This is a genomic window from Dyadobacter chenhuakuii (assembly GCF_023821985.2).
GTDB classification, from domain to species: Bacteria; Bacteroidota; Bacteroidia; order Cytophagales; family Spirosomataceae; genus Dyadobacter; species Dyadobacter chenhuakuii.
The window spans coordinates 4,460,001-4,517,500 of record NZ_CP098805.1 but is presented as its reverse complement, the minus strand read 5'-3'; the positions used below and the strand labels follow the sequence as shown (position 1 = coordinate 4,517,500).

At 45.2% G+C, this 57,500-nt stretch carries 48 protein-coding genes (2 of these 48 cut by a window edge); 32 read left to right on the top strand and 16 right to left on the bottom strand.

The genetic code is table 11. From position 1 onward, the window contains the following. A protein-coding gene (locus tag NFI80_RS18780) for an ATP-dependent helicase (RefSeq protein ID WP_235166478.1) crosses the window boundary here: on the top strand, window positions 1-2,165 show its 3' portion. Its footprint begins 100 nt before the window's first position; only the last 2,165 of its 2,265 coding nucleotides appear in the window; its start codon lies off the left edge, out of view; it ends in the stop codon at window positions 2,163-2,165. A gap of 112 nt (window positions 2,166-2,277) precedes the next feature. After that, window positions 2,278-3,774 (top strand): DUF4301 family protein, encoded by a 1,497-nt coding sequence (locus tag NFI80_RS18775; protein ID WP_235166477.1) that lies wholly within the window; start codon window positions 2,278-2,280, stop codon window positions 3,772-3,774. 77 nt (window positions 3,775-3,851) lie between these two features. On the opposite strand, the gene NFI80_RS18770 is transcribed toward NFI80_RS18775, so the two are convergent. Together NFI80_RS18770 and NFI80_RS18765 are read right to left on the bottom strand one after the other, a co-directional pair. Then, window positions 3,852-4,325: an Lrp/AsnC family transcriptional regulator gene (locus NFI80_RS18770; protein ID WP_015813234.1), complete on the bottom strand. Its 474-nt coding sequence runs from the start codon at window positions 4,323-4,325 to the stop codon at window positions 3,852-3,854. A gap of 185 nt (window positions 4,326-4,510) precedes the next feature. Next, window positions 4,511-5,452 carry a GDP-L-fucose synthase family protein gene (locus NFI80_RS18765; RefSeq protein ID WP_256565286.1) on the bottom strand — a complete coding sequence of 314 codons (942 nt, stop codon included), beginning with the start codon at window positions 5,450-5,452 and terminating at the stop codon, window positions 4,511-4,513. 96 nt (window positions 5,453-5,548) lie between these two features. Between NFI80_RS18765 and NFI80_RS18760 the strand changes: the two genes are divergently transcribed. Together NFI80_RS18760 and NFI80_RS18755 are read left to right on the top strand one after the other, a co-directional pair. Then, the gene (locus tag NFI80_RS18760) at window positions 5,549-6,574 is read left to right on the top strand and encodes a toxin-antitoxin system YwqK family antitoxin (protein ID WP_235166476.1); all 1,026 of its coding nucleotides are present in this window, start codon (window positions 5,549-5,551) and stop codon (window positions 6,572-6,574) included. A gap of 76 nt (window positions 6,575-6,650) precedes the next feature. Continuing rightward, window positions 6,651-8,351 carry a hypothetical protein gene (locus NFI80_RS18755; protein WP_235166475.1) on the top strand — a complete coding sequence of 567 codons (1,701 nt, stop codon included), beginning with the start codon at window positions 6,651-6,653 and terminating at the stop codon, window positions 8,349-8,351. A 3-nt stretch (window positions 8,352-8,354) separates the two neighbouring features. Here the strand turns inward: NFI80_RS18755 and NFI80_RS18750 are convergent, their stop codons facing one another. After that, the gene (locus tag NFI80_RS18750; RefSeq protein ID WP_235166474.1) at window positions 8,355-9,695 is read right to left on the bottom strand and encodes a D-alanyl-D-alanine carboxypeptidase/D-alanyl-D-alanine-endopeptidase; all 1,341 of its coding nucleotides are present in this window, start codon (window positions 9,693-9,695) and stop codon (window positions 8,355-8,357) included. Between the two features lie 146 nt (window positions 9,696-9,841). On the opposite strand from NFI80_RS18750, the gene NFI80_RS18745 reads away from it, so the two are divergent. The 3 genes from NFI80_RS18745 to NFI80_RS18735 are packed head-to-tail and all read left to right on the top strand — an operon-like array spanning window position 9,842 to window position 15,550. Further along, entirely contained in the window at window positions 9,842-11,791 is a 1,950-nt protein-coding gene (locus tag NFI80_RS18745; RefSeq protein WP_235166473.1) for a RecQ family ATP-dependent DNA helicase, read from the top strand. Then, entirely contained in the window at window positions 11,788-13,215 is a 1,428-nt protein-coding gene (locus NFI80_RS18740) for a DUF5723 family protein (RefSeq protein WP_235166472.1), read from the top strand. The genes NFI80_RS18745 and NFI80_RS18740 overlap by 4 nt, the downstream gene beginning before the upstream one ends. A gap of 13 nt (window positions 13,216-13,228) precedes the next feature. Next, the gene (locus NFI80_RS18735; protein WP_235166471.1) at window positions 13,229-15,550 is read left to right on the top strand and encodes a CehA/McbA family metallohydrolase; all 2,322 of its coding nucleotides are present in this window, start codon (window positions 13,229-13,231) and stop codon (window positions 15,548-15,550) included. A 511-nt stretch (window positions 15,551-16,061) separates the two neighbouring features. On the opposite strand, the gene NFI80_RS18730 is transcribed toward NFI80_RS18735, so the two are convergent. The 10 genes from NFI80_RS18730 to atpD form a co-directional block, all read right to left on the bottom strand. After that, window positions 16,062-16,376, bottom strand: coding sequence for a DUF6787 family protein (locus NFI80_RS18730; protein WP_235166470.1), 315 nt, complete (start codon window positions 16,374-16,376; stop codon window positions 16,062-16,064). Between the two features lie 9 nt (window positions 16,377-16,385). After that, entirely contained in the window at window positions 16,386-17,117 is a 732-nt protein-coding gene (locus NFI80_RS18725; RefSeq protein ID WP_235166469.1) for an RluA family pseudouridine synthase, read from the bottom strand. A gap of 27 nt (window positions 17,118-17,144) precedes the next feature. Beyond that, complete coding sequence (panB, locus tag NFI80_RS18720) at window positions 17,145-17,963, bottom strand: 3-methyl-2-oxobutanoate hydroxymethyltransferase (RefSeq protein ID WP_233799240.1); 819 nt, start codon at window positions 17,961-17,963, stop codon at window positions 17,145-17,147. A 45-nt stretch (window positions 17,964-18,008) separates the two neighbouring features. After that, window positions 18,009-19,349, bottom strand: a complete 1,341-nt coding sequence (locus tag NFI80_RS18715) for a murein hydrolase activator EnvC family protein (RefSeq protein ID WP_026632594.1) — start codon at window positions 19,347-19,349, stop codon at window positions 18,009-18,011. A 98-nt stretch (window positions 19,350-19,447) separates the two neighbouring features. Next, entirely contained in the window at window positions 19,448-20,302 is an 855-nt protein-coding gene (gene lolB1 / locus NFI80_RS18710) for a lipoprotein insertase outer membrane protein LolB1 (protein WP_235166468.1), read from the bottom strand. Then, window positions 20,292-22,043, bottom strand: a complete 1,752-nt coding sequence (locus tag NFI80_RS18705; protein WP_235166467.1) for a tetratricopeptide repeat protein — start codon at window positions 22,041-22,043, stop codon at window positions 20,292-20,294. Before NFI80_RS18705 ends, lolB1 begins: the two co-directional genes overlap by 11 nt. A gap of 200 nt (window positions 22,044-22,243) precedes the next feature. Continuing rightward, a complete protein-coding gene (locus tag NFI80_RS18700) occupies window positions 22,244-24,676 on the bottom strand; it encodes a TonB-dependent receptor plug domain-containing protein (protein WP_235166466.1) in 2,433 nt (810 codons plus the stop codon). Window positions 24,677-24,705: 29 nt separating this feature from the next. Then, window positions 24,706-26,040 carry an APC family permease gene (locus tag NFI80_RS18695; protein WP_235166465.1) on the bottom strand — a complete coding sequence of 445 codons (1,335 nt, stop codon included), beginning with the start codon at window positions 26,038-26,040 and terminating at the stop codon, window positions 24,706-24,708. 144 nt (window positions 26,041-26,184) lie between these two features. Further along, the gene (atpC, locus tag NFI80_RS18690) at window positions 26,185-26,427 is read right to left on the bottom strand and encodes an ATP synthase F1 subunit epsilon (RefSeq protein WP_026632589.1); all 243 of its coding nucleotides are present in this window, start codon (window positions 26,425-26,427) and stop codon (window positions 26,185-26,187) included. Between the two features lie 28 nt (window positions 26,428-26,455). After that, window positions 26,456-27,970, bottom strand: coding sequence for a F0F1 ATP synthase subunit beta (gene atpD, locus NFI80_RS18685; RefSeq protein ID WP_026632588.1), 1,515 nt, complete (start codon window positions 27,968-27,970; stop codon window positions 26,456-26,458). 177 nt (window positions 27,971-28,147) lie between these two features. On the opposite strand from atpD, the gene NFI80_RS18680 reads away from it, so the two are divergent. The 8 genes from NFI80_RS18680 (at window position 28,148) to NFI80_RS18650 (ending at window position 35,013) form a co-directional block, all read left to right on the top strand. After that, window positions 28,148-28,381, top strand: coding sequence for a DUF433 domain-containing protein (locus NFI80_RS18680; protein ID WP_235166464.1), 234 nt, complete (start codon window positions 28,148-28,150; stop codon window positions 28,379-28,381). Between the two features lie 18 nt (window positions 28,382-28,399). Next, window positions 28,400-28,549, top strand: coding sequence for a DUF5615 family PIN-like protein (locus NFI80_RS25720; protein WP_374759700.1), 150 nt, complete (start codon window positions 28,400-28,402; stop codon window positions 28,547-28,549). Window positions 28,550-28,617: 68 nt separating this feature from the next. Beyond that, on the top strand, window positions 28,618-31,281 hold the full coding sequence (locus NFI80_RS18675; RefSeq protein WP_235166463.1) for a tetratricopeptide repeat protein: 2,664 nt from the start codon (window positions 28,618-28,620) through the stop codon (window positions 31,279-31,281). Between the two features lie 36 nt (window positions 31,282-31,317). Next, the gene (locus NFI80_RS18670; RefSeq protein ID WP_235166462.1) at window positions 31,318-31,770 is read left to right on the top strand and encodes a hypothetical protein; all 453 of its coding nucleotides are present in this window, start codon (window positions 31,318-31,320) and stop codon (window positions 31,768-31,770) included. A gap of 38 nt (window positions 31,771-31,808) precedes the next feature. After that, window positions 31,809-32,519 carry an ABC transporter ATP-binding protein gene (locus NFI80_RS18665; protein ID WP_235166461.1) on the top strand — a complete coding sequence of 237 codons (711 nt, stop codon included), beginning with the start codon at window positions 31,809-31,811 and terminating at the stop codon, window positions 32,517-32,519. A 127-nt stretch (window positions 32,520-32,646) separates the two neighbouring features. Next, on the top strand, window positions 32,647-33,369 hold the full coding sequence (locus NFI80_RS18660) for an RluA family pseudouridine synthase (protein WP_233799233.1): 723 nt from the start codon (window positions 32,647-32,649) through the stop codon (window positions 33,367-33,369). 73 nt (window positions 33,370-33,442) lie between these two features. Beyond that, entirely contained in the window at window positions 33,443-34,174 is a 732-nt protein-coding gene (locus tag NFI80_RS18655) for a hypothetical protein (protein ID WP_235166460.1), read from the top strand. Window positions 34,175-34,233: 59 nt separating this feature from the next. Continuing rightward, window positions 34,234-35,013, top strand: coding sequence for a hypothetical protein (locus tag NFI80_RS18650; protein WP_235161921.1), 780 nt, complete (start codon window positions 34,234-34,236; stop codon window positions 35,011-35,013). A 68-nt stretch (window positions 35,014-35,081) separates the two neighbouring features. On the opposite strand, the gene NFI80_RS18645 is transcribed toward NFI80_RS18650, so the two are convergent. Beyond that, window positions 35,082-35,609, bottom strand: a complete 528-nt coding sequence (locus tag NFI80_RS18645; RefSeq protein ID WP_235161920.1) for a putative outer membrane beta-barrel protein — start codon at window positions 35,607-35,609, stop codon at window positions 35,082-35,084. Window positions 35,610-35,750: 141 nt separating this feature from the next. Beyond that, window positions 35,751-36,347, bottom strand: coding sequence for a peptide-methionine (S)-S-oxide reductase MsrA (gene msrA, locus NFI80_RS18640; protein WP_235161919.1), 597 nt, complete (start codon window positions 36,345-36,347; stop codon window positions 35,751-35,753). Window positions 36,348-36,604: 257 nt separating this feature from the next. On the opposite strand from msrA, the gene NFI80_RS18635 reads away from it, so the two are divergent. From NFI80_RS18635 to NFI80_RS18555, 17 genes are all read left to right on the top strand, one after another. Beyond that, entirely contained in the window at window positions 36,605-37,138 is a 534-nt protein-coding gene (locus NFI80_RS18635; protein WP_235161943.1) for a CopD family protein, read from the top strand. 284 nt (window positions 37,139-37,422) lie between these two features. Further along, window positions 37,423-38,838: an anthranilate synthase component I family protein gene (locus NFI80_RS18630; protein WP_235161918.1), complete on the top strand. Its 1,416-nt coding sequence runs from the start codon at window positions 37,423-37,425 to the stop codon at window positions 38,836-38,838. A gap of 32 nt (window positions 38,839-38,870) precedes the next feature. Further along, complete coding sequence (locus NFI80_RS18625) at window positions 38,871-39,437, top strand: anthranilate synthase component II (RefSeq protein WP_235161917.1); 567 nt, start codon at window positions 38,871-38,873, stop codon at window positions 39,435-39,437. 57 nt (window positions 39,438-39,494) lie between these two features. Further along, on the top strand, window positions 39,495-40,484 hold the full coding sequence (gene trpD, locus NFI80_RS18620) for an anthranilate phosphoribosyltransferase (RefSeq protein ID WP_235166459.1): 990 nt from the start codon (window positions 39,495-39,497) through the stop codon (window positions 40,482-40,484). Window positions 40,485-40,490: 6 nt separating this feature from the next. Then, the gene (gene trpC, locus NFI80_RS18615; protein WP_235161915.1) at window positions 40,491-41,309 is read left to right on the top strand and encodes an indole-3-glycerol phosphate synthase TrpC; all 819 of its coding nucleotides are present in this window, start codon (window positions 40,491-40,493) and stop codon (window positions 41,307-41,309) included. Beyond that, window positions 41,306-41,956: a phosphoribosylanthranilate isomerase gene (locus NFI80_RS18610; protein WP_233799223.1), complete on the top strand. Its 651-nt coding sequence runs from the start codon at window positions 41,306-41,308 to the stop codon at window positions 41,954-41,956. Before trpC ends, NFI80_RS18610 begins: the two co-directional genes overlap by 4 nt. A 5-nt stretch (window positions 41,957-41,961) precedes the next feature. Further along, a complete protein-coding gene (gene trpB / locus NFI80_RS18605) occupies window positions 41,962-43,161 on the top strand; it encodes a tryptophan synthase subunit beta (protein WP_235161914.1) in 1,200 nt (399 codons plus the stop codon). Window positions 43,162-43,182: 21 nt separating this feature from the next. Beyond that, window positions 43,183-43,383 (top strand): hypothetical protein, encoded by a 201-nt coding sequence (locus NFI80_RS18600; protein ID WP_026632703.1) that lies wholly within the window; start codon window positions 43,183-43,185, stop codon window positions 43,381-43,383. A gap of 69 nt (window positions 43,384-43,452) precedes the next feature. Then, on the top strand, window positions 43,453-43,809 hold the full coding sequence (locus NFI80_RS18595; RefSeq protein WP_141110440.1) for a Dabb family protein: 357 nt from the start codon (window positions 43,453-43,455) through the stop codon (window positions 43,807-43,809). After that, window positions 43,806-44,606 carry a tryptophan synthase subunit alpha gene (gene trpA, locus NFI80_RS18590; protein ID WP_235161913.1) on the top strand — a complete coding sequence of 267 codons (801 nt, stop codon included), beginning with the start codon at window positions 43,806-43,808 and terminating at the stop codon, window positions 44,604-44,606. The genes NFI80_RS18595 and trpA overlap by 4 nt, the downstream gene beginning before the upstream one ends. Window positions 44,607-44,702: 96 nt before the next feature. Further along, window positions 44,703-45,440, top strand: a complete 738-nt coding sequence (locus NFI80_RS18585; protein WP_235161912.1) for a porin family protein — start codon at window positions 44,703-44,705, stop codon at window positions 45,438-45,440. A 189-nt stretch (window positions 45,441-45,629) separates the two neighbouring features. Then, window positions 45,630-48,950 (top strand): coiled-coil domain-containing protein, encoded by a 3,321-nt coding sequence (locus tag NFI80_RS18580; protein ID WP_235166479.1) that lies wholly within the window; start codon window positions 45,630-45,632, stop codon window positions 48,948-48,950. Window positions 48,951-49,087: 137 nt separating this feature from the next. Continuing rightward, on the top strand, window positions 49,088-49,501 hold the full coding sequence (ybeY, locus tag NFI80_RS18575) for an rRNA maturation RNase YbeY (RefSeq protein WP_235161911.1): 414 nt from the start codon (window positions 49,088-49,090) through the stop codon (window positions 49,499-49,501). A gap of 55 nt (window positions 49,502-49,556) precedes the next feature. Then, window positions 49,557-51,419, top strand: a complete 1,863-nt coding sequence (mnmG, locus tag NFI80_RS18570) for a tRNA uridine-5-carboxymethylaminomethyl(34) synthesis enzyme MnmG (RefSeq protein WP_235166458.1) — start codon at window positions 49,557-49,559, stop codon at window positions 51,417-51,419. Further along, on the top strand, window positions 51,419-52,324 hold the full coding sequence (locus NFI80_RS18565; RefSeq protein ID WP_235166457.1) for a class I SAM-dependent methyltransferase: 906 nt from the start codon (window positions 51,419-51,421) through the stop codon (window positions 52,322-52,324). The genes mnmG and NFI80_RS18565 overlap by 1 nt, the downstream gene beginning before the upstream one ends. A gap of 78 nt (window positions 52,325-52,402) precedes the next feature. After that, window positions 52,403-54,010: an Ig-like domain-containing domain gene (locus tag NFI80_RS18560; RefSeq protein ID WP_235166456.1), complete on the top strand. Its 1,608-nt coding sequence runs from the start codon at window positions 52,403-52,405 to the stop codon at window positions 54,008-54,010. Between the two features lie 439 nt (window positions 54,011-54,449). Then, window positions 54,450-56,258, top strand: a complete 1,809-nt coding sequence (locus NFI80_RS18555) for a tetratricopeptide repeat protein (RefSeq protein ID WP_235166455.1) — start codon at window positions 54,450-54,452, stop codon at window positions 56,256-56,258. A 130-nt stretch (window positions 56,259-56,388) separates the two neighbouring features. Here NFI80_RS18555 and thrC read toward each other — a convergent pair whose 3' ends face one another. After that, window positions 56,389-57,500, bottom strand: partial view of a threonine synthase gene (thrC, locus tag NFI80_RS18550; protein ID WP_235166454.1) — the 3' portion only. The gene runs 196 nt beyond the window's last position; 1,112 of the gene's 1,308 nt are visible here — the last part of the coding sequence; its start codon lies off the right edge, out of view; it ends in the stop codon at window positions 56,389-56,391.

Genomic DNA, 57,500 nt, shown 5'->3' with positions numbered 1-57,500 from the left:
GGAAAACGAGGGTCCTTACTTATCGTATTGCGCATCTGATCGAAAACGGCGTTGATCCATTCCGTATTCTTTCCCTGACCTTTACCAATAAGGCTTCGGGAGAAATGCGTCACCGGATCGAAGGTGCAGTAGGAACAGAGGCGAGAAACATCTGGATGGGCACATTTCACTCTGTTTTTGCAAAAATACTCCGGATAGAGGCGCGTTACCTGGGTTATACAAGCGACTTTTCGATCTACGACACAGATGATTCCAAGTCGCTTTTGCGGAGCATTATAAAGGAATACAACCTCGACGATAAAGTGTATAAGGCCAATGTTGTCTTTAACCGGATTTCCGGAGCTAAAAACAGACTGGTTTCTGCGGATGACTATCTGGCCAATCCGGCTATTCAGGCGGACGATGACGCTGCGAAGATGAAGGAGATCGGCAGGTTGTATAAAACATATGTCATGCGCTGTTTTCAGGCGAATGCGATGGACTTTGATGATCTGCTTTTTAATACCAATGTTCTTTTTCGCGATTTTCCGGATGTACTATATAAGTATCAGCACAAATTCCAGCACGTGATGGTGGATGAGTTTCAGGATACGAACGTTTCGCAGTATCTGATCACCCGGAAACTTTCGGCTGTTCACAGGAACATCGTGGTGGTAGGTGACGATGCGCAAAGCATTTACGCGTTCCGTGGCGCAAACATTGAGAACATCCTCAACTTTGAAAAGGACTTCCCGGATGTAAGGGTCATCAAGCTGGAACAGAATTACCGCTCAACGAGCACGATCGTGAATGCTGCCAACTCTGTTATTGCCCGCAACAAGGCGCAGCTGGAAAAAAGGACATTTACGGATAATGAGGAAGGTTCATTAATAGATGTCATCAAAGCTGGATCTGACAATGAGGAAGGACGCCTGGTGGCTACGGCGATCTTTGAAGAGAAAATGTCGAAAGCGCTGCGAAATGAGAATTTTGCTATCCTATATAGAACCAATGCGCAGTCCAGGTCCTTTGAAGAAGCGCTCCGTAAGCTTGGAATTAAATACCGGATTATTGGCGGACAATCTTTTTATCAAAGAAAAGAGATCAAGGACTTGCTTGCTTACCTGCGTTTCACTGTGAACCAGCGCGATGAAGAAGCATTTAAACGCATCATTAACCTTCCTAAAAGAGGCATAGGCGATGGCACAGTGGCAAAAATCGCGGTTGCAGCCTCCGAAAACGGTATTCCGATCTGGGAAGTAGTTGCTAACATCGGCAAATATGCCAGTGGAAGGACCATTACCCCGATCGAGCAGTTTGCGACTTTGATCAAAAGCTTTAAAATTATGGTCGAAGAAGGCAAAGATGCTTACGAGGTGTCGGCGCACATTGCCAAGGTTTCGGGGATCTTGCGGGAATTATATGAAGACAAAACGGTAGAAGGGCTTTCGCGCTATGAAAACGTTCAGGAGTTGTTGAACGGGATCAAGGAATTTGTAGATAATGAAGAAACAGAAGACAAAACATTAAGTGCATTCCTTCAATCCGTTTCCTTATTGACGAATGCCGACGAACCGGATGATAATAATGATAACGACCGGGTTACGATGATGACCATTCACTCTGCGAAAGGCCTGGAATTCCGGAATGTATTTATTGTGGGCTTGGAAGAAGACCTTTTCCCAAGCCAGATGATGCTGGAAAGCCGTCAGGACCTGGAAGAAGAACGAAGGTTGTTTTATGTGGCCATCACCCGCGCCGAAAAAAAGCTTTCCTTCTCTTACGCCGAAAGTCGTTACCAATGGGGAAGATTGAAAATGTGCGAACCAAGCCGTTTCTTACTGGAAGTCGATCCGCATTTCCTGAATGTTTCCAACATGCTTCACGGAGCGCCTACGCGGGATAGCGTGAGTCCTGTAACGTCATTTGCAAGGAATTTAACCCAAAGGAAGTCTGCTCCGACTCCATCCAGTACGACAGTTTCACATACGCCGTCCGAAGATTTCGTGCCCACCGACACATTTGATCTCAAAGAAGGAGACAAAGTGGAACATTTGAAGTTTGGTTTCGGAGAAGTAACGAGGATGGACGTGAATGGCACCGACCGCAAGGCAACCGTTAATTTTAAACTTGTCGGAGAGAAAACTTTGCTGCTGAGCTTCGCCAAGCTCCGTATTCTGAAATAATTCGCTTAGCATGATTATAGTACGTTTGTCGGCAGCTTTAATGTTTTAACGGTCCCTGCTACACTTCTTTAAACTTAAACACCCTAAAACTTCACCATTAAACAACATGAATATGTTTATTGAAAAAGACATTATACAAATACAAGAACGCGGAAGCGATATTGCCACAGTAGAAGAACAAGTCAATTATTTTGTAAACGGATTCCCCTTCCTCCAACTTTCAAAAGCTGCCACCGTCGGCGATGGCATCATTCGCCTCACCGACGACCAAATTGCAACCGTAATCAGTGAATTTGATAAAAGTGCTTCTGAGGGCGAAATTGCACTCTTGAAGTTTGTTCCGGCCTCCGGTGCTGCTACGAGAATGTTCAAATCCCTTTTCGGGTTTTTGCAGGATGATAAAAAAGACAAATCTGTTGAAGAGTTTTTTGGCAAACTAAAAGACTTTGCATTCTATGAGGATCTGAAAACCTCCCTGGCTGCCGACGGAAACGACATTGAGACGGCGGATGAAAAAACCATTGCATCTTACTTCCTGACTAACAAGGGATTAGGTTATGGTGAGCTGCCAAAAGGTTTGCTGAAATTCCATAATTATGCAGAACGTTCCAGAACGCCATTAGAGGAACATTTGGTAGAAGGCGCGAAATATGCCAATGCCGGCAGCAATGTCCAGATCCATTTTACTGTGTCGCCTGAGCACCGTGACAAATTTGAAAAACTGGTGGTAGAAGTGCTGCCAAGTTACCAGAGTGAGTTTGGCGTGCGTTACATTGTTTCGTTCTCCGAACAGAAAAGCTCAACCGACACCATTGCGGTTAACCTCGATAACACCCCTTTCCGCGAAAAAGACGAAAGCCTGTTGTTCAGACCGGCGGGTCACGGCGCGTTGCTGGATAATCTCGGACAGCTGGATGCGGATATTATTTTTATCAAAAACATTGATAATGTGGTTCCTGACAGAATTAAGCAGGACACCATTACTTATAAGAAAGCGCTGGCCGGCATTGTATTAAGCTACCAAAAAAGGATTTTCTCTTATCTGGGAAAACTGAAAGACCAGGCTAACCCAGCATTACTAAGCGAATTGGACGCTTTTTTTAAGACAGAACTTTGCGTTGTGCCTCCTGCTGACTTCGATTCATGGTCGGATGATCAGAAAGCCATCTATTTTCAGAAAAAATTGGATAGGCCTTTGCGCGCTTGCGGAATGGTGAAAAATCAGGGAGAACCGGGCGGCGGTCCGTTTTGGGCTGAGAATGCAGATGGTTCATCGTCTTTGCAGATTGTAGAATCAGCGCAGGTGGATGTGGATGATGAATCGCAGAATAGCATTTTCAAGAACTCAACGCACTTTAATCCAGTGGATCTGGTATGCGCGGTGAAGAATAGCAAAGGTGAATTGTATGATCTGAAAAAATTCCGTGATCCCTTAACGGGCTTTATTACCGGAAAATCGAAAGATGGTAAGGAGCTGAAAGCGCAGGAATTGCCAGGATTATGGAACGGCGCCATGGCAGATTGGAACACATTGTTCGTGGAAGTGCCCTTAATTACATTTAATCCGGTAAAAACGGTGAATGATCTGCTGCGTGAGCAACACCAGTAGAACTCATTTATATACCAAATAAAAAACGCCAGACTTTAAAATCTGGCGTTTTTTATTTGGTGACTTTATAGAACCCATCAAGGGATCGGCAATACTTTGCTTTCTTTAAATGTCGAAAGAATAACCATCGTTTGTGTGCTGGCAACTTCTTCAATCTCATTTATTTTTTCAAGCATCAACTTCTGATATGTGCTGATATCTTTTGAAATCACACGAAGAAGAAAATCTCCTGTTCCGGTAATATGGTGACATTCAATAACTTCTGGAATTGCATGTATCTTCTCGACAAAAGACTCTGTTACCGCCTTCCTGTGTCCAACCAGGGAAATTTGTACAAATGTGCTAACGCCCAAGCCTACTTTTTCCGGCTCCAGTTGCGCATGATAGCTTTTGATAATTCCTGATTGCTCTAATTTTTTGACACGCTCCAAAGTCGGTGCAGGCGACAAGCCTATTTCTTTGGACAGTTGTGCGTTAGTTATTTTTGCGTTCGTTTGTAAGATCTCCAGTACTTTACGGTCTATCTGGTCTAACTTAATAATGGCCGACATTTCTCTATGACTAAGGTTTTATATTGCCCCTTTTTTAGGACGCTGCAAAACTAATTAGTTTCCCGAAGAATCTTACAATTATATACTGAAAATTTGTCAAAAAATAGAATTATCGTAGGCAAAAACAGAATTTAGTTTTGAAATATTAGGCTTTTACCAATTGTAACTTTTCGTATGCAATTGGTTTACACTGCGTAAGTTTCGATCTTTTGCAGAAAATCCTGATAAGTAACCGCTATTCCATCCTCCAATTCCACGCGGTGTTTCCAGCCAAGCGCGTGCAGCTTGCTCACATCCATTAGTTTACGCGGCGTTCCGTCTGGTTTGTCGGTGTTCCAGTGAATTTCTCCGGTATAACCAGTTACACGCTGGATCATTTCGGCAAGCGTTTTGATGGACACATCTGCACCCACTCCAACATTCAGGAAACCGGGCTCATCGTAGTTTTGCATCAGGAAATAACACGCATCTGCAAGGTCATCAGCGTGCAAAAACTCCCTTAACGGAGATCCTGTGCCCCATAGCTCAACAAATGGCTTATTTTCTTCCTTCGCCTCATGGAATTTGCGGATCATGGCTGGAAGCACGTGCGAATTGTTCAGATCGTAGTTATCGTTGGGGCCGTAAAGGTTTGTCGGCATGACGGAGATGAAATTGCAGCCGTACTGTGCGCGGTATGCTTCACACATTTTTATTCCGGCAATCTTCGCAATTGCATAAGGCTCATTGGTCGGCTCCAAAAGTCCTGTCAGCAACGAGTCTTCATGAAGCGGTTGCGGAGCCAGTTTCGGATAAATGCAGCTGGAACCTAGGAACATCAGCTTTTTGGCATCTGTACGATAAGCGCTGTCGATGACATTGTTCTGTATCAATAAATTATCGTGCAAGAATTCGGCCCTGTAAATGTTATTGGCCATAATCCCGCCTACTTTCGCTGCTGCTAAAAAAATATACTCCGGCCGCTCGGTCTCAAAAAAGTTTCTGACTGCACTTTGATCACGCAGATCCAGCTCAGAAGAGGTCTTAAGCAGGAAATTATCAAACCCTTCTTTCACTAATTTCCGATGAATGGCAGAGCCAACCATTCCACGATGTCCGGCGATATAAATTTTAGCGCTTTTTTCCACTGCGTTTTTTTTAAATTTGTGCGTTGATAATCAATATAGAAATAATCAATTCGTTACAAAAGTAACAATCTTGCTCTGAAGAAAAATTCAATACACATGCAAAGAATCATTCTTTTATGGTGCTTTTTCGCTCTTATAATAGCAGAAACGGCATCGGGGCAATCGGAGCAGCAGACAGAAACGCCCGCCTGGCTTCCAAAAGAAACGGTCAAGAAAGATACGGTTAACCGCTCCAAAGGACTTAAATCCTTTGTTTCCGGCCTGGATCCTGTAATGGGCACGTCTGTGCCAGGCGCATCCACGCGGGGTGCTAATGGAAAACCTACAAGTCTGTCTACATTGTTTGGCGAGACGATTCCGGATCTCGGGTTGAAGGTTAAAGAATACAAAAGCCAGAAAAAAGACCGCAAAAGCAAAAAGGAAAAAGCAAAACTTGCCAAGGTGCAGTATGAAGGCATTCCTATGCAAAGCATGTCTGTCAAATACGGAAGTGGCGACCGCGCAACGGTTGAGTATTTTCATGTTTTGAAGGAATACAAACCCCTGAACCAGTATGTCATGGGCGCCAACACGCGCTGGTATGACAAGAAAGGCAAGAAATTAAGCTCTGCGCTCATTAAGGATAAGGAACAAGCATTGCCACTTCACGGCTCTTACAAGAAATACAGCGGCGAAAACCTGATCGAGGAAGGTTTTTACTACATGGGTGTGAAAGATGGCCGATGGGTGAAGTACGATACAAAGTTTAATCTGATCGACAAGTCTGTCTGGGAGCGCGGCTTCCCTGCCGAATCGCAGATCACTTACTATGACTCGGCCCACAGCCAGATTAAAGAAGTGTTGCCGGTCATGTTCGGACAGGTTGAGGGCGAGTATTTACAATTTTACAAGGAAGGTCAGCTGGCAGTGAGCGGCAAATACGATGGCGGCGCGAAAATTGGCCGCTGGGTAGAATACTATCAGTTCAAACGCCAGCGCAAGAAGGAAATTCAATATCCAAAGTCGGGCTGGGATGAAGAATTTGAGCCATTTGTGCTGCGGGAATGGGATGAAAAGGGCAAACTTCTTTACGATTATACCAAGGATCCGCGTGCCTCAACAGAAGAGGAAACGGAAAATTAAAGCCCCGAATGGTTGAAAATCCTCAATCACCTGCTTAATTAGCATGCCGGATTTTGCGGCATGAATGAATTGAAATATGTTTTTGACTCTCCTAGGCTTTGTCCGGAATAAGATCTGGCTGGCATTTTTGCTCTGTATTGCTCCCATTATCATTTATATCTGGGTTTTCCAATCTATTGCACTGAATGTCAATTACGTAGCCTTTGACGATATCCTTGTTTTCGGCATTATTCCTGAGTTCGAAAAAGCGACATGGCCTGAGCGCTGGCAGTTGCTGACCACATTATTTCCTGAGCACCGCCTCGTTTTTTCCCGGTCGGTTATTCTCCTTTTTTATGACATTTTTGGCCACGTTAACCTCGTCTGGCTGATGATCGTGGCCAACATTTGCTGGGGATTGTGCGCATTTATTTTTTATAAGGCATTTCAAAAGCTGCACCTGTCGATCTGGTATTTTGTGCCGGTCATGTGGCTTTGGTTTAACATTCAATCCTACGAAAACATTTTCTGGGGAGTCAGCTCGCTGTGCAACTTCGGGGTGATCCTATTTGTGCTGTCAGCACTTTATTTTGCTGCCTATCATCCCAAAAGGGTTTTTGTCAGCTTAATTTTCGCCGTCGCTGCCACTTTTACCTATGGTAATGGCTTGATGGTTTTTCCTGTTATCGCGCTCATGTTCCTGATTACAGGGCGCCGGAACCAGTTTTTCACAACCGTGCTTTTTACCGCGTTTGTAGCGCTCATTTACTTCCTCGACTTTACACCCATTACCCAAAACCTTAGCTTTTCCGATCCGCAACAAGTCAAAGAAGGCTTTTTCGGATTGTTCGGCTTTATTGGTTCCATTGCAACTGTAAGCGCTTACAGCATTCCGTTATCAGCCATGTATATCGCCTCCGCATTCGGAATGTTGCTGGTGATCGCATTTATTTTTTTATATCAAAAACAAATTCTACCCCTTTGGCATGCTGCCTGGCTGAAATCAAAATATACCAACCGCACAGCCATATTTGCGCTCGCTATCCTTATATTCATCGGCATTACCACACTTGCGTTAACCTATAAACGCATTCCTACGGATACGTTTGCGGGCATGTTCAAAGGTCGTTACCGGATGTATTCCACCATGTGCTGCATTGCGTTGTACTTTGCCTTTCTGAGCTTGAAAAGCCATCATACGAGGCTGCGCTTATCGCCTGTTTTCCTGATATCGGCCATTGTGTTAAACATGGTGATACTCCACGGCAACTTTGCAGAAGCTGTTAATTACCGCCGTTCGGCCGTCACCCAGGAATTCAATGCACGTTATAATGCCGATTGGCTGGGTATCCGCATGTTTTCAATGGATCAAAAGCATTTTGAGAAAATCAGAGCATACTACAATTCCACGGACCCGCTCGCAGAAGGCTGGAATCCAAAGTCAGATCTCGCCGGAATGGCTTGCGACAGCATATATACGCCCGATTTGATCACCCAATCCGGTGATTATCTGGCAATTAATTTTGAACAGGATTTTTTCAAACCGGTGAAAGATTATACAGATGGCGCTTATGTGATTTTGAAATCAAAAGACCACGTTTATACTACGCCGCCCAATCAATCCGCGGTGCCTTTGAGAACGACCATCCGCCGGGGAATGTATTTTAATAAAGGTGCTTTCGCCAATTTTCACAGGGCAACCATTGAACCAGGAAATTATTCGATCTTTTTAATGATCCGGAAAAACGGACAAAATAAGATATACTGCACTGGTAGGACCTGGAATGAGGTTGATTAGCCCTTAAAATTTCTCATATAAGCCAGTCAGTATGCGCTCTACTTCCTTCCTGACTTCGCTGCCGGAGCGTGTGAAATTGTTATTCATGAAGCTGAAAACCAGTGTTTTGCCCTTCTTGGTGATCAGATAACCGCTAATGTTGTAATTGTTACTAAAACTTCCGGTTTTGGCAAAAACAAATGGTTTCTCCCCTTTGAACTGGTTGCTCAATGTTCCCGATCTGCCACCGGACGGCAGGATCTGAAACAGCTTTTCCTGCGGCACTTTCTGATGGATTTTTTGAAGCAAGGCAGAAATTGTTCTCGGTGTAAAAAGGTTATAACGGCTTAATCCTGAGCCATCCTTCCAGACCAACTTATCCGGTAAATCACTCATATGGTGCTCAATGGCGTGTGCTATGGCCTTTTCTGTATTGAGCGGAAGGCGGTTTGCTGATGCGTAAAGGAGCATCAGTTGCTCTGCCAGCATGTTATCGCTCACCTGCATCATTCTTTTATAAAGTGAATCGGAAGGAATGCTGTTCACCTTTTGCAGCTCGATTTCCAGTGGAATGTTGATCAGTTTGATCTCCTTTTTCAATGTATCGCTCAGCAACTGGACCGTGATCGCGTCGGTCATCCGCACCGGAACATCCTGGATAAGGCCCTGCGGCACACCCAGTTTGGAATGACGGAACAAATTCTGCATTTCGTCGCGCTCAATGCCGGAAGCCGCTGTATCCAGAACCATTGCTTTATCCCAGAATGCGGGAGAAACCCGAAAGCTCCTGGAAGCCTTTTCCGGAGCGCCGGGAACCGCATCGTCCGATTCGTCTTCCTTGGCAGCATTGCTGGCTGCCATATTCGCAGAAAAGCGCGCAATGTTTCCATAAACCGGCAAAGGCGAAATTTCCGGCTGATAGTAATCATTATAATCGCTCCACGCCCAGCCCGAGCCGTAGCGCTTGTTTTCAAAATTATACGGCGTGAAAAAGATCGCTTCTTTTCGGTTTTTTAAAAATTCAAAAACCTTGCTCTTTGGTAAATCCGGATGTAAAAGTGAGGGATCGCCTGTGCCGCGGATAAGGAGTAACTCGCCCCATTCCAGATATTCCAGGCCTGGAATCGAATCGCCAAGGGCACACAAGCCCGCATAGTAGCTGAATAATTTGGTGTTGGATGCGGGATTGTAATATTTGTTGCTCTGGTAAGCCGCGAGTTCTTTTTTCTCTCCGAGCTTTTGGATTGAGACGCCCGTATGCTGTTGACCGAGGACCGGGGAATTTTTTAATTCCCGTTTTAAATAATGAGATACCGAGCAACCTGAAAGCATTAAAACACTAACAAAGAAGATAAGCGTGCGCATGGAAATGTTACCTGGAATTATGGATGATGTGCGAATTTGAATGGAATTTACAATTTTATCGTATGCAATTGCGCAATTCTTTACTAAAACGAACATTATGACCTTACTTTGTATTTTATTCATTACGCACTAGGACAAGACCCCTGATGACCGATCTTCACGCTATCCTGAAGCAATACTGGGGTTACGACACCTTCCGCCCTTTTCAGGAGGATGCGATCAAAACAGTTCTTAATGGCATCGATACGCTGGTTCTGCTCCCGACAGGCGGCGGCAAGTCTGTGTGTTTTCAGGTGCCCGTGCTTGCAATGGAAGGCGTTTGCATTGTGGTTACGCCGCTGATCGCATTGATGAAAGATCAGGTGGAGCAGTTGAAACGCCGGTCCATTTTTGCGGCTGCAATACATTCCGGCATGAGCAAGAATGAGATCGATATAACGCTCGACAATTGCATACACGGTAATACAAAATTTTTATACGTCTCTCCCGAAAGGTTACGGACCGACATTATGGTTGCCCGGGTGAAACAAATGAATGTTTGCCTGCTTGCCATTGATGAGGCGCATTGCATTTCTGCCTGGGGCTATGACTTCCGGCCGGCCTACCTTTTAATTTCAGATTTCCGGAAAATAATCGCCGGAGTTCCATCGCCCGCTGGAAAACGTCAGGATGTTCCTCTAATGGCGCTTACTGCAACTGCGACCGAAGAAGTAAGGGCCGACATTCTTGAAAAACTTGAAATGCGCAATGCGCGGGTTTTCAAACAATCTTTCGCCCGGGCAAACCTCTCTTACTCAGCATTTTCCGAGGAAAATAAAGAGCGCAAGCTGCTGCAAATCCTGAAAAACGTAGCCGGAACAGCCATCGTATACGTGCGGACACGAAAGCGCACGAAGGAACTGGCCGATTGGCTTAACAGACAAGGCATCAGCGCACAGAATTACCACGCAGGACTGCCCTTCCGCGAGCGAAGCGACCGTCAGACGGCTTGGATCAAAAACCAGGTAAGGGTTGTGGTTGCTACCAATGCATTCGGGATGGGCATTGACAAGCCGGATGTGCGCGCAGTGGTTCATTTTGATCTGCCGGATAACCTCGAAGCCTATTATCAGGAAGCTGGGCGTGCTGGCCGCGACGAACAAAAAGCTTACGCTGTTGCATTGTTTACGAAGATCGACCTGGAAGAGCTTTCTGAAAGTGTAGAAAGGAAATACCCGCCGATAGAAGTCCTGAAAAGGGTTTACCAGGCACTTGCCAATTATTACAAACTTGCAGTTGGTGGAGGTGAATTTGCCAGTTTTGATTTTGATATACAGGAGTTTACCGGAGTTTTTGGCCTTGCCGTAAATGAAACGCATTATGCTTTAAAACTGCTCGAAGAAGAAGGTTTCCTGCAACTGAGCGAAAGTTTTAATGACGCGTCAAAAATTCATTTTCTCGTTGATAATCGCCAATTATACGATTTTCAGATACGTTACCAGGAAATGGATTCGTTTATCAAGGTAATTCTGAGGATGTATGGCGGGGAACTGTTTACGGAATATGTGCGGATCTCTGAAAACGAGCTGGGCCAGGTTTATTTTGCGCCGGAAAATGAGGTTGTGAAGAAATTGAAATTCATGCACGAACGCGAAATTATCGACTATGAACCGCGGAAAAGCAAACCGCAACTCACTTTCCTCACGCCCCGGTATGATGCAACATTATTACCGCTTAACGTTTTTGAAATAAATAAGAAAAAAGAGCGGGACATTAAAAAAGCGCGCGCTGTGGCACATTATGCATCCCACACGCGCATTTGCCGGACTTTGCTTTTATTAGAATATTTCAATGAATTTGATGCGGAAGCATGTGGAGTTTGTGACATTTGCATTCAAAACAAGAAAAACGAACTGGCTCAAAACCCCGGACTGGAAACTACGTTAACCAATTTTTTGGCACAAAATGGCCCGGTAACACCCAATGAGCTAGGCATAGCATTTGAAGACATTCCTGAAAAGGATTTTTTACAGACATTACAACAATTGATCAAAGAGGAAACGATCCGGTATGATGATGCCGGGAAGCTATCCCTGACTAACAAAACTCAACATTGAAAAAAACAGTCCTTACTTTCGCACTATTCCTTTGCATTTTATCACAAGCGGTTCACGCTCAGCAAATTCCAGGTCTTGAACTAAGCAATTACGGAGGCTTGTACAGGGCTACGCGCAATCCCGCAGTCCTGGGCGGGCCCAAACACAAATGGCAGATCAACATTGGAACATTAGGAGGAAGCATCAATTACCGGTATTTCAATTTTGTTGGTGAAAATTCCCTGTTATATCCGTTGCTGATTCCACATTCGACGAAAGAATTATACGGCCGCTCCCGGACAACCGGTTCCCTGCTCAACGATGACCCGATTTATACATTCAGTGAAATCCGCTGGCCTTCCGCAATGATCGCCATTGGCAAATATCAGGGGCTCGCATTACAATTCAGGACGAGAGGATTTGTACAAGGCAAAAACCTGCCCGACCCGATCCAGACGTTATATTTTCATCGGCTAGACACGGGCAGCACACCGCCAACCGACCAGCCGTGGGGTGATTTTAATCTGGTTCAGCAAAGCTTTTCGGATGTAAGTGTTTCCTATGGCGTGCAATTACTGGATCTTGACGCGCACAAGCTGCGTATTGGCGTAACCGGAAAACGTGTTTTTGGAGCCAGGATCGGCTATTTGAATGGCTCGGCCGATCGTTACAGCATTCGCCCGCTGGCCGGCGCAGATGAGACGAGCGAGCTGGTTGTCCAAAATTTCGCCTATGAAAGCGGTTACAGCAATCCTAACAAGAAAATGCGCATTTCAAATCTTTTCAATTCGGACCAATATGGCTCTGGATGGGGTTATGATCTGGGCTTTTCTTATGAGCTTGGGGCGTATTGGAATAAATCAAAAGAAGTGTTTGACGAAAGCCCGGAATATCTGGTAAGACTTTCGGGATCATTGACGGATGTGGGCTCCATCCGTTATAAAACTAACCGCAGCAAAGTGAGTTCGGGACGTGAAACTGAGGCTGTTGTAGGCCAAAAAGAATTAGAGAATGTAAGCGACGAAGGTCCGGAGGGTTTCATGACGCTTTTCCCATCCGACCGTGACACGACATTCCAACGAAACATTCAGCTTCCGCAAGCGCTTCATTTAGAAGCAGATATTCAGTTGGTAAAAGGTTTTTTCCTGAATTTATCCAAAACAAAACCATATAAGCGCAGAAGCGGCGAATATCTGGATACTTACCAGCTCGAATCATTTACAATCACACCCAGATTCGAGGATGAAGATTCTGATTTTTCTTTCCCCATTTCCTTTATTAAGGGAAATAATAGGCCGTCTATTGGCGCTGTGGGGCATTTCGGGCCTGTTTTCTTGGGGTTCAGTAATGTTAACGGGTTACTGAAAAAAGGCGGGGCCAGAGGCAGCATGGTTTATTTAGGTTTTACTGCCTGGAAATTGAACAGGAAAAAAGACGCGGAATGATCTTTCATATAATATGAAAACATCTGCGCTCTTCTTCATCCAACTATTGCTCCCGTTCTTGCTGGTCGCACAACATCACGACCATACAGCACAACCGCAGACACCAGGTGTGGAGCCGCAGCCTTTGCTGGCCCAGGCCATGCGCTTGCAGGAAGCGCTTACATTTTCGGGAAACGCATTAGCGGCGGAGGATGCCAAGAAGCTGAACGCATTGGGCAACAAGCCATTAACCCAGGAAACAGTTGCAGAAATACAGAAAATATTTGACCCCTATTGCCTTAATGTAGTCGATATTAACCCCGAAGGACGTGTAAAAGTGCTGCGGGGAGCTGCTAAGGCAACATTGATTCAGGGTGGCTGGACGAGTTTTTTGGTTAAAATAAGAAATGACGCCGGCATTACTGCCAAGTTGCAAGCCGAAAGCCCGAACGCTCAAAAACCCTATCATTCCCCTTCTTTCGAGCCAAAAGTAAAGAAAGAGCACGAACTGACGCCCGGACAAGTTGCCAACCGGTTTGCTGACATTCAAATGTATACCAAACCGCCGTTGCAGGAAAATCTGACCGGTTTGAAGCTGGAATATGCCATCGTGCAGATTTATTCAAAGGACGCGGGCCAGCGCGATATTGAAGTGGCTTATAACGTAGGTCAGGGTTCCCAGGATCTTGGTTTCCGTAATTCGACGCACATTCTTTTCAATGCTAAACCTGCTGTAAAAGTGAAGCTCAATGTGAGAGATGTGGACGGAAAACCCGTAATGGCATCTTTCCTTATCACCGACGGACAGGCACACGCTTCGGGAAAATTTTCCGGCATTTACCCGCTTCCCTCCCGGCGCGTTGCCGCATACGACACCTATCCTGATTTTTTCTTTCAGCCCCAGATTTACCGCGCCGACGGCGAGCATGTGATGTTGCCAGCCGGCAAATATCAGGTGAGTTACACGCGCGGACCTGAGTACATTAAGCAAACAAAAGAAATCATTGTCCCTGAAAACAAGGATTCCATAACCGTTTCTTTTCAGCTGAAACGCTGGATACAAATGACAAAACTCGGCTGGCACAGCGCCGATCATCACATTCACGCAGCCGGTTGCAGCCATTACGACAGTCCTACCGAGGGTGTAGATCCCAAAGACATGTGGCGGCAAGCATTAGGCGAGGACCTGAATATGGCGGCCAACCTGGCCTGGGGCCCGAGCTGGTATCATCAGAAGACATTCTTTACCGGAAAAGATCATCCACTTTCCGACAAAAAGAACATTATGCGCAATGATGTGGAGGTTTCAGGGTTCCCGTCGTCGCATTCCGGGCACATTGTGCTGCTGCGCATCAAAGAAGATGATTATCCCGGCACCACGCTCATCGAGCAGTGGCCAAGCTGGACCGCTCCCGTACTTTCGTGGGCCAAATCGCAGGGCGGCGTGGTGGGTTATGCGCATTCCGGTTGGGGTTTGCAGCCTTTGGAGCCAACGGATAAGCTGCCCAACTATGTTGTGCCGAAAATGGACGGCATCGGTGCTAACGAGTACATTGTGACGGTTACCAATGATCTGGTTGACTTTTTTAGCGCCGGTGACACGCCTGCGCCATGGGAATTGAACATGTATTACCACACATTAAACTGCGGTTTCAGGCCCAGGCTGAGTGGCGAGACCGATTTTCCATGCATTACGGACGCGCGGGTTGGTCAGGCAAGAAGTTATTTTAAACCTGTTGGTCCCTATAATTATGATAATTATGTGGCCGCTATCAAATCCGGCAGAAGTTACGTGTCGGATGGAAAATCGCATATTATGGACTTTTCGGTTAACGGAAAAGAGTCAGGTGTTGGTGATAGTGAGGTTGCTGTCAAAACCAACGAAACGATAAATATTACAGCCAATGTGGCTGCATATCTTCCTGAAAAACAAGATGCAGCGGGTGAAGCGATCGCGAAAACGTCCATTATTCTGATGCCTTACTGGGATATTGAACGCGCCAGGATCGAGAAATCCAGGAAAGTCCGGGTGGAGCTGGTCGTTAACGGAGAAGCTGTTGACACCACAGAAATCAATGCGGATGGAGCGGTAAATAATGTTAAGTTCTCTTATAAGCCAGCAAAATCAGGCTGGGCTGCTGTGCGGGTTTTCCCGAGCTCTCATTCCAATCCGATCTTTATAAAGGTTAATAACAAGCCGGTTATTGAGAAAAAAAGCGCTGAATGGTGCCTGGCAACATTGAATCAATGCTGGAAAATGAAGGAACCTAACATTCGAGCAGAGGAAAAAAAGGCTGCCGAAGCCGCATATGAGGAAGCCAGGAAAAAATATCAAGCAATTATCGCGGCTCCTTGATGTTCTGGAAATCGTTCAGGATGTTGTTACATGCCTCCGGCATTGCACATTACATTTGAATGTGTTTCTACCAATATTACATGCCTCCGGCATTCTCTCCCTTTAAATAGTAACATTGAAACAAGAAAAGTCGCGGAGCGACGTAATATCGGTAGCAATTGGGATTTCCTAGGTTAATTTAATCCCGGCAGGGATGTAACATAATGGGTGATGTTTCTACCAATATTACATGCCCCGGCCTTTCCTCCCTGTAAACAGTAACATTGAAGCAAGAAAAGTCGCGGAGCGACGTAATATCGGTAGCAATTGGGATTTCCTAGGTTAATTTAATCCCGGCAGGGATGCAATATGATCGGTGATGTTTCTACCAATATTACATGCCTCCGGCATTCCCTTCCTGTAAATAGTAACATTGAAGCAAAAAGTCGCGGAACGACGTAATATTGGTAGCAATTGAGATTTCCTAGGTTAATTTAATCCCGGCAGGGATGTAACATAATGGGTGATGTCACTATTCCTGCGTATTTTTTCTTTTGAAAATGCTTCCGATCCGGCTGAACATTCTTTTTTCAAATTCCCAAAAGAAGTTGAACTTCCCCCAAATCCAGCCCCAGGCAAGTAAAATTACCTGGTATAGCGGTAAGATAATGATGATATTAATGCCCCAGCGAAGCCAGGCCGGCGAATCTTCCGTGACGCCAATTATATAAAACAGCCCACGCTTCACATATAAAACCGAAAAGCCCGTACATGCGAAAACGATTAGAATGACTATCACATCCCAACGGTTTTTAACATTCCAACGCGCTTTCAGTTTTTCGATCATCAGCTGATTTTATTCATAAAGAAAATCCAGATGCTCCGGCTTGATCTCCTCATCGTCCAATGTCAGGAATTCTTCCCAAAACGGATCATTAGGGACCCCAGCCTTGCAAATGATCGGCTCCTTTTTTACAGGATGCTCGAAATAAAGTCTTCGGGCATGCAGATTAATGTTGTTATCCTTGTTACCAACCGGGTAACCGTATTTCACGTCGCCCCGTATCGGGCAGTTCATGGATGCAAGCTGTACGCGTATCTGGTGCGGCCGGCCTGTAACCGGCGTTACTTCCAGCAAATGAAACTTATTCACCTCTCCCAACCAGCGATAAGATAGCTCTGCACGCTGCGTTCCGGGTTTTTCGTAATCATAAGCCGTCGTCACATTTCGGGACTCATCTTTGGAAAGATAATGCACTAGTTTGCCTTTCTTCTCCGCCGGACGGTTTTTCACCACTGCCCAATAGGTCTTCTGAACATCACGCTTGCGGAAAATCTCATTCATCCGCTCCAACGCTTTTGAAGTTTTAGCAAACACAACAAGCCCGCTAACCGGTCTGTCCAGCCTGTGCACCGTGCCCAGGAACACCGCACCTGGTTTTTGATATTCTTCTTTGATATATTCTTTTACCATATCGAGCAGACATTTGTCCCTCGTCACATCACCTTGCACCAAAATGCCTGGCTCTTTGTTGACGATAATGAGGTGATTGTCTTCGTATATGATCTGAAATGGTCGTTTTGCCATATAATTAGTTCTTTACTTTTAAAAAGGTTAATAAGATTCCTGTTCATTAGGAAATGACTTACCTTTTACATCTTTTATATAATTTGATATTGCATCCGTCATCACACCATTGAGATCGGCATAGCGGCGTAAAAACCTGGGTTTAAAGGCTTTATTAATGCCTAAAAGGTCATGCAAAACCAAGATCTGACCATCTGCATGCGGCCCTGCTCCTATTCCGATCGTTGGAATGGTTACGGTTTCTGAAACTTGTTTCGTTAACGAAGAAGGGATTTTTTCCAAAACAACCGAAAAACAACCTACTTCTTCCAGCATACGCGCATCATCAATTAACTTCTGCGCCTCCGCCTCCTGCTTGGCTCGTACAGTGTAAGTGCCAAACTTGTAAATAGATTGCGGTGTAAGGCCCAAATGCCCCATAACAGGCACACCCGCGCTCAATATGCGCGTGATAGAATCTTTGATCTCCAATCCTCCTTCCAACTTCACCGCATGTGCGCCCGACTCTTTCATAATGCGGATCGCCGAATTCAATGCTTCCCGAGAATTTCCTTGATAAGATCCAAAAGGCAGATCCACAACAACCAATGCTCTTTTCACAGCCCTTACCACTGATGTGGCGTGGTATATCATCTGATCAATCGTAATCGGCAATGTGGTTTCATGGCCGGCCATGACATTGGAAGCCGAATCCCCTACCAGGATCAACTCCACGCCAGCCGCATCTACAATGCCTGCCATGGAAAAGTCGTAAGCGGTAAGACAGGATATTTTCTCCCCACGGGTTTTCATTTCCTGAATGATGTGGGTGGTAACGCGCTTTATATCAGGAGTATGGATAGACATAATCTTGGATGAAAATGAGTAAATAATAAATTCCGGATTCCTGGCCTACCTGCGGATCAGCCAGCTTTCGGGATTGAGACGCGAAGTATTTTTCCAGATCTGGAATTGCAATTCGGATGTGCCATCGCTGTCGGTGGCTACCCTGCCGATGTTTTCACGGGCTTTTACTTTTTGTCCGGCCCGCACCGTAACCCCGTTCATTTTCGCATAGATGGTCATGTAGTTACCATGTTGAATGGCCACCACATTGCCCATTCCAGGCATTTCTGTAACGTCAAGCACTACACCGTCATAAACCGAGCGTACCGGCTCGCCAGCGGTTGTCTGAATGTCAACACCCAGGTTATCAACCATTACACCTTTCAAAACAGCATGTGGGCGCTGGCCAAAGTGCCCGGATACAAATCCTTTTACGGGCCAGGGCAACCTGTTTTGTGATGCGGTGAACGATGATGCCAGCGTGGTTTCCTCTTCGCTCATCCCGCCGGAACTGATCGGAGCTTCTTCTTCCTCTGGCTTTGCCGCAACAGCCGCTTCACCTTTCTTCTCTCTTTCGGCATTTTCACGTGCTAATCTTTCGCGCTCTGCTTTTCTTCGCGCCTCTCTTTCTTCCCGTTCCCGGCGCTCGCGCTCAATACGCTCACGTCGCTCGCGTTCTGCAATGCGGCGGATATTCGCCTCCAAAAGGTCGGTAGCACGCTTATTTTCAGCGATTTGCTTTCTTAGCTCTACTTCTTTCTGGGAAAGCTCCTGGATTACTTCGTTTTGCTTCGTTTTCAGTCCTTCAAGCTTGGTATTCTCGGTGACCCGTGTATTCAAAACCGTTTTCTGCTGGTTTTGCTTGGCTGTAATGCGACGGCGTTCGTCCATCAGTTTACCTTGCAAAACCTCCATTTCCTTCACCTGGCCCTGGCGCGCTTCCGTATATTGTTTCAAATACTTGTAGCGCAGCACAAACTGATTGAAAGTGCCCGAAGAAAACAGAAAAACCAATTGATTAAAATACACATTTCGTTTGGAAGCTTCGTAGATCATGTGACCATACTCGGTCTTCAATTTAGCCAGACTGCTGTCCAGCGCCTGCCGCTTTCTCTCCAAGACGCCCAATTCCTTATTTAAGAGGTCCAAGTCATCCGACAACAGGTCTATTTGCTTTTTGTATGTATTAATTTGCTGATTAAGCGCTTTCAATTGACCAAGATTGACATTCTTTTGGGATGATGTCTGGCGCAGGATGCCCTGGATTTCTCTGATCTTGCTCTGGTTCTCGCTCTTCTCGCGTTCGAGCTGTTCACGCGATTTCTGCGCGTAAGCACCCAGGGACGCACAAAAGATGAACGTTAGCAGTAATAGTAAACGACGAAAATACAATCTTTGAAAGGGCATACAGTTAATTCTTGCGGCCAAAACTCCTGGAAAAGGCAGGCAAAGTTAAGCAGACTTGGGGTTTTTGACCCTATGATCGCCGCATGACCTGCTGATTTTTACCTTTTTCGCTTATAAGAAGCCGGAACGCTAAATGGAAATCCTGGATTTTCGGTAACCAGATCAACCTTACTATGCTTAATGTGCATGGTGGTCTGCCGGACTTGCTGGTCTTTTTGCGACTTCACATTCAGGTCAATGTGGCTTGTGAAAGGAAAAAGGAAGCTTTTTACCTCTTTGAAATCTGAATAATCAAGTGTAAATGTATTTTGTGTCGGCACTTCGGTTGCTTTCAATCGGGAGAGTTTCAAATTGTTTTCTCCAATGTAATTATCAACTTCCAGCCGCTCAACAATTTGTTTGAGTACATAAAACTCATTTTCCTTCACAAAACGCGCATCCGGCTGCTGCGGAAAGGGTAGGTTACCAATGATTACAGACTGCAAAAGCGCAAAATTGAGGTCAAAATTATATTGCTTGCTAAGCTGCTCGTAATTGAAGACGAAGTAATCCTTATGAATTTTATCCATAAAAACGATAGAATCGCGGGTTATAAGTCCCCGGGCTACTTCGAACCCAACACCTGTTACGGAAAGCCAGATAATGCTGTCTTTCTTCATCCGGATGTTGATGTTTGTATTATTAAAATCAGATGATTTACTTTTGAAATCTACTTTTGACTTGGCGACCAGATAGTCAAATGAAATGGAATTGACCTTTACCGATCCCGATTCGCTAGCAGAAGCAGAATCTGCTGCTGGCACAGCTGCCAATGAATCTGCTAAGTTTGGGGCCGCTATAACCAGGGAATCGCTTGGTGCAGGCTTATTGTTTTTGGAGAGACGCTGCTTGTGGCAAGCCGACAAACAGATCATCCCGATTGTCACTGCCCAAACCGTAATTTTATTGCTCATGTAATGCACCTGTTGCTATTTTTTTGTCAAGAAGTTCGGTCGTCTCTCCCATACTTCTGGCTTTCTTCCATTGCGCAACAGCATTGTCGCGTTCGCCGAGTTTGAAAAGTACGTCTCCATAATGTTCAACAATCGTGCCACTTACGCCGCTTGTATCTACCATTGCTCTTTCCAGAAACTCCTTCGCTTTTTTATAATCCTTACGGACATATAGCACCCATGCATGCGTGTCCAGGTAAGTTGGATTATTCTTATGCTCCTGCACCAGCTTTTCAGACATTTTAAGTGCCAGATCAAGCTTTTCACCGCGCAGCGACAAGTAATAGCTGTAATTATTTAAAACGTAATCATTGTTCGGATTATCCTTTAAGGAAAGCTCATAAGCAGCATCCGACTTCTCGTGATCGCCCAAACCATTGTAAGCATCACCCATCTGAGCATGGATAACCGGGATCATTTCGGGCTTATCACCGATCAGTTTCAGGCTTTCTTCAAATGCAGAAAGCGCTTCTTTGTAATTTTTCTTTGCCAATTGCGCAGTGCCGTTCGAATACCAGAAGATCCCCTGGTTTGGAAAAAGTTCAAGAGCCTTTTCCGAATGTACCAGCATGCTATCAACCTGATTCAGATCACCATCCAGCTGTAAAACTGCGCCCCAAACCTGAAAAACGGAGCCGTCGATTCGGGCAGCTTTGGCATACAGATCACGTGCTTCCGCCTTTTTATTCTGGCGCATCAGCAGATCTGCATAGATTACATTGGTGCGGGATTCGTTAGGGTGTGTTTCAGAAAGCTGTTTAGCAAGTGAAATGGCTTCCACAATTTCGGCATCGGTTTTGAGCATGGTCAAATAACCTGTCAGAACGCGAATTTTGGGGTCTGCGTCAAGGTTAGGGTTTGCAAAAACGAGTTTTAACTCTTCGTTACACTTTTGAACATCGCCATTCCTACGGTAGATGTCTGCCAGCAGCACATGCGCCTGCGCCTCATCCGGGTTCACTTTCAATGCTTCTTCAAGAGGAGCCACCGCTTCCACGATCCGCTCGTTAGCGATCAACATTTCAGCTAATTCCACCAGATAACTTACTTCACCCGGCTCGGCGGCTATTAGTTTTTTGGCTTCTGCAAGCGCTTTTTCAAGATTATTCTGTCTCAAATAAAGCTGTTCTTTCTGGTGCGTAATCTCTTCGGTCACACCCAGCGATTTTTCCAGCACATTATAAGTTTCAATCGCCTTATCGAACTGATCATTAAATACATAAACCGCCGCAAGCTCTACACCATATTGCACATTGCCGGGACTCTTTTCCAGTAATTTCTCGTAAATCACCGCAGCTTCCGAATATTTCCGGCGCTTTGCGTACAGCTCTGCAAGCTGCTGAGAATAGTAAATATTCTCCTTATCGAGGTCATAAGCTTTTTTAGCAGAAACAATGGCATCTTCAAACTTTTCCAGCTTTACGAGCGCCGTGGCCAGCAAATAATGACTTGCGGGATCGTTTTTACTGCTTTCTACGAGTTTTTGAAAAATAGGAAGTGCGCGATCCGGCTCATCCTTCATGATAAACTTCATTCCTTCCGCAGCAAGCGATTCCTGCTCCAATCGGGCACTCGTTACTTCGGGTTTTTCGACTTCTTTCTCACGTGCCTTACCACGCCGCTGCGCTTGCGCATCTGGTGCGACAAAGACGCTCGCAATGAGGCAAATAAGCAGGGTCCATTTTATATATGCAGTCCTCATATTATTATCTAAACAAAGTCAGATCCGAAGAGGTGACAAGCCATTTACACGTAAAAATCAAAGTTACCAATTTTTGTCTGTATGATTCGTTGGCTCAACAGCCCAAATAAGATTAGTAACGTTCAAAACAAGGTAATCTTATCTGAAAATCAGCAGACTTGAAAAGTTTCGAAAACTTTCCAGGGAATGTAAAGTCATTGCTAATCAACCGCATAGGTTGCTTTTCCCGATCCAGGCGTGCCAGACAAGCTTAGTGCATCCGCACGGATATCAATATTTGTCACCGCATCTGTATTAAAATATTCAAATTTAACTTTGCCGTCCTTGTTCGTTCTCAACATGGGAGCCCAGAATAGGGTAGAGCGGTAATCCGGCGTTGTTGACTGCTGCTTGCTAACCTCATATTTCGGGGCATAAAATTCTTTGGGAACATTAAAACCGGCTATCTTCGAAACCAGCACACCGGGGACAATGTCCTGTGAGTAATCGTAATTCTCGTTACCTCTTTTGGTCAAAATTGAAATCACCCCGTTGCCACCGCGGCTTCCGAAAATAGCGGCACCGGGTCCTTTTAAAACGTCGATCGATTCCACGTCGAATGTGTTCAGGCTCGATATCATATCCTTGTCCACCGGCATTCCGTCCAACACAAACAATGGCTCTCCACGATTGCCCCTAATGTACACCGAAGCATTTATCCCTGAGCCAACCACCTGAACCCCAGCCACGCGGCCCGCAAGAATGTCCAGAATACTTCGCCCTGCGGATGCCATTTGGTTGGTAACTTTTATAGAAGCGTCTGCGGAGCCGTAAATTTTCCTGGAATCCCGCTGCACTTCTTTTTTGCCCTTAATGGTTACTTCCTGCAATAAGCGTTCCCGGCTTTCCCTGATTTTTCGGGCTATTTCCTGGTCTTGCTCGGCCCTTTTCAGGTATTCCAAAAGCTGTTTTGCATCCACGGTAACGGGATAAAAAGGTGCTTTTACTAATGTTGCCTTAGGCGCAGCATAAGGGTCGAGGCGAAAGGAGAGGCTGGCATTCCCTTTCTTGTTCATTCCCTGCAAACGGATTTTCAATGAATCTGTAAAAACGAGGTTATAAACCCCAAAGCGACCGTTTGGATCTGTTTCGGCGGTCAGGAACGTGTTCAGGCTATCATTACTGAGATACATTGACAACTTTACTTTTTCGCTCAGCTTTTTATTATTTCGCTTCACTTCTCCTTCCAGTGTAATGCCTTGTTCAACAAAACGTTGCGGCGCAGCAAGCGAATCAGTTAAAACATCTTCCCACAAAAAACGGCTCCAACCTTGCGTCATCATCAGCATATCCATATGGATCTTTTTTTCCGTTTTGTTCGGATCAAAATAGTAAGACGGTTGTTCAATAAAACCTTTCAGATCGGACGAAAGCAGAAGATAAGAAGCAATGGTTTCATCATAAGGCTGTTGCAAAATCTGTCCTGCATCAGTAACGGCCACGGAAAGGTTTGTTTCAACAGGCTTACCAGCCGAATCTGTCACGGAAATCTCAATTTCCGCTTTTTCCCGAGGCTTATAGGCCGTTTTGCCAGGCGAAATACTGACTTTCAGATTCCTGTCGTGATTAATGAAAACAAGCCTTTCACTTACCGGCTTATTTTGTTCATCAAACAATGTCAAATGTGTGATGCCATCCGGTAGGCCCGTTGTAGGAAGGTTCAACATCAGGCCTTTGGATGTAACTTTTCCTTTGGCCACAAAGGCAACAATGCCGCGCGCGTGTCCTACAATGTGGATCAGGGATTCTGATTTCCCTGGCAACACACCGTACACAATTACACGCATTTTTAAAGGGCTGGAAAGATTGTCGACCACCATTGTGTAACCGCTTTCCATCACTTTCGGAAAATCAAAACGCGAAACCTGGCCATCCTTCGCTTTTACAAATGCACTATAAACTTCCCCCGACTTCGGCTCAAATGCAAAACGCCCCATTCCAAGATGACTGCTTGTATAGAAAGCGACCGTATCATTGCTTTTATTTAAAATAAAACCATTTACATCCTGACCTAAACCATTTCCAGCCAATGCTTTGAAAGCAACCCGCGTATTGACTCCTGCCACCAGCTGGCCACCCTCCGGGAAAAATTTCAAGTCCAAACCGCCAGCCGCGGCAGGCTGCGAAACGGTCTCGGGATCGAACAGATAAATGTCTTTTTGAAAAAAATAATCCTCTGAAAAATTTCGCATCCAGTTCGTATAAGCGCGGATCGTATATGCGCCCTGTCCGATGGAATCAGCTAACACAATTTCACCATGCCCAATCCCACCTGAGAGCTGAACCCGCCTCAGTGCTACATTTTTGCCGGTGCTGTGTTCAATCAGATCCACATATAGCAGGTTACTCGCGCTATCGGCAAGGTGGAGCGAGCCTTCCACCAAATAACTCTTAAACCACAACGTGTCGCCCGTCACATAATAGGGTTTGTCCAGGTGCAGATATGCCTTTTCTTGCGGAAACACTGTCCTGTAATTCGATAACCTGGCTGCTACCCGTTGTGTAAAATCATCATCAAGCCATTGAAAACCAGTCAATAGCAACAAAAAAGCAGGAATGAGGCATTTCTTTACGGTGTTGTTTGTCCATGGCATAATTTCAAAACTAAAATGAACTAATGTATTTAACGGTTCAGGCGGCTGACCAGCAAGTAAGCCGGATAGCTGATCACAAGAAATAATAATGCATACTGCGTGCTGGCAAGATCCTGAATGACCGCTCCGACCAGGAATGCAATGGATAAGATCAGCATAATAATGGGCAGGATAGGGTAGGCGGGCACTTTCCATGGCCTTGGCAACTCCGGTTCCTTTTTACGCAGCGCAAGCAATGAGGCAAATCCGGAGGTGTAGCCGAGCACAAAAAAGAACGTCGCAATGTCGGAAAGCTTTTCGGTGGCGTCTTTGCCGATGAGGATCAGCGTGATAGCAACTGCGGAAGTGATCAGCATCGCGACGGCCGGCGTCCCGCCTTTGTTTACCGCCGTTCCTCCCCAGAAAAAGAGCCCGTCACGACTCATGGAATACAACACACGCGGATTGAACAGCAACTGTGCATTCACTATCCCCAAAATGGATATCATCAAAAATAACGTGACAATCTTTCCTGAACCCTCTCCAAAAATTAACCGGATAGAATCCGCCGCTGCGAGCTTGGACTGCGACAATTCATTCATGGGCAGGACATGCAAAATGGCCAGGTTACAAAGCAGATAAATGATAATGATCAGCAAGACGCCGCCGATCATGGAACGCGGCAAATTTTTCGTCGGGTCGCGGTCTTCTTCTGAAAAGTATGCAGCCGTATGCCAGCCGTCATAGGTGTAAAAGATCGCCTGCAACGAGAATATAACGGGTGCAATCCAGCTGCCCGTTTCGACGATTTTGCTCGTCGTCAACTGCGCCTGCTCGGCGGTAACTTCGTCGCCATAGATGAAGCATACTGCCACAAAAATGAACAATCCAAGCCCTTTGAGCACACTCATAATGTTTTGGAAACTGCTCGCCAATGCCAGCCCGATCCAATGTATGCCGGTCAGGATCAGGAGCATACTAGCCGCTACATAAGGTTCATAGCCAACAAATGCGGGAATAAGCAATGCAAGATATTCGCTCATGGTATAAACGCCGAAGCCCAATGCCGAACACGTTCCCAGCCAGCTATTTATCCCGACAACGAAGCCTGCGTAGTTGCCAAAAGCCCGTTGCGCATAAATGTACCAAGCGCCGGCTTTGGGCATAGAAGTGCCCAGCTCGATCGTGCACAATGTTCCCAGAAAAGCATATAAACTCACTGCGGCCCACAATCCCATAATGAGCCAGTAATCGCCCAGTTGCTCCGCAATAGGACCCGGTTTTCTGAGAATTCCCGTCCCTATGGTGCCGCCAACGGTGACTGCAACGCCAAAACCGACGCCAAGGATTTTGAAAAGTTCATTTTTGGCTGCCGGTTGCTGCATAGGAGAGTGAAGTTGCGTTTTCGAAAATAGGAAAACTTTTTCTTTTTGTAACTCCCTATATTTACCGGGCTGGCTTAAAAGGTGAAAACAAAAAAAAGCAGATGCCGCTTGCGCAACATCTGCTTTTAACTCTGTTATATCCTCTTACAAAACAGCCTCAGCGAGTACTAGTACCTGATTATTAAGCACTTCTACGACGCCGCCGTCGATCAGATAGGATTGCTTTACGCCACCGGCTTCCACAACCACATCACCTTTGCCCAGCGTGCTAACCAATGGTGCGTGACGGTTTAAAACCTGAAACTGTCCTTCAGTACCCGGTAATGTAACGGCATTTGCCTCTCCGGCAAACACTTTTTTATCTGGGGTGATGATTTCTAAATGCATGAATTCAATGTTTATGATGCACTACAACTTATCTCGTTGCTTCTGCAAGCATTTTTTCTCCTTTTGCCTGCGCATCTTCAATAGTTCCAACCAGGTTGAAAGCCATTTCAGGAAGGTGGTCATAGCTGCCATCCATGATCAGGTTGAAACCTTTGATCGTGTCGTTAATGTCAACCAATGTTCCTTTCAAACCTGTGAACTGCTCTGCAACAAAGAATGGCTGAGACAAGAAACGCTCAACACGACGGGCGCGTGAAACGACAAGCTTATCTTCGTCAGAAAGTTCTTCCATACCAAGGATCGCAATGATATCCTGCAATTCTTTGTAACGCTGAAGAATGTTCTTAACACGCTGTGCGCAATCGTAATGGGCTGCACCTAATGTTTCTGCGTTCAAGATCCTTGAAGCTGAATCGAGTGGATCCACCGCTGGGTAAATTCCTTTTTCAGAAACTTTACGGCTTAGTACAGTCGTTGCGTCCAAGTGAGCAAATGTTGTTGCAGGAGCAGGGTCAGTCAAGTCATCCGCAGGCACGTAAACTGCTTGTACAGATGTGATTGAACCGCGCTTTGTAGATGTAATGCGTTCCTGCATCTGACCCATTTCCGTCGCCAACGTTGGCTGGTAACCTACCGCAGAAGGCATACGTCCCAAAAGCGCAGACACCTCAGAACCAGCTTGTGTAAAGCGGAAAATGTTGTCAATAAAGAAAAGAATATCACGACCCTGACCTTCGCCATCTCCATCACGGAAATACTCAGCCATTGTCAATCCTGAAAGCGCCACACGAGCACGTGCGCCAGGAGGTTCGTTCATTTGTCCGAAAACGAAAGTTGCTTGTGAGTCTTTCAATGTGTTATAATCCACTTTTGAAATGTCCCAGCCGCCTTCTTCCATGCTGTGTTTAAATTCGTCGCCGTATTTAATGATACCGGCTTCGATCATTTCACGCATCAGGTCATTTCCCTCACGGGTACGCTCTCCAACACCTGCAAATACGGAAAGACCCGCGTATGCTTTTGCAATGTTGTTGATCAATTCCTGGATCAAAACGGTTTTACCAACACCGGCACCACCGAAAAGACCAATTTTACCTCCTTTTACATAAGGCGCAAGCAAGTCAATCACTTTAATCCCCGTGAAAAGGATTTCGGTAGACGTTGCAAGATCTTCAAATTTAGGAGCTGAGCGGTGAATGGAGATACCATTCGAATTGTCAAGCGGTGTAAGTCCGTCGATCGCTTCACCGATTACGTTGAACAGACGACCTTTGATTCCTTCGCCGATCGGCATTCTAATCGGAGATCCCAGTGGTGTCACCGTCATGCCGCGTTGCATCCCTTCGGTACTATCCATCGCGATGGTGCGGATCCGGTCTTCACCCAAGTGCTGTTGACACTCAAGAACTACTCGCTGACCATTTGATTTGATGACTTCTAACGCATCAAGGATCGACGGAATACTTCCGCTTTCCTCAAATGATACGTCTACAACCGGGCCAATTACCTGCGTAATTTTTCCTATGTTTGTCGCGTTTGCCATTATATAATTTTGATTATCTCCAATGAGGTTTTTTTCAGACCGCAAAAGTAGGAGATAATTTGGTCAGTACCAAGAGTGGAATTATTGATTTATTGGATATTTTTTAGATAGCTGGTTTGTTTTGTTGATAGTATTGGTGAAAACGGTTAAATTTGACATAGGACATATCTGTTACAAATGAATAAGCAACTTCTCGAAAGAATCACATTTAATCCCGACCAATGCGGTGGCAAACCATGCATTCGCAATATGCGTATCCGGGTTACAGATGTTATTGAGTTGCTGGCCAACGGACTTTCGGCCGAGCAGATTGTTACAGATGAGTTGCCGGACCTTGAACCGGAAGACATTACTGCTTGCCTGCTTTACGCTGCATTAAAATTGAACCATCCCGTTTTGCAAGCCGCTTAATGATCATATTGATGCCATCTGAACTGTAAAAGCAGTCCCCCTAAAGTGATCTGGCTTACTTGCGGCAGCACTTCAAAAGCCAGACTCAAAGAGATTTTATCAGAAAAACTTGCGCAAGCGCTTACATTACTTCAACAAACTGATCTTGTCGAAATTACGGGACACTGATGTTTTTCATGAGTTTGTATAGAAAAACCATGTATTCTTACGTTTCGGAATTGCTTTAAATAAATTATATGAAGGAGTTTTTTTTCTGGAAGGTTTGGTCGCCGTCAGAGCGGAGGATGACGGTGGGGGCTTTCCTGGTTTTGGTTTTGGCGCTGGTGTTTTTTGCGATCAAAAGCATTGATCCGCTGGGGAATGTGATCCGGTGGAATGTGGTGAGCGAGCTTTCCGAGACGACTGCGGTGGTGGATGTGCTGCAGATCGGGGAGTGGCAATATGGGATCTCGACGCCTTCGCATTTGGTGACGGAGAGCTTCATGGCTTCGGTAATGGAAACGGATTTTTTGTCTGTTGCGCTGTTTTGGATTTTTTCTTTGATTGGATTAATAATTCTCCTGGCTGCCCTGACGACCATGTCGCGATTTTGGTATCTGGCAGGCACCATTGTATTTATCCTGTTTCTGGCATTTTCAAGACTGGAAACATTAGGCGCATTCGCGGATGCCAACCGGGCGCTTTTTATGATCGCTGTAATTTTATATGGCGGCGTAACTTACTATTTTCATGCATTCAGGCCGGATTTTGGCATTGGAAGACGGATTTTAGGTGTGGGAGCGGTGACTGTTCTTCTTACAGTTCTTATTGGTTTTTTAGCTAAAACTCCATTTCCTGCTTTAACCGCAGCTTCTTACTCATTTCCTTTCTGGCTGCTCATTACCATTCTCTTTTTGCTTGTTTCTGCCACGGAAATCATTGCAGGATTAGTGTGGCTGAGCACGAGCGGTTCTGTTTCCAAAGGAAAATCCGGATTGGTTAATTTCTTAGTGATCAGCATTCTGTATCTGACATTGCTGCTTTTGCTATATCTGAGAAATACGAAGCAGATTGATTTTGATGCGACATTGATCAGTCCGGCCTTTCTGGCATTGGCATCCGGGATTCTGGGAATTTGGGGTTTCCGGCGTCGTGCCGATTCTACGGATGGCATTATTCCGTTCCGCAGCACGGGTTTCTGGCTTTATATAGGCATGTTTATCATTGCAGTTTCGTTTGCAGGTTATATGTCGGCGACAGCCAATGATCCGGTTTTAGAGACATTGGAAGATGTCGTTGTGCAGGGTCAGCTTGCAATGAGCGTGCTCTTTTTGTTTTATGTGCTGATCAATTTTTATCCCCTTTTTCAGCAAAAACTGGCCGTCTACAAAGTGCTTTACAAGCCAATGCGATTCGGGCTTACGCAAACGCGTTTGTTTGGTTTCACCATCCTGATCGTGCTGTTTTCTATTCAAAGATTGCTGCCGGTTAACCAGGCAATTGCGGGTTATTTCAATGGATTAGGCGATTTGCATGCCAAAACGGAGGAGTTTACGCTTTCGGAGCAATATTATAAGCTCGCGGTTCAGCAGGAATTTCAAAACCATAAATCCAATTACGCCCTGGCGTCCCTTGCATTGCGGCAGGGCGACCGGAATGCGGCGGCTTTTTATTTCAGACAGTCATTGCTCAAAAATCCTTCGCCCCAGGCTTATTCGGGCTTAACGGGCATTCTGGTGCAGGAGAATCTGTTTTTTGATGCGGTTTATAGTTTACAGGAAGGCATCAGGACGTTTCCACAAAGCGGTGAGCTGCTGAATAACCTGGGCATGCTGTATTATAAAACCAATGTTGCCGATTCGGCTTACTATTATCTTGCAAAAGCAGAGGAAACAACCAAACGAGCTGAAATCCCGGCAACGAATCTGCTCGCTATTCTTGCCAAAAACACCGATTCCGGCTTGCTGGATTCGCTTGCCTCGGCGAGTGAAAAGCGCGATTATCTATCCTGGCAAGCCAATTGGCTCGCTGTGCAGAATCTGAGGCAAAATTTTTCAAAAGAAACATTCAACAAAAATGCAGTTCCGGCGGATTCGTTGCTGAGCGTTTCATCTTTTGCTTATTTATTGAGTTACGCGGTGAACCAGGCAAAACAAGACAGCACGCCAGCCAGATTATTGCCTGAACTGGCAGCGAAAAATCCAGTTCTTTCCCAGGATTTGAGCCTCGCTTCCTTGTATTCCCAATTTTACAGCGGCGACAAACTCAAAGCATTGGAGACATTAACAGGCTGGGCAGACGAAGACGGCGAACAAAGCGATTTATATCATAAAATATTAGGACACTGGCTTTTACAGCTCGGCCTTTACGACAAGGCAATTGAAACATTATCCGTAGTTGAAGGCGTTGAAGGGACCATTGGCATGGCTGTTGCGAACGCCTTAGCAGACAAAAAAGAGGTTGCCGTAATTCTTTTGGATAAAATTCAGGACAAAGAACAAAGTGCTGCGATTGAAAAACTGAAACAGACATTGTTCTCGGGTGTTAAGCCCAAATCGCTTTCGGATTCCTTGTATTTAGTTGCGCAAAAATCGCCTTCGGACAGGAATTTTAATAATGCAGTGCAGGTCAATCCTTTTGATGAAAGGGTTGTTTCCTCGGCTTCGGCGCATTTCCGGCAGAAAAAGCAGACTGCAAAGGCTTACAAACTGGTGCTGAATGCATTGCGATATAATGAATATGCGCCACAATTATGGGCACAATATGCGTATCTGAGTCTGGAACAAGGTTTGATCGGTCAGGGGAACGAAGGAGAGGAAAAGGTGAGGCAGTACGCATTGCCCGCCGATTATCAGCAATTTATGAGTCGCTATCAGCCTATGCGGGCACTTATCGAAAAACAACGGGCGGAATTTCAGTGATTTAATATTTTAGGGAAATCATTACACTTCATCAACATGTCTTTATTCTGGAAATCCAACATTAGCGGAACCGAATGCCGGATCTTTCGAGGCAAGCTGATTGTGGGGTTATTAAAGACAAATTTCTGGAAAAGCACTGGCTACGGTGAATTAAACGGCTATTTGCTCAGATTCAAAAACGAAGGCTTACTCAACACTGTCACCAAAATTCTGGATATAGACGGTGCGAAGGTGCTTGGCGAGATCAAATACAATCTTTGGAACGGGTCTGCCACGATTACCTACGAGGATGAGCTGTATAACTGGAAATATGAGTCCTGGACAAGAAGAAAGTGGGTAGTAAAAACCGCCGAGGAAGCCACGGAATTTACATTAACGAGCTTCTGGAAAGATGAAGGCACTGTTGATAATGAGTCGGTTTCGCCAGCCGTAATTCTTGCCGCTTTGTATGTGAGCAGCCATTTGCGCACCATCATGTCCGCCGCTTAAAATTCAAATATTTTATCCCAATTCTGAAAAACCATCACATGAGAATCATTGAGACCACTGAAATTTCGAAACGTTATGTGATGGGGAGTGAGGTGATCCAGGCTTTAAAATCGGTCACGATTTCTGTCAATAAGGGGGAATACGTGGCTTTTATGGGGCCTTCCGGTTCGGGAAAATCTACATTAATGAACATTATCGGCTGCCTGGACACGCCTACGACAGGTCGTTACATCCTCAATAACAAAGATGTAAGTGACATGACGGAAAGTGAACTGGCTGAAATCCGAAACAAGGAAATCGGTTTTGTGTTTCAGACATTTAATCTTTTACCTAGGATGTCCTCGCTCGATAATGTTGCACTGCCACTCATTTATGCGGGATTAAGTAAATCAGATCGCACAGAAAAAGCAATGTTATCGCTTAAAAACGTGGGGCTGGAAAATCGCGCGGGACATAAGCCTAACGAACTCTCCGGCGGTCAGCGCCAGCGTGTTGCGATTGCACGGGCGCTTGTGAATGATCCCAGCATCCTGCTAGCCGATGAGCCTACGGGAAATCTGGATTCCAAAACATCCTACGAAATCATGGATCTTTTCGACCAGTTATATAGCAAAGGCAACACCATTGTAATGGTTACCCACGAAGAGGACATCGCCCATTACGCCCACAGAATCGTCCGCCTACGCGACGGCCTCGTCGAATCCGACACCATCAACCCCAACCCAACGAAGGTTAGCGCTTTGGCTTAGATCGATTTTCGGCTTATATTAAATTCAATATTAATTACCTTTGTATTAGAAACGCTCGCAAATTGAGCCAATCCGGAAGAATTACCGTTCGTGGTCGTTTTTCCGGATTATTTTTATTTGAAGATTTATGAAGATCAATTTTAAGGACCTGATATTGTTTGAAGACGAGGACTTTTTACTCGTTAATAAGCCACCGCATCTGGCGACATTGGATGAAAGGACGGCAGATAGGGGAGGAAGCGTGCTGCGGTTGGCCAAAGAATATAATTCAGAACTACAGGCGGCGCACAGGTTGGATAAAGAAACTTCCGGCGTGCTCGCTTTTGCCAAAAATCCCGCTGCTTACCGGCATTTAGCCATGCAATTTGAGCATAGGGAAGTAACGAAACGCTATCATGCCGTTGCAACCGGCATTCACAACCTCGACAGCATTTCCGTGTTCTTACCCATTTTACCACTAAAAAATGGAACCGCCGTTAAGATAGACCGGGCCGAGGGCAAAGTTGCAGAGACTATTTTTAATACATTAAAAGTTTATCGCGGGTACACATTGGTGGAATGCATCCCCATCACCGGGCGCATGCACCAGATCCGGATTCACCTTTCGTGCCTGAAAGCGCCCATCGTCTGTGACCCGCAATATGGCGGTGAACCTATTTTCCTTTCGAGTTTGAAAAGAAAATTCAATTTGAAAAAGGAAACTGAGGAACAGCCTCTTATTCAGCGTGTTGCGCTACATGCCTTTGCATTGTCCTTTGCATTAATGAATGGAGATCCTATCCGGGTGGAAGCACCGTATCCCAAAGATTTTGAAGTACTTGTCAAGCAGCTCAACAAATTTGGCGTATAGTTAGCATAGTTTTTTAAGGGTTGTCTGTAAAGATTGTGTAGCTTACAATCCATTTCAACCTAACATTAAAATCATGCATTTACACACATTTATCAAACCAAGCCTGGTCTTAGGCGTTGTTTTAAGTCTTATTGTTACAAGCTCATCCTGGGCGCAAAGTCCAAAAAACGACGTTATCGTCAAGCGCGACAGTTCGAAGATCCAGGCGCTGATTACCCAAATGAGTTATGAAAAGATCAACTATCGCGATCTCGGAACAGCTGATAGCGCAAAAAGCTACATTTACCTTGATAATGTCGCGCGGGTAATCCTCAAAACCGGTAAAATCATTCATGTAAGAGATTCTGTCCTGATCGGTCACGTTCCGCCGGATAGCGTCGGGCAATACGCCGACATGGCTAATCTGCCCACAGACAAGTTTGAAAGAAGTGTGGTAATGGCGAATTCGGATCAGCTCCGGGACAAATATCGCTATCACCATGACAGATCGATGGACGGAAAAACAGGTGCTATTGTATTTACTTCTTTTGCTGCCGCTTCGCTCGTTTCAGGCGTTATTATAGCGGGTTCAGGCACCAGCCCGGACAATAAAACCATAGGAAACTCCCTGGCCATTGCGGGTCCGGTATTGGGTGTAGGGCTTGGGCTTATCGGCTTTCGCAATTACAAATTCCATCGCAAGAAAGCGGAGAAAGTAAAGACGGAATTGTTGCGCAGAAATCAGTCATTGAGCATTTTAACAGTCAGTCCTAATTTGGACCCGTTCAATAAGTCAGGCCAATTATCATTGAGGTTATCGTTTTAATACCTTTTATTTAGTAACATTAATGGTTACTAAATGTCGTATTATAACATCCTTCCTGAATGAAAATCACAATGCTCCGGAAGAAGATCAGATCGGTCTTCTTTCTGTTTTTGGTATTAGCCGCCTATTTCGCTCATGCCCAAACGCCCCGCAAAGCCGACGTTATCACCCTCCGCAATGCCACGAAGCTCGAAGTCCTCATACAGGAAGTCGATGATAATGTTGTGAAGTATAAGAAATTAACGGATCCCGAGGGCCCTCTTTTTTCAGCTAGAAAGAGTGAAATCGCATCCATCCATTATGGTAATGGTGAGGTTGAGACATTTGAAGCGGTGATGGAAGTGCCGGGTTATTATGCTCCGGCAGCTCCGAAAGCAACTGTGCCGGTAGCATCATCGTCCACAGCAGTTTCTCCAAAAGCGCGTTTTCAAGAAGAGTTGCGAACTGCGACCCCGGACAGGCTTCGGGCTATCTACAAATATTATAAAACTAAGTCAAAGGGCGGAATGATCATGGGTATCGCCGGGGTTTCAGCGGGCGTGATTGTCGCGGCAATAGGAACCGGGATTGTAGTAAGTGCCACAGACGCCAATGGGAACTATGCGACTTATCAGGACGAAAAAAGAGCAATGAGAGGCGCTTGGATGATGATCGGCGGGTTTGCCGGTGCGGTCACAGTAGGCACGGTTGGGTTTGTAAAGGGCGGCAAAAACGGCTCCAAAGCAACCAGGGTAAGAAGGGAGCTCACCAGAAGAAACGAACCGATAACATTTCGCATAAGTCCAGGATTTAATCCTGCAAACAGATCAGGCCATTTAGCATTGAGCATGCAATTTTAATGCAAGTAATGCACAAAAAAAAAGGCTTCGGAGGTTTTCCGAAGCCTTTTTCATATATTTTGTTCTAATTAGAACTTGAATGTTAATCCTGCTTTCAATGGCGATGCATTGTAACCAACTTCTGCAAAAACACCGACAGTAGGTTTGAAATAGTAACGTGCACCTGCAAACGCTCCGAAGAATACGCCGCTTCCGTAAGCATCATAACCAACACCGTCATAAGAAGAAGTAGCAATACGATAACCTAATGCCGGACCAGCGTAAAGATCAAGATTATCGATAGTCAGGAAGTGCTTTCCAAAATGGTATGAACCCCTTGCACCAATGCTAATGAAATTGTAATTCCAGCCGTAACCATAAATTCCGCCGCCGTAACCCCAGTGTACAAAGTCAAACTGACCACCGACGCTAATAAAGTCGTGTACACCACCTTCGTAGGAAGCACCAGCACCGATTCCGCCGCCGCCGTAAGTTCCGCCAAGGTTAATACCAACATTCAATAATTTATCTCCTTTTTCAAATTGTTGGGCAAAAGCCTTTTCCGAAGTTACGCCTAGGACGGCCGCAACGAAAAACATAAATAGAATCTTTTTCATCGTAATAGATTAGTTATTGTTAAAAATAATAATGGCACAAATTAAAGCCATAATTTCAATGCTTCAAAACTTGTGCCATTGTAGTTATTATTCGGGGCGATGCCTAAACAAAAGGGGCGAAGCCGAAACTTCACCCCTGATCTATAATGTATTCTTTCTCAATTTTTCTTTGAAAACCTTCTTAAACTTGTCCAGTTTAGGCGCGATCACAAATGAGCAGTAGCCTTGATCCGGGTTGTTTGCAAAGTAGTTTTGATGGTAATCCTCAGCAATATAAAACTTGGGAGCTTTCGAAATTTCCGTCACGATTGGCTTCGCATAGGCGCCTGATTTGTCCAGTTCGGCCTTGGCCTGTTCCGCTAATTTGCGCTGGTCCTCGTTGTGATAAAAAATCACCGACCTATACTGTGTTCCAATGTCATTTCCCTGCTTATTCAGCGATGTCGGGTCGTGGCTGCGGAAAAATGCCTCTAAAAGTTCCGCATAGGTGATGACTTTCGGGTCATAAACAACCTCCACACACTCTGCATGCCCGGTTGTTCCCGTGCAAACCTCCTTATAACTCGGGTTGGCAACACTGCCGCCGGCATAGCCCGAAACCACTTTTTTTACACCGTCCAAAGATTCCAGCACAGCTTCCGTACACCAAAAACATCCTGTTCCGAATGTTGCAATTTCAGTGTTGGCCATATCCACATTATCTTCGTCCAATGCCGTAGAAGACGCTTCGTTATTCATCTGCTTTTTTTGTTTTTTATCCGACTGTGCGCATGATATCACCACCATGCAACACAAAAACAGGAACGTGAAAATTGGGATCGTAGTCCTCATGTTGTTGAATTGTATTATTGCTAATTGGTAAACCAATCGCGTTCCAAGAAAGTTTATCCGGCGGATTCGCACAATATTTACGAAATTTGAATTCAAAAAGATCGGCTGTTTGCCCGGGGCAGAATGCTTCTGCGGCCTGCCCGCGCCGTGATTACTACATAACCATGACTTATCTTCATTTTAAGGCGCTGCATATCATTTTCGTGGTCTCCTGGTTTGCCGGATTGTTTTATATGCCGAGGCTGTTTGTTTACCACACCGAGGCCCGGGACAAAACAGAAGCGGAGCGGCAGGTTCTTTTTGCGCAGTTTAGCAAGATGGAAAAGTTGCTTTGGAATGCCATTATGACGCCTGCTTGCTGGCTGACGATCATTTTCGGGTCCATAATGCTATACATTACGCCTTCCTGGCTCGATCAGGACTGGATGCAGCTGAAATTGCTTTTTGTGGCCGGTTTGCTGGCTTATCATTTTTACACGCGGAAGATTCTGCTGGAACTGCGTCGCGGAATATTCCGGTTTTCGTCTTTTCAGCTGCGGCTTTTCAATGAGATTGCCACGATCTTTCTTTTCTCCATCGTTTTCCTGGTGGTTTTGAAAAATACTGTCGATTGGCTCTGGGGCGTGCTGGGGCTGGTTATTTTTGCGGTTCTGATGATGACAGCCGTCCGGATCGTGAAGCGGATACGCGAGAAGTAACTGAACGAAACATTGCAATAATTTTTTTTAAAATAAATTAAATCATATTTATTTTATTCTATATTTGCCAGTGACAATGTCGCATGAAATATCGCATGACTTGTCAAACCGAGATATGAAAAACTATTTGAATACTATTTGGTGGTGGCGTGCACGTCTTAACAAGATGGACGAGTAGCTATTGCTTTGGTATAAATAAAAATATACTTTACAAACGGCTCGCTGTTCATCTGACAGCGAGCCGTTTTTTTTGTGCCATTATTAAAAATTTTAAGATTTAAAAAATGTCAAATCCTACCTTTCAGATTACGACCCGTCACAAAAAATTATTGGCGGACACATTAACACCGGTTTCTATCTATTTAAAATTAAGAGATCGTTTCATCAATACCATTTTGCTGGAAAGCTCTGACTATCACGGCAATGAGAACTCATTTACCTACATCTGCTGTGATCCGGTTGCTTTTTTCAAGCTGAGTCAAAATGTGGTTACGCAGCAATTTCCGGACGGGCAGCAGCAAAATATCACGCTGGAAAATCCGAGAGATGCTGTGCAGACATTATATGCATTTGCGCAAAGTTTCAAATCGGAAAAAAGCGGTTTTCCATTTATTTCCAATGGTCTTTTCGGACATATGACTTACGATGCAGTGAGTTATTTTGAAGACATTACGATTCAGCCAGCGAGTCCGGAAACAGAAATAGACCAGATATTTTACCAGGTTTACCGCTATGTAATCGCCATTAACCATTTCAAAAATGAGCTTTACATTTTTGAACATCAGTATGGCAACGACGAGCAGGAAAGCGGCATTGAGCAGATTGAAATTTTGATCAAAAACCGCAATTTTCCTAAATACGGCTTTCAGATCGCTTCCGAAGAAACGTCTAATGTTACGGATGACGAAATGCGTGGCGTAATCCAGAAGGGAATCGATCATTGCCTCCGCGGTGATGTGTTCCAGATCGTGCCTTCACGCCGTTTCAGCCGTGATTTCCAGGGCGATGAATTCAATGTTTACCGCGCTTTGCGCTCTATTAATCCCTCGCCTTATTTATTTTATTTCGATTACGGCAGTTACAAGATCTTCGGTTCTTCGCCTGAGAAACAAATTTTTATCAAAAACGGACAAGCTGAAATCCACCCCATAGCAGGCACATTCCGCAGAACGGGCGATGACCAGGCGGATGCCGAGGCGGCACAGGCATTGTTGAATGATCCTAAGGAAACTGCGGAGCACGTAATGCTTGTTGATCTGGCAAGAAACGATTTGAGCAGAAGTTGTGATGCGGTGAAAGTGACGAATTATAAGGAAGTCCAGTATTATTCGCACGTAATCCACTTGGTTTCCAAAGTCGTAGGAAAGATGAATGAAGGCGTAAATCCTTTGCAGCTGGTGGCGGACACATTTCCCGCAGGAACGCTCTCGGGTGCGCCCAAGCACAATGCAATGAAGCTCATCGATCAGATGGAAACGAGCAACCGGAGCATTTACGGCGGCGCGATCGGGTTTATGGATTTCAATGGGGATTTCAACCACGCCATTGCGATCAGGACGTTCCTTAGCAAGAATAACACACTGTTTTTCAGGGCTGGGATGGGCGTTGTGGCGAAGTCGAATGTGGAGAGCGAATTGCAGGAGATTAACAGCAAGCTGGCCGCTTTGAGAAAGGCGATTGACTTTGCAGGAGAAATTTAAATCATTGGTAAAATCCTCAAATACAGGAAATAATGAAAATTTTAGTGCTCGATAATTACGACTCTTTCACTTACAATCTCGTTTACATTCTTCGCGAGCTGAATGACCAGGTGGACATTGTCCGCAATGATAAAATCGCGCTCGAGGAGGTTGGGAATTACGACAAAATTCTTCTTTCCCCAGGTCCGGGCATTCCCTCGGAAGCGGGCATTATGCACGAGCTTATTCGCGAATATGGACCCAGCAAGAGCATTCTGGGCATTTGTCTGGGACACCAGGGCATCGGCGAAGTTTATGGTGCCACGCTCGAAAACATGACCGACGTGCTGCACGGCATCAGCGACACAGCCATTGTGACCGATCCCACCGAACGCATTTTCCAGGGACTTCCGCAAGAGATCAAAGTCGGCCGTTATCACTCCTGGACTGTTATTCCGGAAACATTTACGGACGATCTGACGATCACGGCGCTGGACGAAAAGGGCCGGGTTATGGGACTTTCGCACAAGAAATATGATGTAAAAGGCCTGCAATTTCACCCGGAATCGGTGCTGACGGAGCACGGCAAAGAAATGTTGGAAAACTGGTTGAAGATTTAGAAAACAATTTCAATTTCTCAACAGTAAAAACATTCTTTCATTACGCTTAGCATTATCATGAAGCAGATTCTTAGCCATCTTTTTGAATATAAGGTTTTAAGTAAAGAGTTATCCAAAGACGTCCTCATCGGCATTAGTACGGGTAAATATTCCAATTCTGAAATCGCCTCTTTCCTGACAATTTATGCCATGCGAAGCATTACGGTGGAGGAGCTCGAAGGCTTCCGCGACGCCATGCTGGAATTGTGCCTGGCCGTTGATCTTTCGGCTTATGATCCCATCGATGTTTGCGGAACGGGCGGGGACGGGAAGGACACATTCAATATTTCAACATTATCCTGTTTTGTGGTGGCAGGCGCGGGCCAGCATGTGGCCAAGCATGGCAACCACGGCGTTTCTTCGCTTTGCGGCTCGTCCACGGTGCTGGAATATCTAGGCGCCAAGTTTACCAATGATAAGGATGTGCTCGAACGCAAGATCAATGAGGCCGGCGTTTGCTTCCTGCATGCACCGCTTTTTCATCCTTCGATGAAGAATGTGGCGCCGATCCGGCGCGAGCTGGGCGTGAAAACATTCTTCAATATGCTGGGCCCGATGGTGAACCCGGTTTCCCCCAAAAAACAGCTTGTAGGCGTGTTTAGTCTTGAATTAGCGCGGCTTTTTGCTTATCTTTACCAACAGACTGATAAGCAATTTCTGGTTCTTCACGCATTAGACGGCTACGACGAAGTGTCATTAACAGGTGCTTTTAAAATGATCACCGCTCAAACGGAGCAAGTTCTGAATCCCTCGCATCTGGGGTTACAAACCTTGCGCGCAGAGGACCTTTCGGGAGGAAAAACAGTCGAGGAATCCGCCAAAATTTTCATGAATGTATTGAACGATACAGCTACGTTTTCCCAAAAACAGGCTGTGCTGGCAAATGCTGCATTGGCACTGCATTGTGCAAATCCTGCGTTGACATTGCCGGATGCGGTGGAGACGGCGCGGGAATCCCTGGAAAGCAAAAAGGCGCTCAGAAGTTTTAAAAAATTGATAGAAGACTAATTACAGATGAACATACTAGATAAAATCGTTGCCCGGAAAAGAGGAGAAGTCATTGAGGCTAAGCAAAATAAGTCTGTTTCCGACCTGGAAAGAGAGGATTTGTTTGCACGCAAAACGGTTTCCCTCTCGGCGGCACTACGAAATGCTTCATCTCCCAAAATTATAGCGGAGTTTAAACGAAAATCGCCTTCCAAAGGAGTCATTAATGATCGGGTTGCTCCGGAAATTGTGACCTTTGACTACGTGAATGCAGGCGCGGTCGCGCTGTCTGTGTTGACGGATATTGACTTCTTTGGAGGCTCTTTTACTGATTTTCTCAGCGCACGCCGTGCCAACCACACCATTCCGATGCTCCGGAAGGATTTTATCATCGATGAATATCAGCTTTACGAAGCAAAAGCGATCGGCGCAGATGTGATCTTGCTTATTGCAGCCTGCCTTACGCCGACGGAAGTTGTTTCGTTAAGTAAGAAAGCGCATGAATTGGGGCTGGAAGTTTTGTTGGAGGTGCACAATGCTGAGGAACTGGCCGCAACGTTGGGTGAAGACATTGATATAGTGGGGGTTAACAATAGAAATCTTAAAACTTTTGAAACCTCCATTGAAACTTCGATCGCGCTGAGTGAACAGATTCCCGATTCTTTTGTTAAAATATCAGAAAGCGGCCTGAAAGATGCCGAGACCATTTTGAAATTATACGGTCACGGCTATAAGGGTTTTTTAATTGGTGAAACATTTATGAAGACTGCAAATCCCGGAACCGCACTGGCGGATTTGCAAAATGACTTAACTCAACATAGCAATTTAAATCCTTTGGTTCTATGAAAATAAAAGTTTGCGGACTGCGCCAGCAAGACAACATTGAAAAAGTGGTGGCATTACAGCCTAACTTCATCGGGTTTATTTTTTATGAAAAATCACCCCGTTTTGTCGGCGAAGAGTTGGATGAAGAATTTATCAAAAGCATTCCCAATAATATCAAGAAAGTAGGCGTGTTTGTAAACGCCAGCCCGGGCCATATCCTGGCAATGGTTAAGAAATACGACCTGCAATACGCACAGCTTCACGGCAACGAAATGCCCGACATTTGCCGCAGCATTCGCCAGAAAGGGGTTAATGTGATCAAAGCATTCAGCATTGATGCGTCTTTCAACTTTGCGATGCTCAACAATTACAAGTCGTTCTGTGACCTGTTTTTGTTTGATACAAAAGGCGATAACCCAGGCGGTAACGGTGTGCCGTTTGACTGGAAACTTTTGAAAAAATACGATAATGAAAAGCCTTTTCTCCTCAGCGGGGGAATCGGGCTGGACAACATTGAAGACATTATAGAGTTATCCAAAACGCTGCCTATCTATGGAATTGATGTTAACAGTCAGTTTGAAACGGAGCCGGGCGTGAAGGACATTGCCAAGTTGGAAGAACTGTTCAGTTTAGTTCGTGTAAAAGAGAAAGAAGAGGCGGAAGCTTAGAAACTATGGAAGCAATAGCAGAAAAGAAGTCATATCAGGTGGACGGCCGCGGTTACTACGGCAGTTTTGGAGGTGCATTCATTCCCGAAATGCTGTATCCAAACGTGGAAGAACTGCGTGAAAATTATCTCAGCATCATTGCAGAGCCTTCTTTTCAAAAAGAATACAATGATCTCCTGCGCAATTACGTGGGACGTCCCACGCCGCTTTACCGGGCCAACAGGCTTTCGGAAAAATACAAAACCAACATTTTCCTCAAACGCGAAGATCTTTGCCACACAGGCGCTCATAAGGTGAACAACACCATCGGGCAGATCCTGATGGCGAAGCGATTGGGCAAAAAGCGTGTGGTTGCAGAAACCGGTGCCGGCCAGCACGGTGTTGCTACGGCGACTGTATGTGCGCTGATGGACATTGAATGCATTGTGTACATGGGCGAGCTGGACATTGAGCGTCAGGCGCCTAATGTGGCCCGCATGAAGATGCTCGGTGCAGAAGTAAGGCCTGCAACCTGCGGCTCACGCACATTGAAAGACGCTACGAACGAGGCGATGCGCCATTGGATCAATAACCCGGTGGACACGCATTACATCATTGGTTCTGTGGTAGGACCGCACCCTTACCCGGATATGGTGGCACGTTTTCAGGCCATTATTTCGAAGGAAATGAGATGGCAGCTCAAAGAGCAGACTGGCAAAGAAACGCCTGATTATGTGGTGGCTTGCGTAGGCGGCGGAAGCAATGCTGCGGGTGCTTTCTATCACTTTCTGGATGATGAAAGTGTAAAACTGGTGGCGGTGGAAGCTGCTGGTCAGGGACTTACTTCGGGACATTCTGCGGCGACGACGGCTTTGGGAAAACCAGGCGTTTTGCACGGAAGCCGCACGATATTAATGCAAACAGAAGACGGCCAGGTTGTGGAGCCATTTTCGATTTCAGCCGGTCTGGATTACCCGGGGATTGGCCCTCAGCATGCTTATTTGTACGACAGCGGAAGAGGAATTTTCATGTCGGCAACGGATGAAGAAGCCGTGCAGGCTGCATTTGAACTAACTCGCTTTGAGGGCATTATCCCGGCTCTGGAATCTTCACATGCCCTGGCGATTTTGGGTCAGCTGGGTGCTTCTGAAAACGAGAATGTGATCCTGAACCTTTCCGGTCGCGGTGATAAGGACATGGCGACTTACATGAAATACATCGATTAATTTACTCATAAATACATTGCAATGGCAACACTTACCTTACCCGAGGTTTTTGATCTGAGGCTCAAAATTCAGGAGCTGGAAGGAAAAGTAAACTCCGGCGAGCTTTCGCTTTTCGAAAGGTGCGACCTGGAAGACGAGATTCTCGAGCTCAAAGAAAAGCTTGGCGAGTTTGACAGACTGAAATTCAGCGACGAGGGCGAATGCCTGAATTGCTCCGCATAGTAACAATTAATTCCTTACAGTTCAACCTTTTATCCAACTATGAATTTCAAATTACTATTAATGGCAGGGATGCTCCTTTTTGGCGCTATGGCTTCTGCTTCACCTCAAAACCCACCGAAAAAAATGCTCCGTCACGTCGTTTTATTCAAATTCAAAGATTCGGCGACGCCTGCGCAGGTGAAAGAAGTAGAAGATGCTTTCAGAGCATTGCCTTCGAAGATTAAGGAGATCAAAAGCCTGGAATGGGGCACGAACAACAGCCCCGAAGGATTGGCGCAAGGCTTCACGCACGCATTTTTCGTAACATTCGAGAACGAAGCTGCCCGCGAAGTGTATTTGCCTCATCCTGACCACAAAGCATTTGGAAAAGTCCTTGGGCCGCATTTGGACAAGGTTTTGGTGATCGACTACTGGACACAGGAATGAACCGCATAACAAACCTTTTTAGCGGCACGCAAAGCGACGGCGGCTTGCTGAATGTATATTTCACAGCCGGCTTCCCCGAACGCAATGACACCATGCGCGTTTTACGAGCCTTGCAGGACGGCGGCGCCGATCTTGTGGAGATTGGAATGCCTTATTCTGACCCTGTTGCGGATGGCGAGACCATTCAAAAAAGCAATGACAGGGCGCTGGAAAACGGCATGACCGTGAAAATGCTCTTCGAACAACTGCAGGATATGCGCGAGACAATTTCGCTTCCTGTGTTGCTGATGGGATACGTAAACCCGGTTTTGCAGTTTGGCATTGAAGAGTTCTGTAAAAAATGCGCGGAGACGGGCGTTGACGGCTTAATCCTGCCCGATATGCCTATGGATGTGTATTTGAATGAATACAAAGCCATTTTTGACGCTTACGGCATCCTGAATATATTCCTGGTAACGCCGCAAACTTCCGAAAAACGCATTCGCCAGATTGACGAAGTGAGCGAAGGCTTCATTTACACGGTTTCCTCAGCCAGCGTTACAGGCTCGAAATCGGGTGTAAGCGAGGATATGGAGTCATATTTTGAGCGCCTGAATGCGATGCAGCTGCGTAACCCGCGCCTGATCGGATTTGGGATTAAAGATCATGATACATTCAAAAAAGCTTCGGATCATGCGGCCGGTGCGATCATTGGCAGCGCATTCATCCGAGTTTTGCAGGAGAGCAATGACTTGGAACAGGACATTAAATCCTTTGTAAGAAGTGTAAAAAATTACCCGGAAACGATCGAGGCATAGCCTCCGACGGCCTATATCAACATTGTTGCCTCAGGCACCACTTTTGTACAAACAACTCATATCGGGTTGTTTGTTTTTTTTAATAAAGGAGTGGATATGGGATCTCGAAACATTATTATCGTTTTTTTACTGCTATGTTCCTCACCGCTGTTTGCCCAGTTTAAGCTGGATGTCGAAAGTGGTGTAGTGTTTGGAACAAATTATAACAAAGTCCGCATTCCAAATGTGGGCGGCACAGAGGTGAACCTGGCGGAGGATCTGAGCATTGATCCAAAGATTTTTTACCGGATCAGAGGCACCTACACATTTGGTAAGCGGCATAATATCAGCGCATTATATGCGCCTTTGTCTGTTAAATACAATGGTGCTTTCGGAAAAGACGTTAGTTTCAATGGGTTAACTTACCAAAGCGGCCAGCCTTTGCAGGTTTTTTACAAATTCAACTCTTACCGGCTTACCTATCGCTACGACATTGTCGCTAAAACAAGGTGGCGTGTGGGATTAGGACTTACCGCAAAGATCCGTGACGCGGATGTGCGCTTCAAAAACGAATCACAGGACACGCATTTCGACAACATTGGCTTCGTTCCGCTGGTGAACTTTTATGCGTCTTACAAGCCGTCTTACCGCTGGTCTGTAATCCTGGAAGGAGATGCTTTGGCAGCGAAGCAGGGTAGGGCAGAGGATGTTTTCGCAGGTTTGGCTTACCAGATCAATCCGAAATTCAGCGTTAAGGCAGGTTATCGGGTCGTGGAAGGCGGTGCGGACACGGATGAAGTTTACAATTTCAACTGGATCAATTATGCTTCGGTCGGCGTTTTGCTGACGCTTTAAAATTCACCATCGCAGAATGCACTAAAATGCCTGAGGAAAATCCATTTTAAACGATGGAATTCCATATAATTCGCTATATTAGTTTGTTTTATGCGTAGCAAAGCGGATCGTAATTTTTGATTCCGGCATACGTTATAAATTTCCAAACTGATATAACGAGACTCATATATGGCTGCATTTACGCCGGCAATGGAAGGCCTTTTGCTCCGCATCCAGGAATACCGTCAGAAATACTATCAAAACCAGCTTCTTAAGGGCATCATTTTCTCGGCCGGGCTGTTGCTGACGGTTTTTCTTTTCTTTAATACAATCGAATATTTCGGGCGCTTTAGCTCAGGGGTCCGGGGAATGCTGTTCTTCGGATTTTTGGCTGTGCTCGTTTTTTCTTTTTTTCAATGGGTCATCCAGCCTATTATACACCTTTCTGGTCTTAAAAAGCCTATTTCGGACGAACAGGCTGCATTACAAATCGGTGAGTATTTCCCGGAAATCGGCGATAAGCTGGTCAATACATTGCAATTAAGGGGACTAACAGGCACGCAATCGGACCTGATCGAGGCAAGTATCCGGCAAAAATCGGGGCAGTTACTGATTGTTAAGTTTTCTGATGCCATTCGTTTTAATGAGAACAAAAAGCGCATTAAGTATGCCATTTATCCGCTTGCGGCCATTGCGGCAATCTTGCTTTTTAACCCCTCATTTTTCACTTCCAGCTCTGAGCGTATCATTCATTTTCAAAAGAATTATACTTACGCGCCGTTTTCATTTATTTTGGAAAACAAAAATCTGAAAGCATTTAGAAATGAGGATTTTACATTAAAACTCAAACTAAAAGGCGAAGCATTGCCCGCAGCTGCTTACCTGGTTCAGAACGGCTCTCGGTTCAAGCTCAATAATGATGGTAACCAGACTTATTCCTATACATTCAAAAACCTGCAAAGAGACGTCAAATTCTCGTTTGACGCGGCGGGATTTACTTCCGAGGAATATCGCATTAATGTTGCCGAGCGCCCTTCTTTGCTTTCTTTTGACGTAAACCTGCGCTATCCGGCTTATCTGAACAAACCTGCGGAAGGATTGAACAATGTCGGCAATCTCTCCGTGCCGGAAGGAACGACGGTCGAGTGGAATTTCAACACTTCGTCTACCAAATCGCTGGCGATCAAATTTGAGGATGATTCTGCATTATATCGGGCGAAGGGGAGCGATGGGGAGCATTTTGAGATTAAAAAGACGGTGAAACGCTCTTCACAATATCAGGTGAATCTGCAAAATGATGAGACGACGAATTCGGAAAAAATCGGTTATTTCATCAATGTGGTTCCGGACAAATTTCCGGTTATGAACCTCGAAAATTTCCAGGATACGACGCTTTATAATTATCTGGTGCTGGGTGGCTCAATCAGCGATGATTATGGCTTCTCTCAGCTTAAAATGTTCTATTCTGTAAAAAGAGCGGATCAAGAAGAGGCGTCGCCGGCAAAAGGCATTCCCGTGCCTTTTAATAAAACGGTGAATACGCAGAGTTTTTATTTCCAATGGTATGTAGACAGCCTCAAACTCGCTCCCGGCGATAAGATCGAGTATTATGCCCAGGTGTGGGACAATGATGGCGTGAACGGCCCAAAAAGCGCCAAATCGAGGGCAATTCAGTTTACAGTTCCTTCCAAAGATCAGCTGGAAGCGGAAATTAAGAAGTCGGAGAAAGAGACGGAGGATCAAATGCAATCGGCCATGAAAAAGGCGCAGAGTTTGCAAAAAGATTTGAATAACCTCGATAACAAGCTGAAAAGCAATAAAGAACTCGATTTTAAAGAGCAAAAGCAGATTGAGGAAGTGCTTAAAAAGCGCGAGGAACTGATGAAAGAGTTGCAGGCTTTGCAAGAAAAAAATCAGAATGCGAATGAAAAATCGAAGCAGTTCAACCAGCAAAGCCCGGAACTGCAAAGTAAGCTCGACCAGCTGCAAAAGCTCATGAACGAGCTAATGGACAAGGACACGGAAAAGCTTTACCAGGAATTGAAAAAATTGTTGGAACAAAAACAAAGCGACCGCATGTCGAGCATGATGGAAAAGCTCAAAAACAAGGAAAATAACCTTGAAAAAGAGCTCGAACGGACGATGAAGCTTTTTAAGCAAATGCAGTTGGAACAAAAAATGGAAAATCTGGTCGAAAAGCTGGATGATTTGGCTAACAAGGAAGACCAGCTAGCGGATAAAAGCCAGGAAAATGATAAGAATAAAAACGCAGACGATAAAAAAGGCAAGAACGAGGAGCTGAAAAAGGAACAGGAGAAGATTCAGGAAGAGTTTGAAAAGGCGAAGGAAGATTCCAAGGAAGTCGAGAAAATGAGCGAAGAACTGGAACAACCTGTGGACACCCAGAAAGAGGAGCAAAAGAATGCTTCTGAGCAAATGGAAGAGGGTAAGAAGCAACTTGACAAGCAACAAAACACAAAAGCCTCAGAATCGCAAAAAAAGGCGGCTAAATCGATGAAACAAATGTCGCAGTCTATGGAAGAATCCATGGAGGCTGCTGAAATGGAGCAGATGCAGGAGAATCTGGACGCATTGCGCGACATTTTAGAAAATCTGATCACATTATCCTTCGATCAGGAGACATTGATGAAAGATTTCCGCGGCGTGAGCTTGCAGGACCCCCGGTTTATCAAACTGGGCCAGCAGCAATTGAAATTGAAAGATGACGCAAAAATTGTTGAGGACAGTCTTTATGCGCTTGCGAACCGGGTGATCCAGATCCAGTCGTTCATTACGCGTGAGCTCAATGATATGAAGTCTTATATGGACGAGAGCGTAAAGAGCATCAAGGACCGCCAGATCAATCAGGCGACTGCGAAGCAGCAATTTGCGATGACGTCGATGAATAACCTTGCCTTAATGCTAAGCGACGTCTTTAACCAGATGCAGCAGCAAATGGCCATGGCGATGCCGGGAAGCGGCAAGGGCAAAAAAGGAAAACAGAAAGGTGAGCAAAAGGGCATGGGTGAAATGCAGGAGAAGCTCAACGGTGAAATGAAGAAGCTTGGAGAAGGGAAGGAGGGGCAAGGAAATAATTCCGAGAAGCTGGCCAGAATGGCGGCTGAACAGGCGATGATCCGCAAGATGATTCAGGACCTGATGGAGTCGCAGAAAGGCACGGAGGTGGGCAAACAAATGAGCAAGGAGTTACAGGAGATCGCCGAGAAAATGGACGAGACTGAAACCGACCTGGTGAACAAACGCATTACACCGGAGCTCATTAAGCGCAACCAGGAAATCACGACGCGCTTGCTCGAATCTGAAAAAGCGATGAAAGAGCAGGACGAAGATGAGCAGCGCAAGGCCCAAACTGCGAAACAATTGCCAAGACAACCACCTGCGGCTTTTGAAAAATACATCCGCGAGAAGGAGAAGCAAACCGAATTACTGAGAACCATCCCGCCTACATTCTCGCCATTCTACAAGCGGGAAGTGGACACTTACTTCCGCAAGTATCAGGCTAAGAACTGATTATAACTGTATTTTGTTATGAACATTCCGATGACCGCGTTTTAACACTTTTTAAGCAAGTTGTTAGAGGCGCGGTCACCGGCTAAACTGATCTTAACCGGATAGTTTAGTATGTTTGTAATATTTTATCGCCTGGTATGCTTAATTTCTTCACCGAAAACGTCGATTTCGACCTGTTACGCCCGTTAAAAACAAAAAAGTGGATCAAAAACACCTCAAAATCAGAGGGTTATGAGATAGCTGATTTGAACTATATTTTTTGCGACGACGATTATCTCCTGGAAATCAATAAACAATATCTTGATCACGACTATTTTACGGACATTATTACGTTTGACAATAGTGAGGAAGACAATGTGATTGAGGGAGATATTTATATCAGCGTTGATCGGGTTCGTGAAAATGCAGCAACGTTTCACGCCGATTTTGAAACCGAAATGCGGCGTGTTTTGATACACGGTTTGCTGCATTTAATGGGTTATGATGATACGGACGAAAAGCTGAAATCGGCCATGCGAGCCAAAGAGGATCAGTATCTTCTGCTCTTCTAGTTAACATTTCCACGTGGAACACTTTAATTAAAGTGGTTTAATAAGTAAAAGAATTATGTTTCAAGAATATGATGTGATCGTGGTGGGAGCAGGCCATGCCGGTTGTGAAGCAGCTGCGGCTGCGGCAACGATGGGCTCCTCCGTCCTGCTGATTACAATGAATATGCATACCATTGCCCAAATGTCGTGCAACCCTGCTATGGGCGGCGTGGCGAAAGGGCAGATTGTTCGTGAGATCGACGCGCTTGGCGGACAGTCTGGGATCATTAGCGACAAAACAATGATACAGTTCCGGATGCTCAATTTGTCAAAAGGCCCTGCCATGTGGAGCCCAAGATGCCAGAGCGATCGCGCAATGTTTGCCACGGAATGGCGGAATGTTTTGGAGCAAAATCCGAATGTTGATTTCTGGCAGGACACTGCGAAAGAAATCATCATTAAGGATGGAAAGGCTTGCGGCGTGAAGACGAGTCTGGGCATTGAGATCCATTCCAAATCCGTAGTGCTTACCAACGGCACATTCCTGAACGGACTCATCCACATTGGTGAGAAAAATTTCGGCGGCGGCAGAACAGGAGAGAAGGCTGCGACTGGCATCACCGAACAATTGGTAACATTGGGCTTTGAAGCAGGCCGCATGAAAACCGGAACGCCTCCACGTGTGGACGGACGCTCGCTCGACTATTCAAAAATGGAAGAGCAACCCGGAGACGAAAATCCATCCAAATTCTCTTACTCGGACACCAAGCCGCTTGCTAAGCAACGCAGCTGCTGGATTACTTACACCAATTCGGAAGTGCATGAAATTCTGAGAACAGGTTTTGAAAAATCACCCATGTTCTCGGGAAGGATTAAGGGAATTGGCCCGCGTTACTGTCCTTCTGTTGAAGACAAGATCAACCGGTTCGCAGATAAGGATCGCCACCAGATTTTCGTGGAGCCGGAAGGGTGGGACACGGTTGAGGTTTATGTGAATGGTTTCTCGACCTCTCTGCCCGAAGACGTGCAGTATGCAGCACTCCGGAAAATTCCCGGCTTCGAGAATGCTAAAATGTTCCGTCCGGGTTACGCGATCGAATACGATTATTTCCCCCCGACCCAATTGAAATCGACATTGGAAACACATTTGATCCAAAACCTTTTCTTTGCCGGCCAGATCAACGGGACGACGGGTTACGAAGAAGCAGCTTGCCAGGGATTGATGGCGGGCATTAATGCGCATCAGAATGTGCATGAGCTCGAACCATTCGTGCTGAAAAGATCGGAGGCTTACATTGGTGTTTTGATTGATGATTTGATAAACAAAGGGACGGAGGAACCTTACCGGATGTTCACCTCACGTGCTGAGTATCGCACATTGCTGCGTCAAGATAACGCGGACATTCGCCTTACTGAAAAAGGTTTTAAGCTAGGACTGGCGAATCAGACCAGGCTTGATAATGTTGAGAAGAAGAAAGCCGAAGTGGCTGAAATCATCGCAGCATTCTCTGCTACAAAATTGACGCCGGAAGAAATCAATCCAACGCTTGCCGCCATCGGCACGGCTCCATTGCGGGAGAAGATTTCACTTGCACAACTTTTAAAACGACCGCAGATTTCGATTGACCAGTTGACGGAAGCCAGCCCTGTTGTTGAGACTTTGCTCGAAAAATTTGGAAAAGATTCCATTCATCAGGCAGAGATAAATCTCAAATATGACAGCTATATAGAGAAGGAAATGTTGCTGGTTGAAAAAATGAACCGTCTGGAAGATTTAAGCATCATTGATAATTTCAACTATGATGTGGTTACTTCCCTATCATTTGAGGGACGTGAAAAATTGAAAAGGACGCGTCCTTCTACAATAGGACAAGCTTCCAGGATCAGCGGCGTGAGCCCTTCCGACATTTCAGTATTAATGTTATTCATAGGACGATAATGCCATTAGAAACGCTTCAGAATTGCCCCGTATGTGACAAGTCCAGCTTCAATAATTATTTGAATGTGGAGGATTACACTGTGTCGCATAAGGAATTTACAATCCAGCAATGCAACAATTGTTATTTCCTGTTTACTAATCCGAGGCCTTCGGAAGCAGAGATAGGGGCCTATTATCAGTCCGACGATTACATTTCGCACCACGATGAAAAGAAAACGAATCTGATTTCGAAGGCCTATACAGCCGTAAGAAACCGCACGATCAAACAAAAAGTGGAGCTGATCAATAGCCTTTCCGGATCGAAAGGAAGCATATTGGACGTGGGTTGCGGTACGGGTGTTTTTCTGACTGCTGCTTCAAAAGACGGCTGGCAGATTTCGGGAACAGAACCGGATCCGGGTGCAAGAACATTGGCGCAGAAGCGGGCAGGGGCTTCAATCTTTGAAACCATTTACGCCGATGAACTCGATACAAAAACATTCGACGTCATTACAATGTGGCACGTCCTGGAACATGTTCATCTACTGAATGAAACCATTGACTGGCTGTATAAGCATTTAAAACCAAATGGCAAGATCCTCATCGCCGTTCCTAATCCGCAATCATTTGATGCTGTAAAATACGGTCGTTTTTGGGCTGCCTATGACGTTCCGAGACATTTGTATCATTTCACCAAAGGCACAATGAAAACGCTTCTTCAAAAGCATAATTTGGAGGTCAAAAGCATTCTGCCAATGTGGTTTGATTCGTTTTATGTTGGAATGTTGAGCTCGAAATACAGCGGTGGAAGCATTAACTATCTTGATAGTGTAAAAACGGGACTTTTATCCAATTTGAAAGGGCGGGCGAAAGACAAAGACCATCTCAATACATCGAGCCTTATATACATTGTTTCAAAAAAATAATCAGTAATCCTGACAAAATCCGACTGGGCCCTCAATACGCGTTATCTGTATTGCGGGCCTTTTAACTTTCCAAAATCAATGATCAGAACCATTGCCATTGCTATCATTTGCCTCGTTATTTTCGGTCGCTGTGCCCAGCAGGTTTCGCCAACGGGCGGTAAAAAAGATTCCATTCCGCCTACGCTACTGGAAAGCAATCCGCCGAACAAAACGCTGAATTTTAAGGGGAAGAAAGTAGAGGTTTTCTTTGATGAATATGTGGTCGTAGATAACATTAATCAGAAACTGGTCATCACGCCCGAAGCTGATAACCCATATTCATATAAGCAGAATGGCATGTCTGTTTCATTGAGTTTTAAAAATGAATTCAAAGACAGCACCACCTATACATTGAATTTTGGGGATGCAATAAGGGATTTTGCAGAAAAAAATCCGGCAAAAAACTTGAAACTCGTATTTAGCACAGGCAACACGCTCGATTCCGGACGGGTTTACGGGACATTGAAAGATATAAAGACCAACAAGCCCATTTTTGACGCCCTGGTAGGTCTTTATAACCTCAGCGACACGCTTAACATCGCTAAACAAAAACCTTATTACTTCTCCCGAACAGACAGCAGCGGCATCTTTTCCATTGAGAATATTCAGACAAGAGATTACAAAATGATCGCGATCGACGACAAAAACCGCAACATGCTCTACAACGCAAAAGACGAGCGCATGGGGTTTTTAAGCAAACCGGTAACCGCCGGATCGGATTCTGCTTCCTATCATATCGATATGTTCCTCTCTGATAACACTGTGCTTAAGATCCAGCGGACCATTCCCCGTGTTAATAATTATGCAGTTGTTTTCAGTAAGTCAATTGAAAAAGTGGATGTGAAATTTATGAACAACGACACTTTGCCCTATATGCTCGAAAATGGAGCAGCATTAAAGTTTTTCAATGTGCAGCCGCATCCGGATTCTACATTAGTAAAGCTGACCGTTACAGACTCACTCGGAACAGTGACTGATTTTGAACAAAAGATCGCATTTCAAGCACAAAGAGGGAAGGAGCGGCAGCGGGATCCATTGAATATGACGACAAAACCGGAAGGAAATAAGGCGCTTACCAACACATTTACTTACACCCTTAATCTCAATAAGCCCATCCAGTTCCTGGATGATAAGAACATTACACTTATTACGGACAGCCTTACGCACGAGCCGCTCAGCGCATTCAAATATCGCTGGGATCCGACGCGTACCACATTAACCATCGACGCAAAATCATTCGCAAAAGACACCATCAAATGGGACTTCCCAAAGGGCAGTATGCTAAGTGTTGAAGGCGACACATTGCCCAAAACGCTTATTAAGCATCCGGTTTTAAAGGAAGAAAATTATGGGCAGATAAGAGGGGCCATTGTCAATGCAGACACGGCCATGCGCTACATTATTGAGCTCGTCGACGAGCAATATAAACTGATAGAGACGCAGTACACAACGCCATACACTTTCATTAACATCCCGCAGGGCAAATACTACATTCGGGTGACGCTGGATGCCAACCGCAACCGGCGCTGGGACACAGGAGAGCTCGATAAGGACAAGCAGCCCGAAACCATCTACTATCTCCCCGATAAAATTCTTTTGAAGGCTAATTTTGAATTAAATGACATCAATGCGACGCTACCAAAGTGAAATTTTCTCAATTTCTTATACACTAAGTGTGGATAACTATGTGAATAACCCGTAAATTTTGTTGGTAAATGGGTTGAAATTGTTAACAATTGTGTGGATAAGCGTTAATAACTGTGGATAAAAAATCGATCTGCCTACTTGTGTGGGTAAATGTAATCTAAAATGAAGTTAACACCGCGTTGATACACTTTAGTTAATGTGGATAAGACAAAACACTCCGACCGCTACGTTACCAACACTGAAGTGTGAACAGATAAATTCATAACTTGTAATTCAGCAAGTTAAATGTTGGTAATTCTAAAAGCTTAAGTGGATAAACCCCTATAGTTATTCACAATCTGTGGATAACTATGTTAATCTGCAGTGGATAAACCAATTATCCCCTTATCCACAGACATAGTAAGTGATAATAACTAAAGAAAAATTTTTTTTATCTATTATGAAAAAGGTTTCGAGTTGGGTATTGATGGGATTACTTCTTTCCGGGGCGGCCGCGGTGGGGCAGTCGGAGAAAGAGATGGCTGAGGAGTATTTTAAAAATAATGATTGTCCGAAAGCGCTGACTTACTATACGAGCTTTTTGAAAACAACATTTGAAAAGAATGCACTGAAGAATTACACGAACTGCATTATCAAGACAAAGGCCTGGGGCGACGGCGAGCAGTTTTTCAAAAAACAGACCAAAAATGATGCGCCTAATGCGAGCTGGTATCAGTTATATTGGAGTGTCATGCTGGAAGGCCAGGGGAAGGCCCAGGAAGCTGCAAAAAGAGTTGAGCAGAGCATTGCTGCATCCGGCACCAGGATTGAGCTTAAACGCGATTTGTCGGAAGAGTTCAGGGCTATGAATAAACCTGAATATGCGAAGCAAATATTGATAGAAGCCAGGGAAGCTGCGAAGCGAACTGACATTTTTCAGCTGGAACTAGCCAGTGTTTACCGCGACCTCAATGCACCGGAACAGATGATTGATGAGCTCTTGTCTTACGGCATGCGTTACCAGAATATAGAGGTTGTCCAAAACATGCTGCAGGACTTTACGAAAGATGAAAAGGAGCAGGCATTATTGGAAAAGGTGCTATATGATAAAATCCAGAAATTCCCTGCCGAAGGTTTTTATAATGAATTACTCATCTGGTATCAGATCCAGAAGAAGGATTTTTACAAAGCATTCATACAAGAGCGCTCGCTTGACAAACGATTTAAACATAATGGGTCAAGGCTATACAACCTGGGTATGCTGGCTCTTCAGAATGTTGATTATAATAATGCCGGCACCATCTTCGACCATTTGGTAAAGGAATATCCCAAAGGTCAACTTTATCCGGTTGCCCGCAGAATGGCTATTTTTGCGCGCGAGGAGCAGGTCAAAAATACGTATCCGATCAAGCGCAGCGAGGTGCAAAAGCTCCTTGGACAGTATCAGCAATTGGTGGATGAACTCGGGGTGAATGTACGGACCGTAGAGGCGCTTCGGAATATGGCGATCCTGAATGCCTTTTATATGGATGATTTCAAAAAGGCAATTGAAATCCTCAACACAGCTATAGATGCAGGCAAAACCGAGAAAAATTTTGTAGACAAATGCAAGCTTGACCTCGGCGATATTTACCTGTTGCAAGGCGAACCCTGGGAGGCGACATTGGTGTACTCACAAGTTGAGAAATCGCAGAAGGATGACTTGTTAGGTTATGAAGCGAAGTTGAGAAATGCGAAGCTGCATTATTATAAGGGAGAGTTTGAGCTGGCCAAAGCCGTGCTGGACATTTTGAAAAAAGCCACTTCCCGGGAAATTGCGAATGATGCCAATGAACTGTCGCTGCTTATTATGGATAATACCGGCCTGGATAGCACGGAAGCGGCGATGAAGCAATATTCGTCTGTGGAGCTGCTGTTGTTCCAAAATAAAAAGTTCGAAGCGCTCGACACATTGAAACAGCTTTATACCAAATATCAAAATCATAGCCTGGCAGATGAGATCCTATGGCTCACCGCGGAAACATATATGAAACTCGACAGCAACCAGCAGGCGATGGAAAATCTGAAAGTGCTGACGACAAAATATGGCCACGACATTTATGGCGACGATGCATTGTTTGCATCCGCAAAACTTTATCAGGAAAAATTAAAAGACAAGGATCTCGCCATGAAGCTCTATCAGGAATTGATGGAAAAATATCCGGGAAGCATTTTTGTCGCCGAGTCAAGAAAACGTTTCCGAGTTTTAAGAGGAGATGTGATAAATTAAAAATACTTGGGCAAAAACCAAAAGAGGCAGAATCGTCATGATTTCTGCCTCTTTTGGTTTCAGTATATGCGGACTCAGATGCGATTGAATGCCTATATTCAAATGTCACGCGGTTGATTTAAAGAAATTTTCAACTTAATGTGCTCATTAATAAGTTTTTGAAGTCTGAAAACGATGCTTCCATTTTCGTAGCCACTTTTTCAATGGAAAGCAATGATTCGAGCCTTTCCGGAATTTCAATAGATTTTTCCAAAGTTTCTTCCACCAGGTCGATAAATTTGGCCGGATGAGCTGTTGAAAGAAAAACGCCGGTAAAATCTGAAGTGTTCAGCTTCCGATATTCTTGAAGACCTTTGTAAGCAACCGCGGTGTGCGGACACATGACATATTCTGATTTTTCAAAAACTTCACGCATGGCAGTTTTAGTCTGCTCATCGTCAAAATAAAATCCGGTAATTTTTTTAGTTACCAATGTCCAGTCATCTTCAAAAAATCTTTGCAGTCTCACAAAGTTGCTAGGGTTACCGACGTCCATGGCATTGGACACTGTTTCGATGGACGCTCTCGGTTCGTATGCTCCGCTCTCCAGATAACGCGGCACTGCATTATTAAGATTGGTGGCCGCAATAAAATGTTCGACCGGCAAGCCCATTTTGTAAGCCAGGAGCCCGGCACTCAAATTTCCAAAGTTTCCGCTTGGCACAGAGAAAACCACAGGCTTACCCAGCTTTTTCAACTGTGCATAAGCTGAGAAATAATAAAAGGACTGGGGGATAAGGCGCGCAATGTTGATGGAATTGGCAGATGCCAGATTAAATTTAGCATTTAGCTCCGGATCCAGGAAAGCTTCTTTAACCAGTTTCTGACAATCATCAAATGTGCCGTCGATTTCAATCGCCGTTACATTGTGGCCTAATGTGGTAAGCTGTTTTTCCTGAATGTCGCTCACTTTACCGCTCGGATAAAGAATTGTAACGGAAATGCCCGGAATTTTATAAAAACCCTGAGCAACCGCACCGCCCGTGTCTCCCGAAGTAGCAACCAGAATGTTTATTTGCTTTTTGGACCGCAGCAAATAATGGGACATGATTGCCGCCATAAACCGTGCTCCGAAGTCTTTAAACGCCATAGAAGGCCCGTGAAAAAGCTCCAAAACATAGTCCTGCTCATTGATCTGCCGAACCGGCGCCTCGAAATCATAAGCCTTATGAATGATGGTTTCAATTTCGCTTCTCGTAATTT

Bases quoted from the DNA above. Each gene is read 5' to 3' on its own strand.
- NFI80_RS18775 (WP_235166477.1), top strand. From the start codon at position 2,278: ATGTTTATTGAAAAAGACATTATACAAATACAAGAACGCGGAAGCGAT.
- NFI80_RS18770 (WP_015813234.1), bottom strand. From the start codon at position 4,325: ATGTCGGCCATTATTAAGTTAGACCAGATAGACCGTAAAGTACTGGAG.
- NFI80_RS18760 (WP_235166476.1), top strand. From the start codon at position 5,549: ATGCAAAGAATCATTCTTTTATGGTGCTTTTTCGCTCTTATAATAGCA.
- NFI80_RS18755 (WP_235166475.1), top strand. From the start codon at position 6,651: ATGTTTTTGACTCTCCTAGGCTTTGTCCGGAATAAGATCTGGCTGGCA.
- NFI80_RS18750 (WP_235166474.1), bottom strand. From the start codon at position 9,695: ATGCGCACGCTTATCTTCTTTGTTAGTGTTTTAATGCTTTCAGGTTGC.
- NFI80_RS18745 (WP_235166473.1), top strand. From the start codon at position 9,842: ATGACCGATCTTCACGCTATCCTGAAGCAATACTGGGGTTACGACACC.
- NFI80_RS18735 (WP_235166471.1), top strand. From the start codon at position 13,229: ATGAAAACATCTGCGCTCTTCTTCATCCAACTATTGCTCCCGTTCTTG.
- NFI80_RS18730 (WP_235166470.1), bottom strand. From the start codon at position 16,376: ATGATCGAAAAACTGAAAGCGCGTTGGAATGTTAAAAACCGTTGGGAT.
- NFI80_RS18725 (WP_235166469.1), bottom strand. From the start codon at position 17,117: ATGGCAAAACGACCATTTCAGATCATATACGAAGACAATCACCTCATT.
- panB (WP_233799240.1), bottom strand. From the start codon at position 17,963: ATGTCTATCCATACTCCTGATATAAAGCGCGTTACCACCCACATCATT.
- NFI80_RS18715 (WP_026632594.1), bottom strand. From the start codon at position 19,349: ATGCCCTTTCAAAGATTGTATTTTCGTCGTTTACTATTACTGCTAACG.
- lolB1 (WP_235166468.1), bottom strand. From the start codon at position 20,302: ATGAGCAATAAAATTACGGTTTGGGCAGTGACAATCGGGATGATCTGT.
- NFI80_RS18705 (WP_235166467.1), bottom strand. From the start codon at position 22,043: ATGAGGACTGCATATATAAAATGGACCCTGCTTATTTGCCTCATTGCG.
- NFI80_RS18700 (WP_235166466.1), bottom strand. From the start codon at position 24,676: ATGCCATGGACAAACAACACCGTAAAGAAATGCCTCATTCCTGCTTTT.
- NFI80_RS18695 (WP_235166465.1), bottom strand. From the start codon at position 26,040: ATGCAGCAACCGGCAGCCAAAAATGAACTTTTCAAAATCCTTGGCGTC.
- atpC (WP_026632589.1), bottom strand. From the start codon at position 26,427: ATGCATTTAGAAATCATCACCCCAGATAAAAAAGTGTTTGCCGGAGAG.
- atpD (WP_026632588.1), bottom strand. From the start codon at position 27,970: ATGGCAAACGCGACAAACATAGGAAAAATTACGCAGGTAATTGGCCCG.
- NFI80_RS18680 (WP_235166464.1), top strand. From the start codon at position 28,148: ATGAATAAGCAACTTCTCGAAAGAATCACATTTAATCCCGACCAATGC.
- NFI80_RS18675 (WP_235166463.1), top strand. From the start codon at position 28,618: ATGAAGGAGTTTTTTTTCTGGAAGGTTTGGTCGCCGTCAGAGCGGAGG.
- NFI80_RS18670 (WP_235166462.1), top strand. From the start codon at position 31,318: ATGTCTTTATTCTGGAAATCCAACATTAGCGGAACCGAATGCCGGATC.
- NFI80_RS18665 (WP_235166461.1), top strand. From the start codon at position 31,809: ATGAGAATCATTGAGACCACTGAAATTTCGAAACGTTATGTGATGGGG.
- NFI80_RS18660 (WP_233799233.1), top strand. From the start codon at position 32,647: ATGAAGATCAATTTTAAGGACCTGATATTGTTTGAAGACGAGGACTTT.
- NFI80_RS18655 (WP_235166460.1), top strand. From the start codon at position 33,443: ATGCATTTACACACATTTATCAAACCAAGCCTGGTCTTAGGCGTTGTT.
- NFI80_RS18650 (WP_235161921.1), top strand. From the start codon at position 34,234: ATGAAAATCACAATGCTCCGGAAGAAGATCAGATCGGTCTTCTTTCTG.
- NFI80_RS18645 (WP_235161920.1), bottom strand. From the start codon at position 35,609: ATGAAAAAGATTCTATTTATGTTTTTCGTTGCGGCCGTCCTAGGCGTA.
- msrA (WP_235161919.1), bottom strand. From the start codon at position 36,347: ATGAATAACGAAGCGTCTTCTACGGCATTGGACGAAGATAATGTGGAT.
- NFI80_RS18635 (WP_235161943.1), top strand. From the start codon at position 36,605: ATGACTTATCTTCATTTTAAGGCGCTGCATATCATTTTCGTGGTCTCC.
- NFI80_RS18630 (WP_235161918.1), top strand. From the start codon at position 37,423: ATGTCAAATCCTACCTTTCAGATTACGACCCGTCACAAAAAATTATTG.
- NFI80_RS18625 (WP_235161917.1), top strand. From the start codon at position 38,871: ATGAAAATTTTAGTGCTCGATAATTACGACTCTTTCACTTACAATCTC.
- trpD (WP_235166459.1), top strand. From the start codon at position 39,495: ATGAAGCAGATTCTTAGCCATCTTTTTGAATATAAGGTTTTAAGTAAA.
- trpC (WP_235161915.1), top strand. From the start codon at position 40,491: ATGAACATACTAGATAAAATCGTTGCCCGGAAAAGAGGAGAAGTCATT.
- NFI80_RS18610 (WP_233799223.1), top strand. From the start codon at position 41,306: ATGAAAATAAAAGTTTGCGGACTGCGCCAGCAAGACAACATTGAAAAA.
- trpB (WP_235161914.1), top strand. From the start codon at position 41,962: ATGGAAGCAATAGCAGAAAAGAAGTCATATCAGGTGGACGGCCGCGGT.
- NFI80_RS18600 (WP_026632703.1), top strand. From the start codon at position 43,183: ATGGCAACACTTACCTTACCCGAGGTTTTTGATCTGAGGCTCAAAATT.
- NFI80_RS18595 (WP_141110440.1), top strand. From the start codon at position 43,453: ATGCTCCTTTTTGGCGCTATGGCTTCTGCTTCACCTCAAAACCCACCG.
- trpA (WP_235161913.1), top strand. From the start codon at position 43,806: ATGAACCGCATAACAAACCTTTTTAGCGGCACGCAAAGCGACGGCGGC.
- NFI80_RS18585 (WP_235161912.1), top strand. From the start codon at position 44,703: ATGGGATCTCGAAACATTATTATCGTTTTTTTACTGCTATGTTCCTCA.
- NFI80_RS18580 (WP_235166479.1), top strand. From the start codon at position 45,630: ATGGAAGGCCTTTTGCTCCGCATCCAGGAATACCGTCAGAAATACTAT.
- ybeY (WP_235161911.1), top strand. From the start codon at position 49,088: ATGCTTAATTTCTTCACCGAAAACGTCGATTTCGACCTGTTACGCCCG.
- mnmG (WP_235166458.1), top strand. From the start codon at position 49,557: ATGTTTCAAGAATATGATGTGATCGTGGTGGGAGCAGGCCATGCCGGT.
- NFI80_RS18565 (WP_235166457.1), top strand. From the start codon at position 51,419: ATGCCATTAGAAACGCTTCAGAATTGCCCCGTATGTGACAAGTCCAGC.
- NFI80_RS18560 (WP_235166456.1), top strand. From the start codon at position 52,403: ATGATCAGAACCATTGCCATTGCTATCATTTGCCTCGTTATTTTCGGT.
- NFI80_RS18555 (WP_235166455.1), top strand. From the start codon at position 54,450: ATGAAAAAGGTTTCGAGTTGGGTATTGATGGGATTACTTCTTTCCGGG.